Annotated in this window: 50 protein-coding genes (2 of these 50 only partly in view); 19 read left to right on the top strand and 31 right to left on the bottom strand. The window is 72.4% G+C overall.

Translation table 11 applies throughout. The features are described 5' to 3' along the window. The 6 genes from ACIP2X_RS05710 to ACIP2X_RS05685 form a co-directional block, all read right to left on the bottom strand. Window positions 1-1202 carry the 5' end (the start) of a pyruvate carboxylase gene (locus ACIP2X_RS05710; RefSeq protein ID WP_401667920.1) on the bottom strand. It extends 2173 nt beyond the left edge of the window, so only the first 1202 of its 3375 coding nucleotides appear in the window; it begins with the start codon at window positions 1200-1202; the stop codon falls past the left edge of the window. Between the two features lie 101 nt (window positions 1203-1303). Further along, the gene (locus tag ACIP2X_RS05705) at window positions 1304-2788 is read right to left on the bottom strand and encodes an FAD-binding protein (RefSeq protein ID WP_401667918.1); all 1485 of its coding nucleotides are present in this window, start codon (window positions 2786-2788) and stop codon (window positions 1304-1306) included. Window positions 2789-2829: 41 nt separating this feature from the next. After that, window positions 2830-3444, bottom strand: a complete 615-nt coding sequence (locus ACIP2X_RS05700; protein ID WP_401667915.1) for a TetR/AcrR family transcriptional regulator — start codon at window positions 3442-3444, stop codon at window positions 2830-2832. Window positions 3445-3490: 46 nt separating this feature from the next. Then, a complete protein-coding gene (locus ACIP2X_RS05695) occupies window positions 3491-4210 on the bottom strand; it encodes an NADPH-dependent F420 reductase (RefSeq protein ID WP_401667913.1) in 720 nt (239 codons plus the stop codon). 29 nt (window positions 4211-4239) lie between these two features. After that, entirely contained in the window at window positions 4240-5271 is a 1032-nt protein-coding gene (locus tag ACIP2X_RS05690) for an LLM class flavin-dependent oxidoreductase (protein WP_401667911.1), read from the bottom strand. Continuing rightward, complete coding sequence (locus tag ACIP2X_RS05685) at window positions 5264-6316, bottom strand: LLM class flavin-dependent oxidoreductase (RefSeq protein WP_401667909.1); 1053 nt, start codon at window positions 6314-6316, stop codon at window positions 5264-5266. Before ACIP2X_RS05685 ends, ACIP2X_RS05690 begins: the two co-directional genes overlap by 8 nt. Before the next feature lie 172 nt (window positions 6317-6488). Between ACIP2X_RS05685 and ACIP2X_RS05680 the strand changes: the two genes are divergently transcribed. The 4 genes from ACIP2X_RS05680 to ACIP2X_RS05665 all read left to right on the top strand — a co-directional run bounded on the left by ACIP2X_RS05680 (window position 6489) and on the right by ACIP2X_RS05665 (window position 9791). Further along, window positions 6489-7643: a hypothetical protein gene (locus tag ACIP2X_RS05680; RefSeq protein ID WP_401667906.1), complete on the top strand. Its 1155-nt coding sequence runs from the start codon at window positions 6489-6491 to the stop codon at window positions 7641-7643. Between the two features lie 58 nt (window positions 7644-7701). After that, complete coding sequence (locus tag ACIP2X_RS05675) at window positions 7702-8097, top strand: hypothetical protein (RefSeq protein ID WP_401667904.1); 396 nt, start codon at window positions 7702-7704, stop codon at window positions 8095-8097. A gap of 185 nt (window positions 8098-8282) precedes the next feature. Beyond that, window positions 8283-9047: a GNAT family N-acetyltransferase gene (locus ACIP2X_RS05670; protein ID WP_401667902.1), complete on the top strand. Its 765-nt coding sequence runs from the start codon at window positions 8283-8285 to the stop codon at window positions 9045-9047. Between the two features lie 153 nt (window positions 9048-9200). Next, a complete protein-coding gene (locus ACIP2X_RS05665) occupies window positions 9201-9791 on the top strand; it encodes a flavodoxin family protein (RefSeq protein ID WP_401667900.1) in 591 nt (196 codons plus the stop codon). Between the two features lie 106 nt (window positions 9792-9897). Here ACIP2X_RS05665 and ACIP2X_RS05660 read toward each other — a convergent pair whose 3' ends face one another. The 12 genes from ACIP2X_RS05660 to ACIP2X_RS05605 form a co-directional block, all read right to left on the bottom strand. Further along, complete coding sequence (locus tag ACIP2X_RS05660; RefSeq protein WP_401667898.1) at window positions 9898-10566, bottom strand: SRPBCC family protein; 669 nt, start codon at window positions 10564-10566, stop codon at window positions 9898-9900. A gap of 90 nt (window positions 10567-10656) precedes the next feature. Then, a complete protein-coding gene (locus ACIP2X_RS05655; protein ID WP_401667895.1) occupies window positions 10657-11838 on the bottom strand; it encodes a VWA domain-containing protein in 1182 nt (393 codons plus the stop codon). Window positions 11839-11842: 4 nt separating this feature from the next. After that, a complete protein-coding gene (locus ACIP2X_RS05650) occupies window positions 11843-12718 on the bottom strand; it encodes an AAA family ATPase (RefSeq protein ID WP_401667893.1) in 876 nt (291 codons plus the stop codon). A gap of 15 nt (window positions 12719-12733) precedes the next feature. Beyond that, entirely contained in the window at window positions 12734-13588 is an 855-nt protein-coding gene (locus ACIP2X_RS05645) for an FAD binding domain-containing protein (RefSeq protein WP_401667890.1), read from the bottom strand. After that, window positions 13585-16104, bottom strand: a complete 2520-nt coding sequence (locus ACIP2X_RS05640; protein ID WP_401667888.1) for a xanthine dehydrogenase family protein molybdopterin-binding subunit — start codon at window positions 16102-16104, stop codon at window positions 13585-13587. Before ACIP2X_RS05640 ends, ACIP2X_RS05645 begins: the two co-directional genes overlap by 4 nt. Then, complete coding sequence (locus ACIP2X_RS05635) at window positions 16101-16673, bottom strand: (2Fe-2S)-binding protein (protein ID WP_401667885.1); 573 nt, start codon at window positions 16671-16673, stop codon at window positions 16101-16103. Before ACIP2X_RS05635 ends, ACIP2X_RS05640 begins: the two co-directional genes overlap by 4 nt. Window positions 16674-16999: 326 nt before the next feature. Beyond that, complete coding sequence (locus ACIP2X_RS05630; protein ID WP_401667882.1) at window positions 17000-17806, bottom strand: ABC transporter permease; 807 nt, start codon at window positions 17804-17806, stop codon at window positions 17000-17002. Next, entirely contained in the window at window positions 17803-18813 is a 1011-nt protein-coding gene (locus tag ACIP2X_RS05625) for an ATP-binding cassette domain-containing protein (RefSeq protein ID WP_401667880.1), read from the bottom strand. Before ACIP2X_RS05625 ends, ACIP2X_RS05630 begins: the two co-directional genes overlap by 4 nt. Before the next feature lie 138 nt (window positions 18814-18951). Next, on the bottom strand, window positions 18952-19794 hold the full coding sequence (locus ACIP2X_RS05620) for a DUF4097 family beta strand repeat-containing protein (protein WP_401667877.1): 843 nt from the start codon (window positions 19792-19794) through the stop codon (window positions 18952-18954). A gap of 124 nt (window positions 19795-19918) precedes the next feature. After that, the gene (locus ACIP2X_RS05615) at window positions 19919-20446 is read right to left on the bottom strand and encodes a hypothetical protein (protein ID WP_401667875.1); all 528 of its coding nucleotides are present in this window, start codon (window positions 20444-20446) and stop codon (window positions 19919-19921) included. 249 nt (window positions 20447-20695) lie between these two features. Further along, on the bottom strand, window positions 20696-21931 hold the full coding sequence (locus ACIP2X_RS05610) for a BtrH N-terminal domain-containing protein (RefSeq protein WP_401667872.1): 1236 nt from the start codon (window positions 21929-21931) through the stop codon (window positions 20696-20698). A 253-nt stretch (window positions 21932-22184) separates the two neighbouring features. After that, window positions 22185-22724, bottom strand: a complete 540-nt coding sequence (locus ACIP2X_RS05605) for a hypothetical protein (RefSeq protein WP_401667870.1) — start codon at window positions 22722-22724, stop codon at window positions 22185-22187. A 162-nt stretch (window positions 22725-22886) separates the two neighbouring features. Here ACIP2X_RS05605 and ACIP2X_RS05600 point away from each other — a divergent pair, with 162 nt between their 5' ends. Genes ACIP2X_RS05600 through ACIP2X_RS05585 form a run of 4 tightly spaced genes read left to right on the top strand, consistent with a single transcriptional unit; the run spans window position 22887 to window position 26639 of the window. Beyond that, on the top strand, window positions 22887-23960 hold the full coding sequence (locus ACIP2X_RS05600; protein WP_401667867.1) for a patatin-like phospholipase family protein: 1074 nt from the start codon (window positions 22887-22889) through the stop codon (window positions 23958-23960). Then, a complete protein-coding gene (locus ACIP2X_RS05595; protein ID WP_401667865.1) occupies window positions 23957-25189 on the top strand; it encodes a macrolide family glycosyltransferase in 1233 nt (410 codons plus the stop codon). The genes ACIP2X_RS05600 and ACIP2X_RS05595 overlap by 4 nt, the downstream gene beginning before the upstream one ends. Further along, window positions 25189-25677, top strand: a complete 489-nt coding sequence (locus ACIP2X_RS05590; RefSeq protein ID WP_401667862.1) for a hypothetical protein — start codon at window positions 25189-25191, stop codon at window positions 25675-25677. The genes ACIP2X_RS05595 and ACIP2X_RS05590 overlap by 1 nt, the downstream gene beginning before the upstream one ends. Then, a complete protein-coding gene (locus ACIP2X_RS05585) occupies window positions 25674-26639 on the top strand; it encodes a hypothetical protein (protein WP_401667860.1) in 966 nt (321 codons plus the stop codon). The genes ACIP2X_RS05590 and ACIP2X_RS05585 overlap by 4 nt, the downstream gene beginning before the upstream one ends. A 71-nt stretch (window positions 26640-26710) precedes the next feature. On the opposite strand, the gene ACIP2X_RS05580 is transcribed toward ACIP2X_RS05585, so the two are convergent. The 5 genes from ACIP2X_RS05580 to ACIP2X_RS05560 all read right to left on the bottom strand — a co-directional run bounded on the left by ACIP2X_RS05580 (window position 26711) and on the right by ACIP2X_RS05560 (window position 31482). Next, on the bottom strand, window positions 26711-27499 hold the full coding sequence (locus tag ACIP2X_RS05580) for an SDR family NAD(P)-dependent oxidoreductase (RefSeq protein ID WP_401667857.1): 789 nt from the start codon (window positions 27497-27499) through the stop codon (window positions 26711-26713). Window positions 27500-27511: 12 nt separating this feature from the next. Then, entirely contained in the window at window positions 27512-28687 is a 1176-nt protein-coding gene (locus ACIP2X_RS05575) for an acyl-CoA dehydrogenase family protein (RefSeq protein WP_401667854.1), read from the bottom strand. Further along, complete coding sequence (locus tag ACIP2X_RS05570; RefSeq protein ID WP_401667852.1) at window positions 28674-29612, bottom strand: 2-hydroxyacid dehydrogenase; 939 nt, start codon at window positions 29610-29612, stop codon at window positions 28674-28676. The genes ACIP2X_RS05575 and ACIP2X_RS05570 overlap by 14 nt, the downstream gene beginning before the upstream one ends. A 164-nt stretch (window positions 29613-29776) precedes the next feature. Then, on the bottom strand, window positions 29777-30514 hold the full coding sequence (locus tag ACIP2X_RS05565; RefSeq protein WP_401667849.1) for a GNAT family N-acetyltransferase: 738 nt from the start codon (window positions 30512-30514) through the stop codon (window positions 29777-29779). Between the two features lie 77 nt (window positions 30515-30591). After that, the gene (locus ACIP2X_RS05560) at window positions 30592-31482 is read right to left on the bottom strand and encodes a helix-turn-helix transcriptional regulator (RefSeq protein ID WP_401667847.1); all 891 of its coding nucleotides are present in this window, start codon (window positions 31480-31482) and stop codon (window positions 30592-30594) included. A 192-nt stretch (window positions 31483-31674) separates the two neighbouring features. On the opposite strand from ACIP2X_RS05560, the gene ACIP2X_RS05555 reads away from it, so the two are divergent. Both ACIP2X_RS05555 and ACIP2X_RS05550 read left to right on the top strand, forming a co-directional pair. Then, complete coding sequence (locus tag ACIP2X_RS05555) at window positions 31675-32517, top strand: SDR family NAD(P)-dependent oxidoreductase (RefSeq protein WP_401667844.1); 843 nt, start codon at window positions 31675-31677, stop codon at window positions 32515-32517. 11 nt (window positions 32518-32528) lie between these two features. Next, the gene (locus tag ACIP2X_RS05550; RefSeq protein WP_401667842.1) at window positions 32529-32663 is read left to right on the top strand and encodes a hypothetical protein; all 135 of its coding nucleotides are present in this window, start codon (window positions 32529-32531) and stop codon (window positions 32661-32663) included. Between the two features lie 100 nt (window positions 32664-32763). Here ACIP2X_RS05550 and ACIP2X_RS05545 read toward each other — a convergent pair whose 3' ends face one another. The 3 genes from ACIP2X_RS05545 to ACIP2X_RS05535 form a co-directional block, all read right to left on the bottom strand. Continuing rightward, the gene (locus ACIP2X_RS05545) at window positions 32764-33378 is read right to left on the bottom strand and encodes a dihydrofolate reductase family protein (RefSeq protein ID WP_401667839.1); all 615 of its coding nucleotides are present in this window, start codon (window positions 33376-33378) and stop codon (window positions 32764-32766) included. 383 nt (window positions 33379-33761) lie between these two features. Then, entirely contained in the window at window positions 33762-35897 is a 2136-nt protein-coding gene (locus tag ACIP2X_RS05540; protein ID WP_401667837.1) for an NAD-binding lipoprotein, read from the bottom strand. A 263-nt stretch (window positions 35898-36160) separates the two neighbouring features. Further along, window positions 36161-36961: a DUF427 domain-containing protein gene (locus tag ACIP2X_RS05535; protein ID WP_401667834.1), complete on the bottom strand. Its 801-nt coding sequence runs from the start codon at window positions 36959-36961 to the stop codon at window positions 36161-36163. A 255-nt stretch (window positions 36962-37216) separates the two neighbouring features. Between ACIP2X_RS05535 and ACIP2X_RS05530 the strand changes: the two genes are divergently transcribed. From ACIP2X_RS05530 to ACIP2X_RS05515, 4 genes are all read left to right on the top strand, one after another. Then, complete coding sequence (locus ACIP2X_RS05530; protein WP_401667832.1) at window positions 37217-37780, top strand: YceI family protein; 564 nt, start codon at window positions 37217-37219, stop codon at window positions 37778-37780. 665 nt (window positions 37781-38445) lie between these two features. After that, the gene (locus ACIP2X_RS05525) at window positions 38446-42534 is read left to right on the top strand and encodes a discoidin domain-containing protein (RefSeq protein ID WP_401667829.1); all 4089 of its coding nucleotides are present in this window, start codon (window positions 38446-38448) and stop codon (window positions 42532-42534) included. 181 nt (window positions 42535-42715) lie between these two features. Beyond that, window positions 42716-43408: an acetate uptake transporter gene (locus ACIP2X_RS05520; protein ID WP_401667826.1), complete on the top strand. Its 693-nt coding sequence runs from the start codon at window positions 42716-42718 to the stop codon at window positions 43406-43408. A gap of 590 nt (window positions 43409-43998) precedes the next feature. After that, window positions 43999-45933: an N-acetylmuramoyl-L-alanine amidase gene (locus ACIP2X_RS05515; RefSeq protein WP_401667824.1), complete on the top strand. Its 1935-nt coding sequence runs from the start codon at window positions 43999-44001 to the stop codon at window positions 45931-45933. A 26-nt stretch (window positions 45934-45959) separates the two neighbouring features. Here the strand turns inward: ACIP2X_RS05515 and ACIP2X_RS05510 are convergent, their stop codons facing one another. Further along, window positions 45960-48338, bottom strand: coding sequence for a SpoIIE family protein phosphatase (locus ACIP2X_RS05510; protein WP_401667822.1), 2379 nt, complete (start codon window positions 48336-48338; stop codon window positions 45960-45962). A 205-nt stretch (window positions 48339-48543) separates the two neighbouring features. Here ACIP2X_RS05510 and ACIP2X_RS05505 point away from each other — a divergent pair, with 205 nt between their 5' ends. Beyond that, window positions 48544-50250, top strand: coding sequence for an FAD-dependent oxidoreductase (locus ACIP2X_RS05505; protein ID WP_401667819.1), 1707 nt, complete (start codon window positions 48544-48546; stop codon window positions 50248-50250). Window positions 50251-50360: 110 nt separating this feature from the next. On the opposite strand, the gene ACIP2X_RS05500 is transcribed toward ACIP2X_RS05505, so the two are convergent. Both ACIP2X_RS05500 and ACIP2X_RS05495 read right to left on the bottom strand, forming a co-directional pair. Beyond that, window positions 50361-51230, bottom strand: a complete 870-nt coding sequence (locus ACIP2X_RS05500; RefSeq protein WP_401667816.1) for a hypothetical protein — start codon at window positions 51228-51230, stop codon at window positions 50361-50363. A gap of 87 nt (window positions 51231-51317) precedes the next feature. Further along, entirely contained in the window at window positions 51318-52049 is a 732-nt protein-coding gene (locus ACIP2X_RS05495; RefSeq protein WP_401667813.1) for a ferritin-like domain-containing protein, read from the bottom strand. 166 nt (window positions 52050-52215) lie between these two features. On the opposite strand from ACIP2X_RS05495, the gene ACIP2X_RS05490 reads away from it, so the two are divergent. From ACIP2X_RS05490 to ACIP2X_RS05475, 4 genes are all read left to right on the top strand, one after another. After that, window positions 52216-52488, top strand: a complete 273-nt coding sequence (locus ACIP2X_RS05490) for a hypothetical protein (RefSeq protein WP_401667811.1) — start codon at window positions 52216-52218, stop codon at window positions 52486-52488. A 190-nt stretch (window positions 52489-52678) separates the two neighbouring features. Then, the gene (locus ACIP2X_RS05485; RefSeq protein WP_401667808.1) at window positions 52679-53218 is read left to right on the top strand and encodes an EF-hand domain-containing protein; all 540 of its coding nucleotides are present in this window, start codon (window positions 52679-52681) and stop codon (window positions 53216-53218) included. A gap of 40 nt (window positions 53219-53258) precedes the next feature. Then, window positions 53259-53840: a class I SAM-dependent methyltransferase gene (locus ACIP2X_RS05480; protein WP_401667805.1), complete on the top strand. Its 582-nt coding sequence runs from the start codon at window positions 53259-53261 to the stop codon at window positions 53838-53840. Window positions 53841-53886: 46 nt separating this feature from the next. Then, on the top strand, window positions 53887-54309 hold the full coding sequence (locus tag ACIP2X_RS05475; protein WP_401667802.1) for a cytidine deaminase: 423 nt from the start codon (window positions 53887-53889) through the stop codon (window positions 54307-54309). Window positions 54310-54324: 15 nt separating this feature from the next. Here ACIP2X_RS05475 and ACIP2X_RS05470 read toward each other — a convergent pair whose 3' ends face one another. Continuing rightward, a complete protein-coding gene (locus ACIP2X_RS05470; protein ID WP_401667800.1) occupies window positions 54325-56292 on the bottom strand; it encodes a SpoIIE family protein phosphatase in 1968 nt (655 codons plus the stop codon). A gap of 88 nt (window positions 56293-56380) precedes the next feature. Beyond that, on the bottom strand, window positions 56381-56692 hold the 3' portion of the coding sequence (locus ACIP2X_RS05465) for a GMC family oxidoreductase (protein WP_401667798.1). Its footprint extends 1248 nt past the window's final position; the window shows 312 of its 1560 coding nt (coding positions 1249-1560); the start codon falls outside the window, past its right edge; its stop codon occupies window positions 56381-56383.

Here is a 56692-nt window from a genome sequence, read left to right as displayed (position 1 = left end):
GCGAAGTCCCGGCCCCGGCAGGTGAGTTTGACCAGCATGGAGTCGAAGTGCGCGCTGATCTCCGTACCGGCGTGGGTGGTGCCGCCGTCGAGACGGATGCCCGAGCCGCCCGGTGAGCGGTAGGCGCTGATCTGTCCGGTGTCCGGGCGGAAACCGTTGGCGGGGTCCTCGGTGGTGATGCGGCACTGGAGCGCGGCACCGCGCAGGGTGACGGTGTCCTGGGCGAGGCCGAGGTCGGCGAGGGTCTCGCCGGCGGCGATGCGCAGCTGGGCCTGCACGAGGTCGACGTCGGTGACCTCCTCGGTGACCGTGTGCTCGACCTGGATGCGCGGGTTCATCTCGATGAAGACGTGGTTGCCGTCGCGGTCGAGCAGGAATTCCACGGTGCCGGCGTTGCGGTAGCCGATCTGCCGGGCGAAGCGCACGGCGTCGGCACAGATCCGCTCGCGCAGCTCCGGGTCGAGGTTGGGCGCGGGCGCCAGCTCGATCACCTTCTGGTGGCGGCGCTGCACGGAGCAGTCGCGCTCGAAGAGGTGGATGACTTCGCCCTGGCCGTCGGCGAGGATCTGGACCTCGATGTGGCGGGGCTCGACGACGGCCTTCTCCAGGAAGACCGTGGAGTCGCCGAACGCGGACGCCGCCTCGCGGGACGCCGCCTCGATGGCCTCGCGCAGCTGGGCGGGCTCCTCGACGCGGCGCATACCGCGCCCGCCGCCGCCCGCGACCGCCTTGACGAACACCGGGAAGCCGACGTCCTCGGCGGCCCGGACCAGTGCGTCCACGTCGGTGGACGGCTCCGAGGACCTCAGCACCGGTACGCCGGCCTCCCGCGCGGCGGCCACGGCGCGGGCCTTGTTCCCGGTCAGCTCCAGGATGTCCGCGTCCGGTCCGACGAAGGTGATGCCCGCTTCCTCGCAGGCGCGGGCAAGGTCCGGGTTCTCGGACAGGAATCCGTAGCCCGGGTACACGGCGTCCGCTCCGGCGCGGCGCGCCGCGCGCACGATCTCCTCCACGGAGAGATAGGCCCGCACCGGATGCCCGGGCTGCCCGATCTCGTACGCCTCGTCGGCCTTCAGCCGGTGCAGGGAGTTGCGGTCCTCGTGCGGGAAGACGGCGACGGTGCGCGCGCCCAACTCGTATCCCGCGCGGAACGCGCGAATCGCGATCTCGCCACGGTTGGCAACCAGCACCTTGCGGAACATCCTTGATCCCTTCAGCCTGCCGGACGGGGCCCACCCATGGTGTCGGCGACACCGCTCCCACGCCATGTGAACCGGGCCACTCACGGGAGGGTCCGCCGGACTCAGGCGGCCCGCAGTGGCGGGATGTTGTGGTTCACGCGCAGCCTGTTCTCCGGGTCGTACACCGTCTTCAGGGCCCGCAGCCGGGCGTAGACCTCGGGGTCGTAGGCCTCGCGCGTCGCCTGGAGGGTGGAGTCCGCGGGCGCGAGGAAGTTGGGGTGCTTGCCGGGGCCGAGCCAGGGGCGCAGCCGCTCCACGAGTTCCCGTCCCGAGTCGGCGTATGCGGCGACGTCGTGTCCGGGTGGGACGATGGTGAGGGCGAAGAAGGCGTAGGCGGCGTCCCGTCCGCCGACCGCGTTGGGGGTGGCCGGGCTGTTCCCGAACGCGCCACCGAGGGCGCGCAGGTCGAACAGGTTGACGGAACTGTCCGCGGAGGGACCGACGGTGTCGAGGACGGCGTCGATCGTCTTCCGCGACAGCTCCCGCAGCAGCCCGAAGTGCTCGACGGCGGCGGCCGGTTCGCTCGGGTCCATGGTGAGGGCGGCGAAATCGGTGACGGGCATCTCGTGGACCGTGTCCATCAGCACGGGCGCGGCGCGGCGAAGGGGCGCGACGAGCCGCTCGCCCTCGGAGGGCGGGCCCAGGTGGGAGACCCTTACGGACACCACGAGTCCTCCCTGGAGGAACGGGGGCAGCCCGGGCAGGGGCGGCAGGTCGAGGAACGCGATCCCGGAGGTCGTCTCGTCGGGTGCCGCGGCGGCGAAGCGCCCGTACGCCTCCAGGACTTCGCGGGCGTGGTCGCCGGAGAAGAACAGGGCTCCCGCGTAGAGGTGCGTGACGGGGAAGAGCCGGAACTCCATGGCCGTGACGACACCGAAGTTGCTCTTGCCGCCGAGGAGCGCCCCGAACAGGTCCGCCTCGTCGTCCGGGGACACATGATGTGCGGTGCCGTCGGCCGTCACGACGTCCATGGCGCTCACGTGGTCGCAGGCCCAGCCGTACTTGCGGCCCATGATCGGGCTGGCGCCGCCGGCGAGGGTGTATCCGACGACGCCTACTCCCGGTGACGAACCGGCGAGCGGCGCCAGTCCGTGGGCTGCCGCCGCCGCCACGAGCCGTCCGAAGCGGACGCCCGCCTCGACCCGGGCGGTCGCCCGCCCGGCGTCGACGGTGACCCCCGTCATGCGGTGGGTGGTGATGAGCAGCGTCTCCCCCGCCGCCCCGACGGACGGCCCGTGCCCGGTGCTGAGGACGGCGACGGCGAGCCCGTGGGCCTGCGCGAAGCGCATCGCGCGCGTCACGTCGGCCTCGCTGGTGGCTCCCACGACGACTGCCGGGCGGTGGGTCACCGACCGGTTGAACCCGCTGACCTCCTCGTCGTACGCCGCCGAGCCCGGCGTCAGGACGGGCCCGTCGACGCTGCCGGCGAGCCGGTCCACCTCCCCGGTCCAGGAGGGCGGCCGCGCGGAGGTTTCCGGGTGCGCGCGCTGTGCGGTGTCCTGCTGGTCGGGGTGGCGGTGGTCGTGGGGTTCGGCGGCCGGATCCATGGCGGCGCCTTCCTTCTCTGGTCGTGTCCCGTGTGTCGTCCTCAGCTGCCGGCGGGCGGCATCCCGAGAGCCAGTCGCGTCTGGCTCAGCAACGTCCGGCGGAAGTCCTCGGCGGTCGGAGCGGCGTGGTGCAGTACCCGGGGGATCATGACGCCCGCCAGCGCCACCAGGAGGAGGTCGACGGCGTCGTCGGGTGTGCCGTGGGGTGTGAAGGCGCCCCGGTCGCAGCCGTCGGTCACCGCGCGCAGGAAGGGTTCCCGGTAGCGGGCCCAGACCTGCGCGCTGTAGTCCCTCAGCTCCGCGTCGCGGATGCCGGCCCGCCAGAACTCGATGAGTGCCTGCTGCGTGCGTTCCGTACTGCCGAGGCTGCGGTCGATGAGCAGGACGAGGCGCCGCCACGGGTCCTGCTCCGTCGCGGCCGCGGCGGCCAGCGCCGCGACCTCGGCGTCGGTGGATCTGCGCATGGCCTCGATCAGCATGTCCTCACGGGACCCGAAGTAGTTCTGGAGGGTGCTGATCGCCACGCCGCCGGCCGCGGCCACATCGGCGAACCGGGTGTTCTCGTAGCCGCGCGCGGCGAGGGTGTCCACGGCGGCTTCCAGCACTGCTTCCCGCCGGGCCCCACCCGCACGACGGGTGCGCTGGGTGGTAGGCATCCTCATACGGTACGGCGATGCCGAAAGAGTGGCAAACAGTGACAGATCAGGCCGCCTGGTCACCCGGCGTCGTGGCGGCGGCCCTCGCGGCGATCACCGCGCGACCGCGCTCCGACTCCGGGAAGCGGTCGAGCATCGCGCGCAGTTCCCCGGCGCCGACGTACGCCCCGAAGGGCTCGGTGCCCGGTTCGAGCCTTACACCTTCGGCGAGGGGACCCGCCGTCACCGGGTCGAAACCGAGGGCGGTCACGAGGCGCGCGACGGTGGCGAGGTCGCCGTGGTCGTCACCGGCGATCGCGATCGCCTTGCGTCCCGGCGTTCCCTCGGGCCGGGCACCGTCCTCGAGATCGTGGTAGCCCATGTGGTTGAAGGCCTTGACCACCCGTGCCCCGGACAGGTGGGCCTGCACGATCTCGCTGGACGAGGTGAGCGGGTCGGTGAGGTCGTCGCGGATCCCGTCGACCTCCCACCAGTAGTTCATGGCGTCGACGACGAGCTTGCCCCGCAGGGCCTCGGCCGGGACCGTGCGGTACTTGCCGAGCGGGAGGGCCAGGACGACGACGTCCGCCTCCGCCGCGGCCGCCGCGGTGACCGGGACGGCGCCGGGGGTGAGGACCTCCACGGTGAGCTCGATCTTCGCGGGGTCACCCGATCCGGCGATGAGCACGCGGTAGCCGGCGGCCAGGGCCAGGCGGGCCAGCACGGTGCCGACCTTTCCGGCACCCAGGATGCCGACGGTGCGCACGGCGTCGGTGGTGGTGTCCATGTCGTCTCCGTTCCAGGGGGGCTCGGGGGTCAGCCCGCGAGGAGGTCGCGGACCATCGGGAGGACCTTGGTGCCGTACAGCTCGACCGCGCGCAGACGGGCGCTGACCGGCTGTGCGCCGGTGGTGTAGATGAGGTCGAAGCGGCCGACGCCCAGGGTCTTGATCGCACGAGCCATCTTGTGGGCGACGGTCTCGGGCGCACCGATGTAGAGCGAGCCGTGCTCGATCTCGGCCTCGTACTCCTCCTTGCGGATCGGCGGCCAGCCGCGCAGCGCGCCGATCCGGTCCCGGATCACCTTGTAGTGCGGCCAGTGCAGCTCCCTGGCCTCCTCGTCCGTGTCGGCGAGGAAGCCCGGCGAGTGCATGGCGACGGGGTGGGCGGTGGTGCCGAACTTCTCGGTGGCCCGCCGGTAGAGGTCGATGTAGGGCGCGAAGCGCTCAGGGCTGCCGCCGATGATGGCGAGCATGAGCGGGAAGCCGTACCGCGCGGTGCGGACGACCGACTGCGGTGAACCGCCGACGCCGACCCAGGTGGTCAGCCGCCCGGACTCGGTCCTGGGGAAGACGTCCGCGTTCTCCAGCGGCGCCCGCTTGGTTCCGCTCCAGGTGACGGGCTTCTCCTCCAGCAGCTTGGCGAAGAGGTCGATCTTCTCCTCGAACAGCACGTCGTAGTCGCTCAGGTCGTATCCGAACAGGGGGAACGACTCGGTGAAGGAGCCCCGCCCGAGGATGATCTCGGCCCGGCCGTTCGAGAGGGCGTCAAGGGTCGAGAACCGCTGGAACACCCGGACCGGATCGTCGGAGCTCAGCACCGTCACACCCGACGACAGCCGGATGCGGCTGGTCAGTGTGGCGATGCCGGCGAGCACGGTCTCCGGCGAGGAGATCGCGTACTCCGGGCGGTGGTGCTCACCGAGCGCGAGGACGTCGACGCCTGTCTCCTCGGCGAGGACCGCCTCGTCGAGGACCTGCCGGATGGCCCGGGCGTCGGACACGGGCGTTCCCGCGTCGTCCAGCGGCACATCGCCGAAGGTGTCGAGACCGAGGACGAGATCAGACATGGCTGGATTCCTTCGTGAGCAGATGCCGTACCCGCGGGGCGACTTCGCCGCCCAGCAGCTCGATCGTGCGGGCGCGGGCCTCGCGCGGGAGGTTCATGACGTCGTACTTGAGGTCGAAACGGTCCAGGCGCAGCTCGCGGGCCATGGTGGCGATCTTGCGTGCCACGGTCTCGGGTGATCCGACGAACAGCGCGCCCTGGTCGACCTCCGCCAGGTAGCGCTCGCGGGTCGGCTTGTAGAACCCGCGCTCCTGCGCGAGGGCGGCGACGACCGGCTGCCAGTACTGCCACCAGGTCTCGACCGCCTCCTCGTCGGTGTCGGCGACCAGCCCCAGCGAGTGCTGGGCCACGGGCTGCCTGCCGTGCCCGAACTGTTCGAGGGTGCGGTGGTAGAGCTCGACGTGACCGGCGAAGCGCTGGGGCCGGCCGCCGATGACGGCGAGCATGAGCGGCAGGCCGTGACGGGCCGCGCGCACCACGGAGTTCGGGCTGCCGCCCACGCCGATCCAGGTGGGGATGCCTCCGGGCGGCATACGGGGACGCAGCCGCTGCTCGACGAGCGGGGGGCGGAACCGGCCCGACCAGGTGACCGTCTCCTCGCGCTGGAGGCGCAGGAACAGGTCGAGCTTCTCCTCGAACAGCTCCTCGTAGTCGGCGAGGTCATGGCCGAACAGCGGGAACGACTCGGTGGCCGAGGCCCGCCCCAGGACGAGCTGGGCGCGGCCGTTCGAGGCGGCGTCCAGCGTGGAGAACTCGTGGTAGAGCCGCACGGGGTCGTTGGTGCTCAGCACGGTCACCGAGGTGCCGAGCCGGATGCGCCGTGTCGCGGTGGCGATCGCGGCGAGCAGGACGGGGGTGGCGCTGTCGTTGTGGCCCGCGCGGTAGTGCTCGCCGATGCTGAAGACGTCGATCCCGGCCGCCTCGGCGAGCCGGGCCTCCTCGATCAGCAGGCGAACGGTCTCGGCGTCGCTCAGCGGCCGGCCGGTGCCGTCCGTGGCGACCTCCCCGAACGAGTTCAGCCCCACTTCGAACGCTGTCGCCGTCATGGACTCCTCCTACCGACTCCCGGGACGCCCTGCGCCACCCGGGACAGCATATTGCTTGACGCAGCAAATAATCACGCAATGTGCTTGACGCGTCAACCACAGGCCCTTCACCTGCCCCTATCCTGTGATTGATCGAACACGGACAAATGCGGGGCTCGGGCGGGGGAAACACATGGCATACCGGCGCGCGGTCGTACCGGCGGTGGTGGGAAGTCTGCTGTTCACGCTGTTGCTGTGGTGGGCCGGGGCCAGCGCCCAGGCGCTGCAACTGCGCGGCGCCACGGGCGTGTTCGACATCGACTCCACGAACGAGCTCCTGCGCTGGCTCACCCCTTGGTCGTACGACCCCTTGATCGCTCCGCAGCCGCAGGAGTGGGAGGGCGGCGACCCGGCCATGGGGGCGATCGACCCGTACGACCGTCTGTACGGCACCGCGATGCAGATCAGATACGTCGCCGTCTTCGTGTTCTTCCTGGCCGGCGCGCTGCTCCTGCTCCGCCGGATACCGCCCGCGGAGGGCCGCCGCACGCCGGCCGCGCTGTCGGCGCTGTGGGCCTGGGGGCCGGTGGCCGGAACCCTCGCCGTGACGGTCTCCGCGCCGTGGCTGATCGCGTCCGCAGGACACGGCAGCTACCGCGTCCTGCCCGAACTCGCGAGTGTGATCGCGTCGAGCGGTCCGGTCACGGTGTTCGCGGGGCTGCCGACCGCCGTCCTCACGGTGCTCGTGGCCCGTGTCACCGCCAAGGGCGCCGACCCCTTGCCCCTGCGGACCGTTCCGCCGCGCGCCGGACGCCTCGCCGCGGGCGTCGGGACCGCCGTGGTCGCGCTGTCACTGGTGGTCCTCTCGTACGAGTCGGTGGCGGCCCGGATCCAGACGTCGTTCGGCGGCGCGGGTCTGCTGTCCGAACCGGGCGACCTGCTGCGCCAGTGGCTGCTGCTCGGCGGCTGGGCGGGCCCGTCGACCACCACGCTCGGCGACTGGCTGCTGTACCGGATCCCCGAGGTCCTCACGCTGGCCGTCGTGTGGTGGGGGCTGCGGCTGCTGCCCACCCTGCTCACCCGGATCACGGTGCCGGCGACGGCGGCGGGCGCGGTCTGCGCCACCGTGCTGGGGCTGATGGCGAGCCAGGTGCTCCACATGGCGATCGACGACACCGGCGCCGTGTGGGGCCCGGTGCACCTGTTCTCACGTCTCGGCAGCGGCGTCCCCGCCGCACTCACCTTCGGCACCGCCGCCGGGATCGCGGCCTTCCTCACGCTGCGGTGGACGGGAGGGGCGACGGCGGAGCCGGCCGTCCCGGGCGCCGTACCTACGCGGGTGAAGTGAGTACCCGCTGAGTATCCGCGCGCTGCCGCCCGCTCCGGGGAGCCCGAACACTTGAGTCATGCGTAGTGGACGAGAGAGACCTGTTCGCGAACTGATCGCGACCTTGCTCCTGGCCGGCGTGACAACCGCCTGCTGGGCCGCCTGGCTGGGCTGGGACCAGCACCGTGACGTGCACCCCGACGGCTCGACGACCGGCCCGTACGAGGCGTGGCAGGTGGTGGGGCTCGGGCTGACGCTGCTGGGCCTGGTGTGCTGGGCCGCCTTCCGGGGGCACATCGTGCCCGCGGTGCTCGGCACCACGGCAGGACTGGGTGTCGCCGCCTTCGTCGACTGGTCGGACGACACGAGCGGGCTCTTCGTCATCGGCGTGGGAATGGTCGTGATCGGCACCTTCGTCGCGAGCACGCTCGTCGCCCTCCTGATCGCCGCCACGAGGCCGAAGACCTCCGTGTGATCCGGTCCCACCCGGGTGGTGCGCTCCCGCCCACCGGACGAGGTCAGGCCTGCCGGACGACGCAATCGGGCTCGGTCGTACACTCGCCACGCCTGCAACGGCGAGCGGGTCGGCAGGCGAGCTCACGACGTGCGAAAGGCCGTGTCATGCCGGATACGACGACGGGGACGGGCACACTGGCGGCCGTGTTCGCCAACTTCCGCCAGTACCTCATGGGGTGGGACCTCACGGCGGGGCACGAGGAGCGGGCGGACGGCACAGGTGCCGAGTTCTTCCGCAGCGGGCTGGCCACGCCGCAGTTCAACGGCGTGGTGCGCGTGCCGCCTTCGGCCGCGGTCGAACCGGCGGTGGCCGCCGTACGGCAGCACCTGGCGGGTCTGCCCTGGTGGTGGTGGGTGGGTCCGGACAGCCCGGAGGACACGGCCGACGCCCTGACCCGGTGCGGCGGCCGCCGGCTCGCCGCCCTTCCGGTGATGGTGCGGTCCCTGGACGGCCCGGCCGGCGGGGCCGGGGACGGCCTGGGCGAGGCACCCGCCGGACTGCGGGTCGAGACGGTCCGGGACGGGGAGCGGCTGGCGGAACTCGTGGGCACGTACCGCACGTCGATGGGGATCGCGCCCGGCCTGGAGGCCGACATGGTGCGCATCGAGTCCCGGCGCGTGGACAACGCGGACATCATCCGGCTGGCCGCCGTGCTCGACGACCGGGTCGTCGGGACCACCGTGGTGATCGCGGCGCACGAGGTGGCCGGGATCTTCCTCGTGCACGTGGCGGAGGACTGTCGCCGGCGCGGCATCGGCGGGGCGCTGACGGACGCCGCGCTGCGGGTGGGACGCGAACGCGGAATGCGGAGCGCCGCGCTCGTGGCAAGCCCCGCGGGCGAGCCGCTGTACCGGCGCTTCGGCTTCACCACGGTGTCCGAGTACCGCCTCTTCGGCTTCCCGGACTGAGCCCGGGCGGTGCCGCGGCGCCGCGGGTGTCACACGGACGTCGGCTGTCCGGTCCTTATGGGTACCGGTCGACTCCAGGCCACCTGGCCTGATGCCCGTCGACCTCGGGCTCCCGACGGGAGCCGGTCAACCCACTGCCAGGAGAAGTCGTTCATGAGCACCCCCATCGTCGCGATCGCCTACCACTCCGGCTACGGCCACACCACCGTCCTCGCCGAGGCCGTGCGCGACGGCGCCGTGGAAGCCGGAGCCGTCGCCCATGTGATCAAGGTCGACGACATCACCGAAGAGCAGTGGGAACTGCTCGACGCCTCGGACGCCATCGTCTTCGGATCGCCGACCTACATGGGCACGGCCTCCGGTGCCTTCCACCAGTTCGCGGAGACCACCTCCAAGCGCTGGGCCGTGCACTCCTGGAAGGACAAGCTCGCCGCCGGGTTCAGCAACTCCGGCGCCAAGAGCGGCGACAAGCTCCACACCCTGCAGTACTTCAGCGTCCTGGCCGCCCAGCACGGCATGACCTGGGTCAACCTCGGCCTGCACCCGGGCTGGAACAGCACCACCGCCTCCGAGGACGACCTCAACCGCCTCGGCTTCTACCTCGGCGCGGGCGCCCAGACCCACACCGATCACGGCCCCGAGGAAGTCCACAAGGCCGACATAGCCACCGCCGAGCACCTCGGCCGCCGCATCGCCGAGCAGGCCCGCATCTACGCGGCCGGACGTGCCGCCGTCGGCGCCTGACAGCGTTTCCGACGGCAACGGGCACACCCCCCCTGACCCGCGGCTCGGAGTGCGTTCCCCTCTGAGCCGCGGTGCCACGTGGACGGCGGGGCAGGACGGCCGGGTCTCACCGGCGTGAGCGGCGTCCGCCTCGTCTGCCTCGTCTGCCTCGTCCGTGGCAACGGAGCCGCGTGACGACCAGTGCGAGGACGGCGAGTGCCGCCGCCCCGGCCGCCACTCGTTTGGCGACCGGCAGCCCGGCGGTGCGCAGCAGGTCGAGCGGCTCCGGCTCGGGCGGGGCGAGCGGCGTCGCCTCGTCCGGGCGGGCCCGCTCCCCCTCCGTGGCCGCGGCCGGCTCGGCCAGCCGGTCCGCCAGACACGCCGCGAACTGCCCCACCAGCCGGTCGCCCACCTCCGCCAGCACCCCTCGCCCGAACTGCGCCGGGCGCCCGGTCACGGTGAGATCGGTCCGCACCGACACCGCCGTACCGTCCTCGCGCGCGCTCAGCACCCCGGTGAGCGTGGCCCTGGCCGTGCCCTGACCACGGGTCTCCCTGCCGCTGGCGACGAGCACCATCCGGTGCGCCGACTCGTCCTGCTCCTCGAAGACCGCGGTGCCCCGGTACGTCACGGTGATCGGCCCGACCTTGACCTTCACCCCGCCGGTCACGGTCGTCCCGTCGTACGCCTCGACCGTCGCGCCGGGCAGACAGGGCGCCACCCGCTCGATGTCGAGGAGCGCCCGCCAGGCCTCGTCGACCGGGACGGGGACGGTGAACTCGTGCTGCAGTTCCATGACGTGCTCCTCGGCTCGCAGGGCGGCGGGGTGGACGGGCGCCGCCGGGGTCGTGCCGGCCCGGCGGACTCGGTTTTCGGGAGGCGGCGTTCACACACGCTGCGCTCCTTTCGCGGTCGCCGGGCCGTCCGACGCCCCGCGCACCACCGCCGCGACGTGGTGCAGTGCGGCGAGGCTGTGCCCCTCCACGAAGGCGTCGACGCTGGGCAGGGCGGCGGCCATCCCGGCGGCCAGCGGCGCGTAACCGGGGCGGGCCTTGCGCGGGTTCGCCCAGACGACCTGATGGGCCAGGGCGTGCAGGCGGCGCATCTGCGTGCCGAGCAGCTCCGGATCCCCGCGCTCCCAGCCGTCCGACAGCAGGACGACGACCGCTCCGCGCGCCATGCCGCGCTGCCCCCAGCGGTTAAGGAACTCGCGCAGCATCTCGCCGAGCCGGGTGCCGCCGCGCCAGTCCGGCACGGCCTCGGCGAGGGCCGCCATGGCGAGGTCCGGGTCGCGGTGCGACAGCTCGCGCGTGGTCCGCGTCAGCCGGGTGCCGATGGTGAACACCTCGGTGCGGCCCCCGCGGACCGCCGCGTGGGCGAAGCGGAGCAGCGCGTCGGCGTACGGCGCCATGGAGCCGCTCACGTCGACGAGCAGGACGACCCGGCGGGGCTGCTCCACCCGCGCGTTCCGCCGCAGCAGCGCCGGTTCCCCGCCGCGTCGCAGCCACTGCCGTACCGTGCGGCGCGCGTCGATGCCGCCGCGCCGGTCGGGTCTGCGCCGGGCCGAGCGCCGGGTCTGTCCGCGCAGCGCCAGGGCGGCGAGCAGGCGCCGCAGCTCAGCGCGTTCGGCGGCGTCGAGTGCGGCGATGTCACGGTGGCGCAGCACCTCGGCGGAGCTGGCGAGGGTCGCCGTGGGCGGGCCGGACGGCTTGTCGTCGCCCGTGGTGCGCGGCGCGCCGGTCGTCGACCGGGTGACCAGGCGCGGTCGGGGCGGGAGGACCGTACGCGCCGGTCGGCGACCGGAGGCGGCGTGCGCGTCGAAGTAGGCGGCGAAGACACGGTCGTAGCGCTCCAGGTCGTCGTGCCCGCCGCACAGCGTCGACCGGCCCGCCCAGTACACGTCCGTCCTGGTCCCGGGCCCCAGCACGGCCACGGCACGCAGGAACGCGTACAGCCGTTCGGTGCTGACGTCGAGTCCCGCCGCCCGCAGCGCCCGTACGAAGCCGAGCAGTACGGCGTCGGCTCCGGTCGTCGGCGACGTCGGCGCCCCGCGTTCCTCCGTGCCCATCGCGTCACGCTCCCCGGGCCGCCAGGGCCGCCGTGAGATCGAGGGTGCGGGCCCTGTCCGTGTCCTCCCGGTACTTCAGGACCGAACCCAGCGTGGTGACGGCCAGTTCCGCGTCCACCTCGTCCGCTCCGAGCGCGTCCAGGGCCTGGGCCCAGTCGATCGTCTCGGCCACGCCGGGAGGCTTGATGAGGTCCGCTCCCCGCAGCGCCTGCACCAGCGCCGTGACCTGTTCGGCCAGCCGCGCCGAGACTCCGGGAAGGCGGCGCCGCACGATGGCCAGCTCGCGCTCGAAGGAGGGGTGCTCGAACCAGTGGTAGAGGCACCGCCGTTTCAGCGCGTCGTGCACCTCCCGGGTCCGGTTGGAGGTCAGGACGACGACCGGCGGCTCCTCGGCCCTGAGGGTGCCCAGCTCCGGGATGGTGACCGCGTACTCGGACAGCAGCTCCAGCAGGAACGCCTCGAACTCGTCGTCGGCCCGGTCGATCTCGTCGACCAGCAGCACCGAGGGGTGCGTCTGCAGGGCGCGCAGCAGGGGCCGGGCGATGAGGAAACGCCGGTCGTACAGCTCGCTCTCCAGGCGGTCGGCGTCGGTGACGCCCGATGCCTCCGCGGCCCGCAGGTGGAGCAGCTGGCGGGGGAAGTCCCAGTCGTACAGGGCCTGCGACGCGTCGATCCCCTCGTGGCACTGGAGGCGGATGAGCGGCGCGTCGAGCGCCTCGGCGAGGGCGCCCGCGAGCGCGGTCTTGCCGACGCCCGCGTCCCCTTCGCAGAACAGCGGCCGGTGCATCCTCAGCGCCAGGAAGCAGGTGACGGCCAGCCCTTCGTCGACGAGGTACCCGGTCTCCTCCAGGCGGGCCCGTACCTGCTCCGGGTCGTCCATGCCGGTGATCGGCGCTCACTCCCAACCGGTGGCGGCCAGCACCGCCCGCCGGGTCAGCACGCGCGTGAGGTGCTGCCGGTACTCGGGGCCGGCCGCCAGGTCCTGCGAGGGCCGGGTGCCCTCGGCCGCCGTCTCGGCCGCCCTCGCGACGGCTTCCGGGCCGTCGGCCCCGGCCAGCGACTGCTCGGCGGCCGTGGCCCGCAGCGGGGTCGAGCCCATGTTGGCCAGACCGATGCGCGCCTGCGTGAGGTGCCCGTCCTCGCGCCGCACCAGCACCGCGACACCGACGATGGGCCAGGACTGAGCGACCGGATGGAACTTCTCGTAGTGGAAGGCCCAGCCGTCCGTCTTCGGGATCCGCACCTCCACGAGGAGTTCGTCGGGTGCCAGGGCCGTCTGGAGGTAGTCGACGAAGAAGTCCCGGGCGGCCACCGTGCGCCGCCCGCCGGGGCCCGCCACGACCATGTCGGCGTCCAGGGCCAGGGCCACGGCGGGCAGGTCCGCTGCCGGGTCGGCGTGCGCGAGGGAGCCCCCGAAGGTGCCCCGGTGCCGTACGGCCGGGTCGGCCACGGTGGCCGTCGCCTCCGCCAGCAGACCGGCGTGGCGGCGTACCAGAGGGTCGTGCAGCACCTCGTGATGCGTGGTCATGGCGCCGATGACGAGCGTGTCGCCGTCCTCGCGCACGCCGCGCAGCTCCGGGATCCGGCCGACGTCCACGACGAGTTCGGGGAAGGCCAGCCGCATCCGCAGCAGCGGCAGCAGGCTCTGCCCGCCGGCCAGCACCTTGCCGTCCTCGCCGGCGTCGGCGAGCGTGCGCACGGCCTCTTCCAGGCTGTGGGGACGGGCGTAGTCGAACGCGGGGGGAATCACTGCGGACCCTCCTCTCCCGGGAGGCCGTCGCGGCCGGCACCCGGTGTGCCGTACTGACCGGTGTCGCCGGAGCGGGCCGCCTGCCCGGACTGGCCGGACTGGGCGGGGCCCGTCCCCGCGGGCTCGTCGGCCGGGCCTGCGTCGCCGGCCCGTGCCGCCCGGATGGCCTGCCACACCCGGTGCGGCGAGCAGGGCATCCGGACGTCGCGCACGCCGAGCGGCCGCAGCGCGTCGACCACGGCGTTCACGACGGCCGGCGTCGACGCGATCGTCCCGGCCTCGCCGACCCCCTTGACGCCCATGGAGTTGTCCACGGCCGGGGTCTCGGTCCGGTCGGTGATGAAGTCCGGCAGGTCCGCGGCCGAGGGGACGAGGTAGTCCGCCATGGTGCCGGAGACGAGGTTGCCCTCGTCGTCGTAGACGGCTTCCTCGAACAGCGCCTGCGCGATGCCCTGGGCGAGTCCGCCGTGCACCTGGCCCTCGACGATCATCGGGTTGACGACGGTGCCGACGTCGTCGACGCAGACGTAACTGCGGATGCTGGTGCTGCCGGTCTCCGTGTCGACCTCGACCGCGCACAGGTGGGTGCCGTGCGGGAAGGAGAAGTTCTCGGGATCGACGACCGTCTCGGCGTTGATGGACGGCTCGACGCCGTCCGGCAGGTCGTGCGAGGTGAACGTCTCGAAGGCGATCTCCTGGATGCTCCTGCGCGCCTCCGGGGAGCCTCTGACGGAGAACACGCCGCCACTGAACTCCAGGTCCTGCTCGCTCGCCTCCAGCAGGTGGGCGGCGACCTTGCGTGCCTTCTCGACCACCTTGACCGCGGCCCGGTGCACGGCCTCGCCGCCCACGGCCAGCGACCGGGAGCCGTAGGTGTCCATGCCCTGGGGCGCCGTCTTGGTGTCGCCGTGCAGCACCTCGATGTCCTCGAAGGGCACACCCAGCACGTCGGCCGCGATCTGGCTCCAGCAGGTCTCGTGGCCCTGCCCGTGCGGGCTGGTGCCGGTGACGACCTCGACCTTGCCGGTCGGCAGCATGCGGATGCTCGCCGCCTCCCAGCCGCCGGCGGCGTACCGGAGGTCGCGCAGCACCCGGCTCGGCGCGAGGCCGCACATCTCGGTGAACGTCGACACGCCGATGCCGAGGCGTACGGTGTCGGCGCGCGCGTTGCGCGCGCGCTGCTCGGCGCGCAGGTCGTCGTAGCGGAAGAGGGCGAGCGCCTTCTCGGTCGCCGCCTCGTAGTCGCCGCTGTCGTAGGTGAGTCCGGCGATCGTGGTGTACGGGAACTCCTCGTGCCGGATCCAGTTCCGGCGCCGCACCTCGATGGGGTCCAGACCGAGTTCCACGGCCAGCTCGTCCATGATCCGTTCGATGGCGTACGTGGCCTCGGGCCGGCCGGCGCCGCGGTAGGCGTCGGTCGGGGTGCGGGTGGTGAAGACGCCGGTGCAGGTGAAGTCGTAGGCGTCCATCTTGTAGATCGCCGGGTACATGAAGGCGCCGAGGATCGGGATGCCCGGGGTGACCAGCATCAGGTACGCACCCATGTCGGCGAGCAGGTCCACCTTGAGGCCGAGCAGTCTGCCGTCCCGGGTGGCGGCGAGCTCGACGTCCTGGATCATGCCGCGGCCGTGGTGGGTGGCGAGGTAGCCCTCGGAGCGGGACTCGGTCCACTTCACCGGTCGGCCGAGCCTGCGTGCCACCGCGAGGGCGAGGGCCTCCTCGCCGTACACCTGGAGCTTGGAACCGAAGCCGCCGCCGACGTCCGGGGCGACGACCCGCAGTTTGTGCTCGGGGATGCCGGTGACCGTCGCGAGCATGATCCGCAGGATGTGCGGGATCTGGGTCGCCGAGTGGACCGTGTACTCGCCGGAGGCGGCCAGCGGCGTGACGACCACCGCGCGGGGTTCCATCGCGTTGGGGATCAGGCGCTGCTGGTGGTAGCGGCGCTTGAGGATCACCTCGGCGCGCTCGCGCACCGCGTCGAAGCTCTCGCCGGTGGCGAGCGGCCAGGTGTAGCAGCGGTTGGTGCCCTTGTCGGTGTGGACCAGCGGGGCGCCCTCCGCGAGCGCCTCCTCCAGGTCCAGGACCGGGGGCAGCGGTTCGTAGTCGACCTCGACGGCCTCCAGCGCGTCCGCGGCCGCGTACCGGTCGCGGGCGACGACGACCGCGACCGGGTCCCCGGCGTAGCGGACCTCGTCGACGGCGATCGGCGGATGGTCGGGCAGCACGATGTCCTCGGTCACGGGCCAGGCACAGGGCAGCGAGCCGAGGCCCTCGGCGAGATCGGCCCCGCTGAACACGGCCACGACACCGGGCCGTTCGAGGGCGGGGGCGACGTCGACCCGGGTGACGCGGGCGTGCGCCATGGGGCTGCGCAGGACGGCCATGTGCAGCAGGCCCGCGACCTGGATGTTGTCGGTCCAGTTGGTCTGGCCGGTGATCAGCCGGGCGTCCTCCTTGCGCGGGCGGGAGCGGCCGATCTCGCGCTCTTCGTCTTCCACGGCCTGATCGGTCATGCCGGGGCCTCCTTGGTGGCCTCATGGCCCGAGGTGGCCTGTGCTCCACGGACGGCCTGTGCTCCGGGGATGTCCTGCGCTCCTGGAGCGGCCTGTTCTCCGGAAGTGGCCTCCTGTCCGGCCGCGGCGAGCACCGCGCGGACGATGTTCTGGTATCCGGTGCAGCGGCACAGGTTGCCTTCCAGGCCCTGCCGCACGTCGCTCGGGGTGGGAAGCGGGTTCTCCCGCAGCAGGTCACGCGCCGCCATGATCATCCCCGGGGTGCAGTAGCCGCACTGCAGACCGTGGTGCTCGTGGAAGGCACGCTGCAGCGCCGTCCACTCGCCGTCCTTCGCCAGCCCCTGGATCGTTGTCACCTCGCCGCCGTCCGCCTGCACGGCCAGCACCGAGCAGCTCTTGACGGTTGCTCCGTCCAGGTCGACGGTGCAGGTTCCGCAGTTCGAGGTGTCGCAGCCGATCGGGGTGCCGGTGAGGCCGAGGCGGTCGCGCAGGTAGTGGGCGAGGAGCAGACGGGGCTCCACGTCGTCCTCGTAGGTCGTGCCGTCCACGTGCACCTTGATATGGGTCATGCGCCCTCCATGCCGTGCGGGCAGGGTGAAGGAATCAGCCACGCTGGCGCGATGTAGCTCACTGTAAGACCGGCCGAGGGAGGTGGCGAGCGCTGCGGCCGGACGCGGGGGCCTTCGGCCCGGTGCTGGTGGGGGTGCGCGGCTGCCGTGCCGGTCCCGCACCCCACCCCGGGTGACGTCACGCTCAGTCACATACGCGCCGAGGTGCCCGGGTCCGGGTGGCCTCGCGCACGCCGTCAGGGCCGCGTACGCCGACGCCGTGCCTGTCGGGGTACGCGGCCCTGGGACGGGGACGGCCTGGGCCGACACCCCGGGCAGGCCGGGCGCTACTTCGGGTCGCGGGCGAACAGCGACGTGGACCAGACGTAGCCGAGCACGGCCAGCCCCACGCACCAGGCCACGGCCAGCCAGCCGCTGTTGCCGATCTCGCTGCCGAGCAGCAGGCCGCGCAGGGTCTCGATGGCCGGCGTGAACGGCTGGTACTCGGCCACCGGCTGGAACCAGCCCGGCATGGCGTCCACCGGGACGAAGGCACTGGACAGGAGCGGCAGGATCATCAACGGCAGGGCGTTGTTGCTGGCGGCCTCGGCATTCGGGCTGGACAGGCCCATGCCGACGGCGATCCAGGTGAGGGCCAGGGAGACGAGCGTCAGCAGTCCGACGGCGAGGAGCCATTCCAGGGCTGTGGCCCCACTGGACCGGAATCCGATGGCCACGGCGACGGCCCCGACGAGGACCACGCTCATCACGCACTGGAGCACGCTGCCGACGACATGTCCGACGAGCACCGACGCGCGGTGGATCGCCATGGTGCGGAAGCGGGCGATGATGCCCTCGGTCATGTCGTTGGAGACGGACACCGCGCTGCCGATCGTGGTCCCGCCGATGGTGAGCAGCAGGATGCCCGGCACGAGATACGCGAGGTACTCGGAACGATCGCCGCCGCCGCCCGCGAGGGAGCCGCCCGCGATGCCGGCGCTCATCACGTCGCCGAAGATGTAGACGAACAGCAGGAGGAGCATCACCGGTGTGAGCAGCAGGTTGAGGGTGAGGGAGGGGTAGCGCCGGGCGTGCAGGAGGTTGCGGCGCAGCATGGTGGAGGAGTCGCGCAGGGCGAGGGCGAGGGAGCTCATCGGGCTTCTTCCTTGGGCTGGTCGGTCCGGCTCGGCGCGTTGCCGCCGCCGGTGAGGGCGAAGAAGACGTCGTCGAGGTCGGGGGTGTGCACGGTCAGTTCGTCGGCCTCGACGCCGGCGGCGTCGAGCCGGTCGAGGAGGGAGCGCAGTTCACGCTGGCTGCCGTCGCTGGGGATCTGCAGGGTCAGTGCTTCTTCGTCGCGGGTGGTCTCGCGCAGCGAGGCGGCGGCGGACCGGTAGGCGGCGGGGTCGGTGAAGCGGAGCCGGACGTGTCCGCCGGGGACGATGCGCTTGAGTTCCTCGGCGGTGCCCTCGGCCGCGATCCTCCCGTCGTGCAGGACGGCGATGCGGTCGGCGAGTTCGTCGGCCTCCTGGAGGTACTGGGTGGTGAGGAAGACGGTGACGCCGCCGGTGACCAGTTCGCGGATGATCTGCCACATGGTGTGGCGGGAGCGGGGGTCCAGTCCGGTGGTCGGCTCGTCGAGGAAGATGATCCGCGGGCTGCCGACCAGGGTCATGGCGATGTCCAGGCGGCGCTTCATGCCGCCGGAGTAAGTGGCGGCGGGCTTGCCCGCGGCCTCGGTGAGGTCGAACCGCTCCAGCAGCTCGGCGGCCACCCGGCGGCCCTCGCGGCGGGGCAGGTGGTGCAGGTCCGCCATGAGGAGCATGTTCTCCTCGCCGGTGATCAGACCGTCGACGGCGGAGAACTGGCCCGTGACGCCTATCGCCGCCCGCACCGCCTGCGGATCGGCGGCCAGGTCGTGGCCGCCGACCTGTGCCTGGCCGCCGTCGGCGGCGACGAGGGTCGAGAGGATCTTCACGGCGGTCGTCTTGCCGGCGCCGTTCGGCCCGAGCAGCGCGAACACGGAACCGGCCGGGATGCGCAGGTCGATGCCGTCGAGGACGGTCCTGTCGCCGTAGGACTTGCGCAGCCCGGAGGCGGAGACGGCGACCGGATACGGGTGCGCGGCACCCGTATTGGATGTGGACATGACAGTCGAAGGCATGGAGCCCTCCTGATTCGAGGGGATGGTGGGTGTGAAGGGGGTGCGCCTGGGAAACGGCCTTGGCCTCGGGGAGTTCGGGCCGGCCCGGCTGCGAGGGGCTCGGGCCGGCCCGGCTGCGAGAGGTTCGGGCCGGCCGGATCAGGCCTTCGCGCGGCGGATGTCGATGTTGCCGTGGCGGGTGCGTGCGCGGACCTCGACGGCCTCCTCGCTCCCCTGCGGCGCATCTGAGGCGGCGAGCGTGTTGCGCACCTGTCCCGAACCGGAGTTGACGTCGAGCCAGGCGGCCGCGCCCTCGCGGACGCCGACCTCGATGGAGCCGTAGGAGGTCTCCAACTGGACGGTGCCACGGGCCACTTCGCCCACCCGCAGGGTGCCGTGGGCGGTTTTCGCGGTGACCGAGCCCTCGGCGCGCGCGATGTCGATGTCGCCGTTCGCACCGCTCACCCGGAGTTCGCCGGTCACGGCGCCGACGGTCGTGGTGCCGTGGGAGTTCTTCAGCACGGCCGGACCGCCGACGAAGCCGACACGCAGGCTGCCGGAGCTGGTGGTGATCTCGGCCGCGCCCTCGACGCGGTCCACGGTGATCGAGCCGTGCGACGCGGTCAGCTTCAACGGGCCGGTGACATCGAGACGGACATCGCCGGACGAGGTCTTCACCTGGACCTCGCCGAGCCGGCCCTCGGCGAGCACCTGCACCCAGGCGCCGGTCATGTCGACCCGTGAGTCCGCCGGCAGCTCGACCGTCACGTCGACGGCGCCGGTGCGGCCGAACAGGTTGGACTTGGGCGTCCTGACGTTCAGCACCCCACCGGCGCACGTGACCTCGGTCTGGCCGGCCGCCCGCACGTCCAGATCCTTCTTCGGATCGCGCGGCCGCACATCGACGACGGTGTCCTGGCGGTCGCCCGCGAGGAACTGGAGGGAACCGGCTTCCACGTGTGCCGTGACGGCTACCGGTTCGGGGGTGACGAAAGAAGGCATGACTGTCCCGTCCTTGTGAGTTCTTGAGCCGTCCCCGCTGGTGGGACGTGGTGTGGGTGGAGTGGTGCGGGTGATGTGGTGGGGGCGATTGGTGGCGGTGATGTGTAAGGGGCGGGGCCGCCCGTCAGCGCACCCAGCCGGTGAAGCCCTGCCCGACGGACTGGGCCTTTTGCGGAGCGGAGGCCCTGGTCCCGGTCCCCCCGTCGACCGCGGCCGAGACAGCTCGCACGAGCCATGCGTTGGCCGAGAGGCCGTCGCGGGCCGCGGCCTCCTCGGCACGCGTCTTCAGCTGGACCGGCAGCCGCAGGTTGATCCGTGCGGTGCCGCCCTCGTCACCGCCGGCCGGGGGCGCGGCCTTGTACGCCCCCACCGGCACAGCGGGCGGCACCATGGGCGTGGCGCCCTCGGTGGGCGGCGGCGTCACCACGAAGTCCGGGTCCAGTCCGCGCATCCGCACATCGACCGAGCCGGGGGCCAGCTCACGCGTGATCTCGTCCATCGCGGCGGACAGCACATGCAGCATGGCCAGACGCGTCGCCGACTCCAGGGGCGCGGTCAGCCGCTCGGCCAGTTCACGGGCATCCTCGCCGCCGGCTTCGGCGGCCACCGCGAGTTCACGGCGAAGGATGTCCACACACGGGGTGAGGTCCATGACGCCATCATGGCACCATGGTGGCGCCAGGCGCAAGCCCACAGGGGTACGGGCGCACGGTTCGCCGATATTCATCTCCCCTAGCTGCAGAAGAACACGGCCGGCCACCGGCGCCACTGCCGCCTGCGGCACGATGGGACGCCCGCGATCGCACAGGACCATGACGGATGGCACATCGAGGCACCTACGCGGCACCAGATGGCACTGCCAGATGCCAATCGGCGCCACGCAGGTGCCATACGGTGGCGGTCAGAGCAGCGCGACAGCTTCTAGTTCGCATGCCGCGGCGGCCTCGACGGTGCCCGCGAGTTCGTCGAACAGCTCCCTGCGCTCCTCGGCGCCGAGTGCGCCGTACTCCCCCGCGAGTGCTTCGGCACGCTCGCCGAGGGCCCGGACCTCGTCCCTGGCGTCGTCGCCATGAGCCATGACCAGTCGCATCCGCTGCTCACAGATCTCCGTGTACGCGCCCAGGCCGGACACGGTCTCCAGCGCGAGGGAGGCCACCCGCTCCCAGCAGCGCGCCGACTCACGGAAGAGGGCCGCCGCGTCGGGCCGGCCGGCAAGGTCCAGGAAGTCGGCGTAGAGAGGCCTGGTCGCGCCCGGTGCCGTGTACTCCAGTTCCAGGCACTCGTACAGCCTGCGCACCCCGTGGAAGAAGGGCACCGGCTCCCCGAAGCGCCGCTCCCAGCCCGTCTTCGTCCTGGTGTCGCGCAGTTGCGCGGCGAGCTTCTCCATCCCGGAGAAGCCGAAGTTGACGTCGAACTTGTTGCCGAGGACCGGCCCGGTGAGATGCCCGACGGTGGCGGCGATCGCACCGTCGACGTCGGGTGCACCGGTGGCCGGCCCGGACGGGACGATCATCTGGTGGCGTCCCTTCCGGTAGGCGGACCAGGCCGCGCCGAACTCCTCGACGCCGATGGCGTGCGGGGCGGCGGCCTCGTCGTCGACGTGGAGAAGGTCGCCGTCGTGGCCGACGACGACGACGGTGTAGGCGTCGGCGCCGAAGCCGGGCTCCATCGCGTGCCAGGGCAGCCGCGACTTGTCCACGGCGCAGAACACCGGGCGGCCCTCGTCCAGGGCCTTGCGCAGCTCGGTCCACCGGGGTTTGCCGCTGTGCTGGACGTCGTAGGGCACGCGCAGCCGGTCCAGGGCCGAGCGGACCCAGGGCTCGGGGTGGTGCTGGGCCACGATCGTGAGGAGCGGTGGCAGGCCCTGGTACTCGAAGACGAAGTACATGAAGCCCACGCCGCCGGCCAGACCGGCGACCAACGCCTCCTCGTGGACGCTGCCCAGCGCGTGCCGGATCAGGGAGGCCTCGTGATGCTGGTCGGTGCCGAACTCGGCGTACACCAGTCCGTCGCCCGTCACGGGCACCTGGGCCCTGGCCGCCCTGGCCAGCACATGGCGGCGGGCCGTGGTGTACGACTCCCCGGTGCGGGCCATCCGCTCACGCACCAGTTTCTTGAATCCCCGCTGTTCCGTCACTGTGATGACCTCTCAGGGTGCCCGGCGCGAACCCTCACGCGGACCGTCACCGTCACCCGTGAAGGAGGACACACGACGAAAGGACGTCACACCCACGACGACACGAAGATCACCTTTGCCCCCGCGGCGCCGTGTGGCGTGAGCACTCGGTCTGGGGGTCGGGCGCGCGGAGACGCCGCCAGCAGGCTATCCCGGGGCAGGTCGGGCGACAAGCGAGTGCGGGACCTGCGGCGTGCTGCGAGGACGCCCGACGTCAGGGGCGCCGGGGCGGCAGAGCGGCCACCTCACGCCAGTGGTCCGCGTCCCGAGGATCAGCCAACCATCCGCCCAGCCGCTCAGCGCCCGCGGTGAACGCGGGGACCAAACTGTCCCTCGCGCCGACAACGAGGCTGAGCTCGTCGACATCGTGAGTCGCATGATCGTCCTCGCACCAGCAGGCCACGTTCACCGCAGCCTCCACCGCCAGTTCACCCGACTCCGTCCACACCACCTGCAGCACGAATTCCAGCTGGTCGCCCGCGCCCGCGTGCTCGATGAAGTTCACGCCGAAGAGAACCGACGTCCAGGGCAGCGGCTCCGGCGTGACCACGGGGTCACGTGTCCACTCCCACGGCGTCGTGGCTCCTTCGGCACGGACCGCATCGACCGCACGAGCGACTTGCCGCAGGGCTTCCACGTCACGAGCCGGGAGGTGCGGGAACAGTGCGGCCAACGGGGCGTCGTCGATGGCGCCTCGGGCCGGTGTCACGATCCGGTCGTCAGGCGGCCGGTCACCATGCGGGGGGCGCGTCACCGGGAGATTGTCCTATGCGCACGTCCCATAGGGGCCGGAAGGTCCCTGTGCGGCTCGGGCAGGCGCCGTAGGGGAGACCAGGAATACCCTTTTGTGAGGGTACGGAATGACGCGTTCCTGCCGTTGGATCGTGCACGAATCCCCCTAGGTGCGTGAAGTGACATGAGGCTTCCGCGTGACCGACCTTCCGACGCCGAGCCGGAACCCTTCGGGCTGGGGGGCCTGCCCAGGCCGGTGGCGGCCGTGGTGGGTGCCGGAGGGGTGCTCGGCGCGGCGCATGTGGGCGTCGGGTACGCGCTGGAGCAGCGCGGCTTCGCGCCGGACATGATCGTGGGGACCTCGGTGGGTGCCCTCAACGGCGCCATCGCGGCGGCGCACCCCGACGAGGCCGCCCCGTACCTCGACAACGTGTGGTCGCGTCTGCGTCGCCGGGACGTGTATCCGTTCGGCTACGCCTCGTCGCGGGTGAGCCTGTTCAACGACCGGGGCCTGCGTCGGCTGATCACCGAGTCCGGGCTCCCCTCCAGGATCGAGGATCTGGCGGTCCCGTTCACCGCCGTGGCCATGGACCTCGCCAGCGGGGCCGCGGCGTTGCTCGACCACGGTGACCTCCCCTCCGCGCTGCTGGCCAGTGCGGCGATCCCCGGGATGCTGCCCCCCGTCGAGCGCGAGGGCCGCACCCTCGTCGACGGCGGCGTGGTCGCCTACGTACCGGTGCTGGCGGCGCTGCGGGCCGGCGCGGCCAGCGTCGTGGTGCTGTCGACCGGTCCGGAGAGCTCGCCCCTGCCCCCGGACATCCCGCGGCGGCGTGCGAGCGCCATCGCGGCCAGGGCCGGACTGCTGCTGTTGCACCATCAGATCCAGCGCGATCTGCACGAGGTGGCCCAGCGCATCCCGACCGTGCTGCTGCCGACCGGTATCGAGGTGTGGCCCTCGCCCTGGGACTTCGGCCATACCCAGCGGCTGATCAGCACCGCGGCACGGACCGCCGGGCACTTCCTGGACAGCCTGCGCATCGACGGTCCGGGGCTGTACCGGGTCGACGCCGTGACGGGGGCGGCGGAAGGGGACGGGCTGGCTGGAGGGGCGGGGACGGAGGCGGGGCGGTCGGACGGTGCACCGGCCCGCCCCGGTACGGCTCCCACCGGCCGACGTGCCGCTCCGCCGGATCCGGGCACACACCGGGCCGGCCCCGGCGAGCCGCCACCCCCCTACGTCCGAGGAGGCGGTCCGTGAGCACCCTCGCCTTCCTCAACATCGGCATGCACGGCCACATCAACCCGACGCTGCCGATCGTCGCCGAACTCGTCCGGCGCGGCCACCGCGTGACCTACCACACCTGGCCCGCGTTCCAGAAGGAGATCGCGGCCACCGGCGCGACCGTCCACCTCTGTCCTGAGGACGGCCGAGCGATGCCCGACCCGCCGATGCCGATCACGCTGATGGAGGCGCTCGCCCGGACCACCGTCCGCCTCCTGCCCACCGTGCTCGCCGACCTCCGCGGCATCCGGCCCGACCTGATCGTCCACGACAACGCCTGCCCGTGGGGCCCCGTCGCCGCGCGCGAACTGGGGGTGCCGGCCGCGTCGTCGTTCACGACGTTCGCGTACGGCCGTGGGGTGCCCAGCCCCACCGGCGCCTCATGGGCCCTGCTGGCCTCGGCGGCGGCCCACTCCCCCAACGTGCGGGGCTACCTGCGGGCGCGCCGGGAGCTGCGCCGCCGCTACGACACCCGGCCGCTGCCCCCGCTCGACCTGGGGAACCTCCGTCAGGCGCTCAACCTGGTCTACACCTCGCGGGCGTTCCAGCCCGGCAGCGAGGGCATCGACCCCTCCTACCGCTTCGTGGGACCCAGCATCGGCGCCCGTCCGGCCGACCCGTCCTTCCCCGTCGAGCGTCTGCGCGACCCGGTGCTGTACGCGTCCCTCGGCACGTTGTTCGACGCCGGCCCGCGGACGCTGCGGAGTTTCGCCCTGGCGCTGGCCCCGCTCGGCGGCACCGTGATCGTCTCCACCGGGCACACCGATCCCGCCGCGCTCGGCCCGTTGCCCGCCCACGTGATCGCCCGCCGCTCCGTACCGCAGCTTCAGGTGCTCGACCACGCGTCCCTGTTCGTCACGCACGGCGGCATGAACAGCGTCAACGAGGCCTTGTACGCCGGGGTGCCGATGCTGGTGGTCCCTCAGGGCGCCGACCAGCCGCTGGTGGCCCGCCGCGTGAGCGAACTCGGCGCCGGCCTGTCGCTGCGCAACCACGACGTCACCGAGGACTCCGTACACGCGCTCGCCCGGCGTCTGCTCGACGAACCCCGGTTCCGGGCGGCCGCGGCCACCTTGCGGACCGCCCAGCGCGACGCGGGCGGCTTCCGGCGCGCCGCCGACGAACTCGAGCGCCGGCTCAGGGAGTCCGGCCCACTGCGCCGTCCGGCGCCGGCTCCCTCGACCCGTCACAGCGAGGCTGAGTGATGTCCCCCCTGGTCGTCGTCCTGCTGCTGCTCGCCGGAGCCTCGGAGGCCGCCGGGCGCCTGGTGCCCCTGGCGGTACGCCGCCCCGGTGTGTCGCGCAGGCATGTGATCAGCCTGCTGATCCTGGGTGGTGCCGTCGAGGCGGTGGTGTTCGCGCTGTGGCCGCTGACCGCGTGGACCCTCGCCGAACTCCTGCTGCCCTCGTCGACGCCGGTCGGCGGCACGTTGTGGACACCCGGCCTCGTCGCGCCGCTGCTGTTCGCCGCCGTCCTCGCGTTCCCCCTGCTCGGGCCGTTCCTCCACCTGCTCCTCCTCGTGGGCGTCGGGGTGGCGCTGACAGGGCCCTTCGCCGCAGCGACCGGACTCGACTGGTGGACGGCCGCCGAGTGCCTGTCCGTCGCCGGGGTCGGGCTCGGACTCGCCGTGGAGGCCGTCCGGCGGCTGGTCGCCTGGCTCGCCGCGCCCGGAACACCGGAGGCGGTCGCGTGAACACCCTGCTGCTCTGGGCCTGCGCGGGTATCGGTGTCGCCCTGATCGCCGAGGCGCTGCTCGCCCGCTACGAGGTGCTGGTGTACGGCGCCGGCTGGCGCGCGCCGGCCAGCGAGCTCCCGGACGGCACCCCCTACGCACGGGGCGCGGCCCCCGACGCCCCTCCGGCTGCCTACCTGGTCTACCTGGACGGCATCGGAAAACGTCGCGTCCGGGACAGCCGGGACGGCGGCGTACTGGTCCGTGCCCTGCTCACCAAGGCGCCGGAGCTGCGGGTCCTCGGCCAGGTGCAGCCGTACTCCCCGCTGGCCGCGCCGCTCGCCGACCGGCCGGTCTGGGCATGGCTGCGCCGCCACGCCGGTCTGCTGCTGTTCCTGCACAACGTGATGCAGGTCTTCGTCGCCGCGGACCGCCGCTACCGGCCCCTGTACAACCGCGCGGTCGGCAGTCAGATCGCCACGCAGCTCCGGCTCGCCGGCTACCGGCCGCACAGCGGCGTCCCCGTGGTGCTGCTCAGCTACAGCGGCGGGGCCCAGGTCGCCACCGGCGCCGTCGACGAACTGCACGCCACGTTGCGTGCCCCGCTGCTGCTGCTCACCATCGGCGGCTTCCACAACGGCGCCAACGACATCAGCCGCGCCGAGCACCTGTACCGGCTCACCAGCGCGAACGACCGGATCGAGCGGGCCGGCACCTGGATCTTCCCGCAGCGCTGGCGCCTGTGGCGCGGCAGCGGCTGGAACCGGGCGCTGCGCGCCGGGAGGGTCACCGTTCACCGGCTCGACCCGGCGACCCACGTCGGACCGAGGAGTTACATCAGCCCGAACGCCCGGCTGCCCGACCACCGCAGCCACCTGGACCGCACCGCGGACACCGTGATCGGGGTCGTCCGCGCACGCGAGGCGGCGCGCACGCCCCCGGCGGGGACCGCGGGTCCGGAGGCCGGGGACAGGCCGGCCTGAGGGCCGCAGCCCGGCCGAGGACGACGGCGGATCCCGTCACATCGATCAGCGCATGCGGGTCCCGACGTCGATCAGCGCATGTGGGTCCCGCCGTTGATGTCGAAGGTGGCGCCGGTGACGTAGCCGCCCTCCTCGCTCGCCAGGTAGGCCACGAGGGCGGCGACCTCCGACGGTCGGCCCATCCGCCCGACCGGGATGCCGGACGCGGTCCCCGGCTCCCCCACCACGCCCAGTTCGTCCGCCACCGGTGTGTGGACGGCGGCCGGCGCGACGGCGTTGACCGTCACGCCGTGCGCCGCGAGTTCCCTGGCGAACACCTTGGTGAGCACCAGGACGCCGGCCTTCGCCGCCGAGTAGTGGGCTCCGCCGAGGGTGCCGCCCTGCTGACCCGCCAGGGAGGCCAGGTTGACCACGCGGCCCCATCCACGAGCCCGCATCTGCCGGGCGCACAGCCGGGTCAGCGCGAAGACGCTGCGCAGGTTGGTCGCCATCACGGCGTCCCACTCGTCCAGCCCGATGTCCCACACGGAGCCGGGCACGGTGCGCGCGGCGTTGTTGACGAGGACGTCGGGCGAATGCCAGGCGGCGGCGACCTCGTGCACCGCCGCCTGAACCGCCTCGTCGTCGTCCACGTCGACGGCGAGGTGCAGGGTGGTGTCCCCGGCGGGGTCCAGCTCGTGTGCGAGCCGGGCCACGGCGTCTCCGTCGCGGTCGAGCAGGGCCACCCGAAGGCCCGGCCCGTGCAGTCGGGTGGCGATCGCGGCACCGATCCCTCGCCCGGCTCCGGTGACCAGGGCCACGCGGGCCGGCGAATTCTCCTGGCCGGCGGTGCCCGTTCCCCCGGCTGTCGTCGTGCGCATCTCCTGGTCCTCTCAGATGGCGGGACTCGGTGGCAGTTCGGCGCCCAGGAGCGCCCGGCCGTAGATCTCCTTGCTGGTCTGGACACTGAGCGCGGCGTGCCGCGAGGCCGTCTCGATGTCGCGCCACGCCCTCTGCAGCGGCGAACCGTCCGCGAAGCTGCCCGCGCCGGCGGTGTCGAGCAGCAGGCTCACGGCGTCGCGGGCGCACCGCGTGGCGTGGGCCGCGTCCATGCGCAGGCGGGCCCGGTCGGCGAGCGCAGGGCGGCGCCCGGCCCGGGCGTCGGCGTCCACCTCGTCGGCGGCGCGGCGCAGGTGCAGGCGCGCGGTGTCCACGAGGACGGCGGCGTCCGCGACGTTCAGCTGGTGAGCGGGCGTCTCGGCGACCAGCCCGTACAGCGGTGAGACCGCCCGCCTGCCGTCGGCCACGGACTGCACCACCCGGTCCAGGGTGGCCGCGGCGATGCCCACGGCGGTCGCCACGAGCGGCAGGTTGATGGAGAGGTGGAAGGTGATCCGCGGTTCGTCCGGACGGAGTCGCCGGTAGGTGCCGTTCGCCATGTCGGTGAGGGAGATGACGCGTGCGTCCGGCACGAACACGTCCTCCGCCACCGCCACGTTGCTGCCGGTGCCGCGCATCCCCGCCACATGCCACACGTCGTCGACGGTCAGGGCGGAGGTGGGGACGAGCGCCATGCCGCGCTCCCGGCCGCCGTGCTCGTCGTCGGTCCAGGTGAGGCCGAGCAGCGTCCAGGCCGCGTGGTGGATGCCGGAGATCCAGGGCCAGCGTCCGCTCAGGGTCCAGCCGCCGACCGTGCGGCGTGCGCTCCCGGACGGGTTGGCGGTACCGCAGACGAAGGTGTCCGGGTACTCCTTCCACAGGGTGGCCCGCTCGGCGTCCGGGAGCTGGGAGGCGAAGAGGTTGCCGCCGTAGGCGATGGCCACGATCCAGGAGCCGGCGGCGCATCCCCGCGCCAGTTCCTCACAGACCTCCACCGCGGTACGGATGTCCGCGCCATGTCCGCCGAGGGCGGCGGGCGTGCCCAGACGGAACATGCCGGACCGGCGCAGGGCGGCCACACTCACGTCGGTCAGCCTGCGTTCGTCCTCGGTCCGCGCGGCCTCGTCGGCGAGCAGCGGGACGAGCGACCGGGCCGCTTCCCTCGGGTCCTCCACATCAGCGTGAAACAACGTTGTCCAGCTCCTCACCTGCGGCGTACCGCGTCAGTTGACGTCGGATCAGTTCTTCGAGGCCGCGCCACAGCGACGGCGTGAACGCACCGACGTGCGGGGTGATCAGCACTCCGGGCGCGGCCCACAGCGGATGTCCCGCAGGGAGCGGGTCCGGCTCCGTGACGTCGAGCGCTGCCAGCAGCCGACCGTCGTGCGCTTCCCTCAGCAGGGCGGTGGTGTCGACCACGGCTCCCCTGGACAGGTTGACGAGGAGCGCTCCGTCCTTCATGCGCGCCAGCAGGTCCGCGTCGAACAGGTGGCGGGTCGCGGGGGTCAGCGGGGTCGCCAGCACCACGACGTCCGCCGTCGCGACGAGCGAGGGCAGGCGTGAGACGGCGTGCACCTGGCCTCTCGGAGAGTCGCGGTCGACGCGCGCGACGCGGGTCACCGTGCAGTCGAAGGGGCCGAGAAGGTCCTCCAGCGCGGAGCCGACCGCCCCGTATCCGACGAGGAGCACGGAGCGCTCGTACAGGGACTGGAAGACCTGGGGCTTCCACAGCCCGAGGTCCTGGGCGCGGCCGAATTCCGGCAGGCCGCGGAGCGAGGCGAGGATCAGGGCCAGAGCGAGTTCGGCCGTGCTGCGGGCGTGGACCCCCCGGGCGTTGCACAGGGTCACGTGGCCGGGCAGCCGCTGCAGTTCGGCCCGTAGTTCGTCGGTGCCGGAGCTGAGGGCCTGGACCGCCTTGAGGCGCGTCATGCGGGGCAGGGGGCTGCCGATGGTGGCGATGTCCTGGACGAGGGGCGGCACGTAGAACTCGACTTCGGCCGGGTCGGAGGGGAAGGGCGAGCTGCCGTCCCAGCGGGCGTATCGCAGTCCCGCGGGCAGGCCGTCGAGACGCGTGAACTGCGCGGGCAACCAGACTTGTCGGGGTGTGGGGGTCATGTCGGCGTGCGGTGCTCCCGGTTCGGCTTCGTGACAGGGGGCAGGTCGGGTCCGCCCTTCAGTGAGACCGGGCTGCCACGCCGTGTGTGACAGGGGAGAGTGCGCCGACGGCACAAGGCCCCCGAGACGGACGTGGTCACGGGGGCCGCGGCTCGCGCGAGGGGTCAGGCGCTGTCCTGCACCGCGAGGTCCGGCCCTCGGAGCACGGTGACGGTGAACTCCCGCCGGGCGGTGAAGCCGAGGTGCTTGTAGAGCTGGACGGCCTGGGAGTTGGTGGACGCCACATGGAGGAAGGCCCGGTCCCCGTGCGCGGCGATCTCGGCCACCATCGTCCTCAGCAGGCTGGTGCCCAGGCCCTCGCCCCGGTGCTCGGGTGCCGTGCACACGGCGCTGATCTCCACCCACCCCTCGGCCCGCATCCGCTCGCCGGCCATGCCGATGAGTGCGCCGTCGCGGCGTATCCCCAGATAGGTGCCCATGTCGATGGTGCGGCGGAGGAACGGTCCGGGGGCGGTACGACGGGTCAGGTCCAGCATCTGCGGCACGTCGTCCGCGGTGAGGCGCACGGCGCGGTGGTCGCGTACGCCTTCGACCTCCTCGGAGGCGGTCATCTGCAGGATGCCGAAGCGCTCCACGACGTTCCAGTCGTCCGGGACGGTCACCGAGCCGTTGACCAGGGCACTCGTGCCGGACCCCAGCAGTTGGGCCGCGTCGGCCCAGTCCCGCTCCGTCGGGTCCTCGGGCAGGCCCATGAAGGGCGAGACGTCCTCCAGGTACCGGCGGACACGTCCGCGCCCTCGCGCGAGGGGGGCGTGCCAGGGGCCGGAGAGGGATGCCAGGACGGGGTTGTCCAGTATGTGCCGGGAATCCGCTCGCTGGGGCTCAGGACGGGCCCGAACCATGGCGGACCTCCTTGTCGGTCGGTGGCGACGGGGCGTCGTAAAGTGCGTTGGAAATTCCAACTATAAGGCTCCTCGACCTACGCGCGGTGCTGCTCACCGAACGCCCCTCGCGACCCGCCGGGCCGGACGTGCTCGGCGGCCCAGGACGACAGCACTGCCAGCGCCTCCTCCGACGGCGAACCCGGGGCGACGAGGAACGTGAAGAGGGTCTGGTCCGGATCGCCGGGGAAGGTCAGGGCCTCCGTGTGAAAGCTCAGCTCCCCCACGATCGGATGATGCAGCACCTTCGTGTCATGGCCGACCTGCACCACCTTCTGCACCGCCCACCAACGACGGAACGGCTCACTCCGCATCGACAGCTCGCCCACGAGGTCCGCGGTGCGCACGTCGTCGGGATGCCGGGCGGCGTCCATCCGCAGCGTCCCCACGAACACGGCGGCGACCCGCTCCCAGCTGTCGCCGAACAGGGAACGGGCCGTCTCGTCGAGCATGATCCAGCGCACCGCGTTGCGCTCCCGGGCGGGCATGCCGTCGAAGTCGGCCAGGAGCGCGCGGGCCATCCGGTTGGTCGCCAGCACGTCCGTACGGCGCCCCAGCACAAAGGCGGGCGTGTCTCCCAGACGGGCCAGCAACGCGTGCACCCCGGGCCGCACCTTCTGCCCCGTGCGCGGGGCCCGGCGACGCGGGGACGCCGGCCGGCGCGCGACCGCGTGCAGATAGCTGCGCTCCGCGGAGTCGAGGCACAGGGCGCCCGCCAGCGCGTCCAGCACCGACTCGGACGGAGTGATCGGCCTGCCCTGCTCCAGCCGCGTGTAGTAGTCCACGCTCACCCCGGCCAGCGCCGCCAGCTCCTCCCGGCGCAGCCCCGGGACCCGGCGCGGTGCCTCGACACGGATACCCAGCCGCTCCGGGTCCGTCGCCGCCCGCCGGGCACGCAGGAAGTCGCCGAGCCCCTCGTTCCTCTCCATGGACCCAGGATCGCGCCGATCCGTGGGGGCGGACAGTCGCGGGGTGGCCCTCGGAATCCCAGGAACAGGAAGGCCACGTCCACGCTCCACCCCGGTGTCCACGAGCGGTTGGCTTGAGAACGGGACGCCACCTGGCTCTCACGACGCCCTCGCCGTGCGCCGGTCGCACGGCCCAGTACAGGAGCAGCACTCATGTCCACCACCTGGCTCATCACCGGCGCGACCTCCGGATTCGGCCGTCTGATCACCGAGCGCGCACTCGCCGCCGGTGCCGATGTGATCGCCGTAGGACGCCGCCGCGACCGTCTCGCCGAGCTGGCGCGGCTCGCCCCGGAAGGCGTCCGGATCACCACGGTCGAACTCGACCTGACCGCCCCGGAGGCCGAACAGGTCCTCACCGACGCCGTGCGCACGGCGGGCGGCCTCGACGTCCTGGTCAACAACGCGGGATACGGGCTCTTCGGAGCCGTCGAACAGATCGACGCCGACGAGGCACGCGCCGTCCTCGACACCAACGTCCTGGCGCACCTGACCGTGCTGCGCGCGACCCTTCCCGCGCTCCGTGCCTCGCGCGGCCGCGTGGTGCAGACGTCCTCCCTCCTCGGCCAGTTCGCCTGGCCCTCCTCCGGTCTCTACTCCGCCACCAAGGGCGCCGTGGAACTGCTCAGCGAGGCGCTCGCCCACGAGCTTGCCCCCACCGGAGTCAAGGTCACCGTCGTCGAGCCGGGCACCTTCGCCACCGAGTTCGCCGGCAACCTCCGTGTCGTCTCCCCCGCCGACGTCTACGCCCCCACCGTCGGGAAGTTCCTCTCCGACTTCGCGCAACTGCCGCCCGAGGCCTTCGGCGACCCCGGTACGGTGGCCGACGCCGTCATGACCGTCGCGGCACTGGACGAGCCCCCGCTGCGGCTGGCCGTCGGTGCCGACGCCGTGGACCACATCCGTGCCTCCCTCGTCTCCCGCCTCGCCGAACTCGACCGCTGGGAACCGCTGTCCCTCAAGGCCACCCACGGGGCGGCGGCCGGTCCCGTGTGAAGGACAGCGCCATGATCGGCGAGGACGCGTGGATGGTCGGGGTCCGGTACCGCTCCGTGGACGGCAGGCTCGTGCACCACTTCTACGTCTTCTTCGTCGTCGACGGAGTGACGACCGCGTCGCAGGCCTGCCACGCGGCCGGGTGATCTGCTGGGCCGGGTGGCGCTCTCCAGCCAGCTCACCCCGATCCCGGCGCACCCCTTCGGCGCCCACCGGACGCCGCCACCGCCCTGAACGCCCGCGGCGTCACCGGACGTCGTAGCTCACGTGCGTCGCGGTCGATGTCGCGGTCACGCCCCGCTGCACCAGCGTGTGGGGTGCCCGGCCGGTGAACAGGGGCGTCCCCGAGCCCAGCACGACGGGCGCGAGGTGCAGTGTCAGCGCGTCGACCAAGCCCGCGTCCAGCGCCGAGCCGATCGTGGCGCCGCCGCCCATGAGGACCACGTCGAGGTCCTTGCCGCTGTCCGCCGACGCGGCTTCGGCGCGCTCGCGTGCGGCCGTGACGGCGTCGGGCAGACCGGTGGTGACGAACGTCCAGTCGAGGTCGGTGAGCCGCACCGATTCCGGCGGCGAACTCGTCACGACGACGAATGCCGGCCGGCCGACCTCGCCGGCGCCGTAGCCCGTCGTGTCGTCCCAGCCGTCCGGGCCGTCGACCAGGTCGAAGAGCCGCCTGCCGAGGACCACGGCGCCGGAGCGGGCCGTGGCCTCGCGCAGGACCCGGCGGTCCTCGGGGTCGTCGGAGAACGCCCAGGTGTGCAGGGCCTCGCCACCGGTGCCCAGACCGTTGCCGGGGCCGGGGTCGGGACCGGTGACGAAGCCGTCGAGGGAGACCGAGATGTCGGCGATGATGCGCGTCATGCCAGGACAGACCCGACCGGCCGCCCGAACTCATCGCTCCGGTGCGCGGAGTCCGAAGGTCGCGCCGCCGAGCGGGGCTTTCCACGGGTACGGGAGAGCAGCCGACGAGCCGCGCCCCGTCACGAGCGAGGACCGGCCTCCTCACCATCGCGGCCCGCCCTCGTCACAACCGAGTCGAGCGCCCCGCGACCATGGCTCGCCCTTTCCCGGCGCGGCCCCCGCCCTCACGGCCACCCCCGGACCCCGGCCCGCCGGTCGCGGCCAACCCCCTCACACGCCCCATGGCCCGCGCCCGCACCGTCGTGGCCGACCCCCTCACACGCCCCGCGGCCCGCCCTTTAACCGTCGTGGCCCGCGCCCTCACACTCGCGGCCCGCGCCTCCTCACGACCACGGCTCGCCCCCTTCGTGACCGTCGCCCGCCCCCTCGCCCTCGCGGCCCGCCGCCTCGAGACCGTGGCCCGCGCTCCGCTGGTCCCGGGGTGCGGGCGAGCGGAGTTCGGGTGGGGCGGGGCGCTGTGCGTTCTGCCCCGGCGTCGTGGTCGGCACGGGCCCCGTGGGCTCCCCTCGCATGCCGGGCAGGCCGCGCCCGCCGGGCTCGGTGGCGGGGGTCGTGACGGAGCCGGGCGTCAGCACCAGGATCTCGTCCTGGGCGTCCCACACCCGCCGTCGCGACGTGCCGGGGCACAGACGCAGGCCGTGCGGCGCCGCGCCGGGTGGTGCGGGGACCCGGTATCCGAGGGCGCATTCCCCACGCTCCAGGGCTGCCGCGACGACCGTCGCGAAGGCCGTCTCGGCGCCGGGCCGTACGTAGTCTCCCGCCGGGCGCAGGGCCAGCGCGCCGCCGCGGACGGCGAAGATCTCGTCGAACACCGTCGCCAACTCCGGGCTGTGGGAGAGCTGCGCCATCAGCAGTGCGGTCAGTTCGCCGCGGACCACCGCGTCGGAGGAGGGGCCGAGCGGGGCCAGCGCCCGGCTGCGCGGGTCGCGCAACTCGGCCACCACCGGAAGGGCACGGCCCGCTTCCTCCTCCCGCGCCCGCAGCATCAGAAGCGTCAGGAGGGTGCGGTCGTCGGGGCGCTCGGTGCCCGTGCACTCGTCGGGGCCGAGGACGACGACGCTGTCGTAGCCGAAGACGTCGAGGGCACGCAGGAACTCGGGGCGGGTGAGGTCGCCCGTGTGATGGTTCAGAAGAAGACGTGCGGGGGCGCCCTGCAACGACTCCTCCGCCCCGTCTCCCTCCAGGACGCCGCCCGGTGCCTGGTCGGGGTCGGTGACGACGTCCACTACGGATCCCGGCGGCGAGGTGTCGCGCAGGATGCCGAGGAGCAGCGGCGCGCGGCGGTTCCAGCCGAGCAGCAGCACCCGCACCGGGGCGGCCCGCAGGGGGACGGGTGCCGTCACCAGCGCCCCCTCGACGAGGTCCCGGCGATCGGCCGGAGGCTCCGCCGGCTCGTCGGGCGCCACGACCACGAGCCGGTCGCCGGTCTCGAAGAGCGTGCCCGGCGCGGGAGTGAGGAGGGGCCGGCCGTCCGCCTTCAGGAACCCGACGACGCAGCACGCCTCGAAGCACAGTGCGATGTCGTCGTACGAGCGTCCCGTCAATTCGGGGACGTCCACGACGTGGAACTCGGCCCCGGCGAAGTCGAGGAGGTCCCGCAGCGCCGCGGAGAGCCCTGGGCGCCGTGCCGACTGCGCCAGGAGCCGCGCGGTGGTGAGGTCCGTCTCCAGCACCGTGCCCCGTGGCCCGGCCGCCAGCCGCGCGGCCGGCAGGAACCGGTCGTCGCGCACCGCGGCGACCACCGGCGGGCCCGGCCGCGCGCCGAGCAGCGCGCGCAGGGCCATCAGGACGCGGACGACCTCCACGTCGGCGCCGTCACCGGCGTCCTCGGACGGCAGCACCAGCACCGAACGGGCCGCGGCGGGTGTGACGAGGGCCAGCGCGCGGGGGTCGGCCGGTGAGCCGGTGCGGCAGACGAGCCGGGCCCTGCCGACGTCTCCGAGAACGGCGGTGAGGGCCGTCTCCATCTCGGCGCTGTCGTGCTCGGCGAGCACCGCGACCACCCCGCGCCTGCCGCCCGCCGCGGCCGCTGCCACCGCCGCGACCGTTTCGGCGACGACCGTGAACACCTGGTCGGACCAGCCGAGCACGACCGCGTGATCCTCCTCCAGCACCGTGGAGCGGCCGCGACGCAACTCCGTGAGCCGGTCGCCGAGTCCGGTGGTGATGACGCCGATCAGAGTCGAGACGCAGAGCAGCGCGACGAGCCCGAGCAGCCCCGCCAGCAGCATCCGCAGCGGCTCGCCCGTGACACCGCCGAGCCGCAGGGTCTCGGCGCTGGTGCGCCACACGGCGGTGAGCCGTCCGGCCAGGGTTCGCGGTGCGGCGGGGTCGGTCCACACCAGCAGCGCGCTGACCGGCAGGACGACGGCGAGGCAGCACGCGGCCAGCCAGCCCAGCAGCGTGCCCGTGCTGCGTGCCAGAGTCCTGTCGAACAGATAGCGCGCTCTGTCCCGCAACGAAGCAGGCCGCTGCCGCCCCACCACATCCGCCCCCCGCTGTCACCCTCGTGCCGGTCCCGGGGATGCTCGAACCCCGCTGCTCCGCTGCCCACTCCCCTGCTCCCCGCTCCCTCTCCCGAACGAAGCGTGCGGGCGACCCGGCCGCGACACGCCGCGCCACAGGCACATTCACCCGATCGGACAATCCGGTGACACGAGGGGGCGGCAGGAGACACGAGGAGCGCACGGCTGCTCCTGGGGTGTTCGGCGACGTCGCGCGGTCACCGTCCGCGACGGCTCGCCGCCGTCGGCGGGGGCTCGGTGGAGCGCGGCAGCGGCGCGCCGTCCACGTGCAGGTCGACATGCTCGTTGTAGAAGGCGATCAGGCCCGCGATCCGAGGGACCTGTGCCGTCGGGAAGTCGTAGGACCAGGCGATGTCCTCGTGGGTGGCGAGCTCGCCGTCGAACGACCAGTAGCCGCTCGTCGTCCCCTTGTAGGGGCAGCTGGTCACCGTCTCCGACGCGCGCAGCCGCGTCAGATCGACGTGCAGGGGGTCGAGGTAGTAGCGGGTCGGCAGGCCGGTCTCGAACAGTTTGACGCAGCTCGGCGCGTCCGCCAGCACGACCCCGTCCACCTCCACGCGGACACTGCTGGAGGAACGCAGGGCGTCCACCCGGGAGTACGGGCTCCTCGGGTGCACGAAGACCTGCTCGTCCTCCTCGAACCAGGCGTCCAGCGCGTCCCACTCGAATCGCACCGTACCCCGCACGGACTCCGGGGCGCCGTCCCCCCAGACCCAGGCGGCACCCGCGCGCACCTCGGATCCGACGTGCAGGGAGTGCCGCCGCGCGGGCCCGGCGCCGCGCTCCTCGACATGGTCGTCGTCGGTGAGCACGCACCCGGCCAGGGCGTCGAGAGGGACGCTGTACTGCGGGTAGGGCGGCCACTCCCACACGTACAGCGCGCGCCGGGTGTCGAGGACGACACGCCCGTCGATCACCCCTCGGATGCGCCGCGGCACCGGCTCGACGTGCCCGGGCGGGACGATCAGGCCCGGATGCAGCACGCTTTCCTCACTCATGGTCGGTCACCTCTGTCCACTGCGTTCGACAGCGCTCGACTGCGCTCCCACGCCCGGATTCTCCGCCCGTGAGCCCTGCCCCGGCGCGTGAGGTCGCCGACGCCGCCGGAGGGTCGGCCCGGAATTCCACCCGACCGCCTGTCACAACCGAGGTCGCTGTCCTGTCTCTCCTGGTGAAGAGGGCGCAGAAGGATGCTCGACAGCTCAGAGGGTGCAGACATGCTCGAGGACCGACGACGGAACAGGGTTTCCCTGGTGAGCCCGTTCGACGTGCCGAACGGTATCTACCTCATCGACCCGGTGCGCAGTGTGATCGGGTTCTCCGTTCGGCATGCTCTCGTCCTCGACGTCCGCGGGCGCTTCACCTCCTTCGAAGGGATCCTCAAACTCAACGGCAGGCACTTTTCCCGTAACGCGGCGTACATGAGCATCCAGACCGAAAGCCTCGACACCCGCGATCGGGAGAAGGACCGACACCTCAAGGGTCCCGATTTCTTCCACTCGTCGTCGTTCCCGCTGATGACGTTCCAGTCGGCAGGAATCGCCGGTGCCGGTGACGAAGGTGTCCGCCTCGACGGAGACCTTCGGATAAAGGACGTCGAACTGCCCGTCACCCTGGACCTGGAGTTCGGCGGAGCGGCACGGGACGCACGCGGAAGGCACCGGGTCGGCTTCAGGGGCACCGCCACCCTCGGACAGTCCGACCGGGGACTTGTCTGGAGCGCGCCGCCCCAGTCCGGGGGCGCACCCGTGGACGTCGAGATGTCGCTGGCCGTCGACATCTCCGCGGTGCACATGGATCCCGAGAACGGGCCCTGACCTGCCAGGACCTGTCTGAAGACCCAGGCCGCGCCGTCCCAGGAGCGACGGGACGTCCTGGCCTGCTCGCGCCGCACCGTGGGGACGGAGGTCGGCGCGCGCCCCGGCCGGGTGGGGTACCTCTGGAGCGGAGGGTGCCCCGCCCGGCCCGACGGGGCACCGGCGTGACCGAGACGGGTTCGGCCACGGAAAGCCTGAGTTCGCGAAAGATCGGCCTCCGACGTCGTGTGGGAATCGCGTGGGAATCTCCGCGACGGCGGGAACTGATTCCCCGGAAAACGCGATCAGAGCTTTCACGGACGCCGCGAAAATTCTCATGCGAACCGTCGTTCTCCCCGAAGCGCTTCGACACCGTGGGGACCAATGGAACGTTGAAGCCCGCCCGCATTTCCCGGGCAACCACCCGCCCCCGATCCCCGTCTCCTCGCCGCCCCGACGTTCTCGTCGCCGACCCGCCACCGAGTGCCGGGCACGCCGGAGCGTGGCAGGGCCGATCCGTCTCGCCGGTCACCTGGCCACCAACAGCAACTTCAGCAAGGCCCTTGACACGGAGGCGTCGCCCGCCAGAACCTTTGGCAACGTTGTCATGCCGTTGGGGGCAGGAGCGCGGGGGGCAGGTCCGGTCGCGCTGCCGGCGGTTCTTTTTTCGATGGGACTTCAAGTTCATGACAGATCAGTCGGGTACGCCGCGTCATCCTTCGCGGCGGTCCATCGTCACCACGGGGTCCGCTCTGCTGGCCTGGCTGGGCCCAGGAGCCGCGTTCACCACCACGCCCGCCGCGGCGACCGGCGCCGCCGCACCGGGCGCACCGGCGGCACCGGCCGAACTCGCCCTGTACCGCCCGGTGTCCGCGTCCTCGACGGCCTACGCCCCCACCCCCGCCTCCTTCGTGGTGGACCGGCTCGGCAGTCGCGGCGTCCGCGGCAGCGGCTGGCGGGCCGAGGACGGCGACCCGCAGTGGATCGCGGTCGACCTCCAGGCCGTGTGCGAGGTCGACCGCATACGCCTCACCTTCGAGGCGGACGCCTCCGACCCGGTGTTCACCCCGCCCACCAGCGGAAACCCGCACAGCGGCACCACCGGCAAGGAGATCCAGTCCGCCTACGCGCTGCACTTCGTGCTGGAGACCTCGCTGGATGGCGAGGCGTGGACGAGCGTGTACCGCACCACCGCGGGCACCGGTGGCGAGGTGGACGTCCAGCTTCCGCGCCCGGTGTCGGCACGCCGGGTCCGGATGACCTCGCTCAAGCGCTCCAGCCCCCTGCCGCTGGGCCTCAACGGCTTCGAGGTGTACGGCGTCGCCCAGGGCAGGCGCCCCTCGGTGACGGGCTGGACCGAGTGGGGTACCCAGCACGGGAAGGCACCCCGGCTGACGGTGTCCGACGATGGCACGGTCCCGGTGGAGTCGGGCTGGCGGCTCACCCTCGACGACTGGGCCGGTCAGGACGGGGCCGGGCTGTCCGAGCCGTCCGTCGACACGAGCGGCTGGCTGCCCGCGACGGTGCCGGGCACGGTCCTCGGCTCGCTCGTGGAACAGGGCAAACTGCCCGATCCCGTGACGGGGCTCAACAACCTGCACATCCCTGAGGCGCTGTCACGCCATTCCTGGTGGTACAAGCGGGACTTCGAGCTGCCGCGGGGGCTGCGCTCCGGAGCCGGCCGCCGCGTGTGGCTGGAGTTCGACGGTGTCAACCACCAGGCGGACGTGTGGCTCAACGGCCGCCGTGTCGGTGACCTCACGTACCCCTTCGCCCGGGCCGCCTACGACGTGACCGGGCTGATCACCCGGGACGGCACCAACGCGCTCGCGGTGAAGATCTCGCCGATGCCCGTGCCCGGCAGCCCGGGTGACAAGGGTCCGCTGGGTGAGGCCTGGGTGGACGCGGGCGCCCCGCAGATGAACCTCAACTCCCCGACGTATCTGGCCTCGTCCGGCTGGGACTGGATGCCGGCCGTCCGCGACCGCGCGGCGGGCATCTGGAACCACGTCCGGCTGCGGTCCACGGGGCATGTCGTCATCGGCGACCCCCGGGTCGACACCCTGCTGCCCGACCTGCCCGACGTGTCGGTCGCCGAGCTGACGGTGGTCGTACCCGTCCGCAACGCCGACTCCGCCGACCACCGGGCGACGGTCACCGCCGTGTTCGGCGACGTGCGCGTGTCGCGGGTCGTCACCGTCCCCGCCGGCCAGAGCCTCGACGTCGTCTTCGCTCCCGACGCCTTCCGGCAGCTGCGGCTGCGCAACCCCAAGCTGTGGTGGCCCAACGGCCTGGGCGAGCCCGACCTGCACGACCTGACGCTCACCGTCGCGCTCGACGGCCAGGAGAGCGACCGCCGCACCACCCGCTTCGGCATCCGGCAGTTCGGCTACGAGTACGACGTACCGCTGCCGTTCGCCGCGTCCGAGAACTCGTACACGCAGTCCGTGACCTTCGCGCGCCGGCAGGCGCGGCACGTCCGTGTCAGGTGCCTGACCCGCGCCACCTCCTGGGGCAGTTCCCTGTGGGGTCTGTCGGTGCTCGACAGCTCCCGGCCCGGCACCGACCTCGCCCTGCACGCCGCGGCCGACGCCTCCAGCACCGACGAGGACGGCCACGGTCCGGCCAACGTCACCGACGGCGACCCGGGCACCCGATGGGCCTCCGCCTTCGAGGACGACCAGTGGATCAGCGTCGACCTGGGGGCCGTGCAGTCCTTCGACCGGGTCGACCTCGCGTGGGAGCGGGCCTACGCGAAGTCGTTCGTGGTGCAGGTGTCCGCCGACGGCTCCGAGTGGAGCGATGTGGCGGCGGTCGACAACGGCGCGGTGCCGCTGCCGTTCAACAACGGCAACGCCAGCCTCCAGGTCGAGGACTTCGACCGGCACCGGGCCCGCTACGTCCGTCTCAGTTGCGGGCTGCGCAACACCAGTTGGGGCAACTCGCTGTGGTCCCTGGCGGTCGTCGACCGCTCCGACCCCGGCACCGACCTCGCCCTGCACCGGACGGCCACGGCTTCCACCGAGGAGTCCGACCACCCCGCCGCCCACGCCACGGACGGCGACCCCGGCACCCGGTGGTCCTCGCAGTACGAGGACCACCAGTGGATCCAGGTGGACCTGGGAGCCGTGCACGACGTCGACCGGGTGGCGATCGTCTGGGAGGCCGCCTACCCGAAGACCTATGTGATCCAGGTGTCCGAGGACGGTGACACGTGGACGGACGTCAAGTCGGTCTCCAACACCCCCGACCCGCTGAAGATCAGTGTGAACGGCGTGCGGGTGCTGGCCCGGGGCGGCAACTGGGGCTGGGACGAACTGCTGCGCAGGATGCCGCCCGAGCGCATGGACGCGGCGGTGCGGATGCACCGCGACATGAACTTCACCATGATCCGCAACTGGGTCGGCAGCAGTGACCGGGAGGAGTTCTTCGCGGCCTGCGACCGGCACGGCATCCTGGTGTGGAACGACTTCCCCAACGCGTGGGCCATGGACCCGCCGGACCGTGCGGCCTTCAACTCCCTCGCGCGCGACACCGTACTGCGCTACCGGATCCACCCGTGCGTGGCGGTCTGGTGCGGAGCGAACGAGGGCAACCCCCCGGCCGAGATCGACAAGGGGATGCGCGAGGCCGTCGAGGACCAGGTTCCGGGCCTGCTCTACCAGAACAACTCGGCCGGCGGGATCGTCACCGGCGGCGGTCCCTACGGCTGGGTGGAGCCCGAGAAGTACTTCGACCCGATGACCTACGGCAGCAAGGACTTCGGTTTCCACACCGAGATCGGGATGCCGGTCGTCTCCACGGCGGCCAGCATGCGCAACCTGGTGGGCGACGAGCCGGAGTGGCCCATTCGCGGCGCGTGGTACTACCACGACTGGAGCGAACGCGGTAACCAGGCGCCGCGCAACTACCAGGCCGCCGTGGAGAGCCGCCTCGGCGAGGTGGAGGACCTCGACGACTTCGCCCGCAAGGCCCAGTTCGTCAACTACGAGAACACGCGGGCCATGTTCGAGGCGTGGAACGCGAACCTCTGGGACAACGCGACCGGCCTGATGCTGTGGATGTCCCACCCGGCCTGGCACAGCACCGTCTGGCAGACCTACGACTACGACTTCGACGTCAACGGCACCTACTACGGGGCCCGTTCAGCCTGCGAGCCGCTCCATGTCCAGGCCGATCCGCTGGACTGGCAGGTCATCGCCGTCAATCACACGGCGGCGGATCTGCGCGGCGCCACCGTCAGCGCGCACCTGTACGACCTGTCCGGCCGGGAGCTCGGCAGGAGGCGCACCGCACGGGTGGACGTGGCGCGCGCCACCAAGACCGGCGCCTTCCGGGCCGGCTGGACCGACGACCTGCCCGACCTGCACCTCATGCGGCTGACGCTGCGGGACGCGAGGGGCAGGGAGCTGTCCCGCAACACCTACTGGCGCTACCGGGAACCGGCGGCGATGCGTGCCCTGAACGAGGTACGTCAGGTGAAGGTGTCCGGAGCGATCACGCGGGTGTCCCGGTCGGGGAGCCGCCATGAGCTGACGGCGACCGTACGCAACCAGGGGTCGGCCGTGGCGGCCATGGTGCGGCTGTCCCTGCTGGACGACGGGAGGGACGGGCGCCGGGTGCTGCCGACGCTGTACAGCGACAACTACCTGTGGCTGCTGCCCGGTGAGTCGAGGACCGTGCAGCTGTCCTGGCCGTCCGGGGCACTGGACTCGCGGCGTCCGGCGCTGCGGGTGGAGGCATACAACAGCCGGGCCGTCACGCTGCACGCGTGACGCCTCGCCCCGGTTCCGGCGGATCACGCCGGAACCGGGGCGTTCGCCCGGCTCTCCCGGTTGCCGGTCGCACCGCGCGGACGCATGCTCGATGTCGAGGGCGGTGTCTTTTGCGCCTCACGCGGAGCGACGCCGTGGCTCGGATCTGTCCGACAGGCAGGACACACGGCGGGAGGCTGTCATGCCTGGGCCCACCCGTCCCGCACCGATGCCGGATGCCGCCCCGTTGGGTCTGGCCGGATTCGGGACCACCACGTTCATGCTGAGCTTCTTCTACGTCGGGGTCGACCCTTCGCTGACTCCGGCGATATTCCCGGTCGCGCTCTTCTTCGGTGGCGTGATCCAACTCATCGCCGGCCTGGTCGAGTTCCGGCAGGGCAGCACGTTCGGCGCCACGGCATTCAGCTCGTACGGCGCCTTCTGGGTCGCCTTCGCGGTATATGGAATGGCCGTCGCTCCGAACCTGCCACCCGACCAGATCCACATAGCGAACGGTCTGTTCAATCTGCCGTGGGCCGTCCTCACCTTCTACTTGACGATCGCCACGCTCCGCATCACGGGTGTGCTGCTGGCGGCCTTCACGAGTGCGACCATCACCTTCACGTTGTTCACCGCCGCGAACTTCGCGCAGTCCGAGGGACTCTTCCAGGTCGCCGGCGGTTTCGGCTTCGTCACCGCCGCGATCGCCTGGTACGCGTCGTTCGCCGGACTGATCAACGGCACCTGGGGCCGGCATCTCGTGCCCGTCTTTCCCGACCCCGGCAAGCGGCTGGCCCACCTGGCGCACCACAAGAGCAGGCCCGGCTCCGTCACCTCCTCCGCGGGCGAGCGCGAACTGCGGTCCGAGGACATCTCCTCAGGACAACAGCCCTGACCGCCAACCGCACGCCGCGTCCACGCACATCACGTCGGGAAACCGCCCGAGCTGATCGTCGCCTGCTCGCGGATCCGGCCGAGACGCGTCGTGCTGACTGGTCACGCGTTCTCCACACGCCCTGCTCAGCATCGGGGCGGTCATCCTCCCTGCCTTGATCGGTTTCGGGCTCGGCGAACATATACGCAAGCGGGGTCAGCACCACCTTTGCGCCCTTGAACTGGCGCCCATGTCCCATGGTTCGGCAGGCAGATCCCATGTCCGCCGCTCTCGCCGCGGTCAGGCACGGCGAATCGAGTCCCGCGCCGACGCGCCGGGTTGTGGGGATTCGGTGTCGATGGCGTGGAGAATTGAATTCCCGCGCCATGATCGAACGGAAATGCCAATTCGGTCGAGACTCGATCGTTGTACATTCAACTTGCCTCGTCCGAAGGCGTGCGGGTAGCTTGCTGAGCGCTGCTCCGACCTGCCAACTCGTGCTTCACGAAGCAGGATTGCATCTTCTTGCCGCGCGGGTGTCGCCAGCACGAATTCTCGTACCGCCGCCCGCGGCAATGCGTCCGGCAAGTGAAGAAACTCGGGGTTTTTCCATGACGACAGAAACAGCGGCACGGCGCAGGCATGCCCTGCGGCGGCGGCCGGTCGTGCTCGCCGCGGCGGCGCTCGCGCTGGCCGGCGCCGTCGCCGTCCCTCTGGTGGCCCAGGCGTCGGGCGACAAGGGCCCGGACGCCTCGGCGTTGCAGAGGGACTTCGCCGACGCGGCGCAGGAGTTCGAGGTGCCCGAGCCGCTGCTGCTGGCGCTGGCCTACCAGGAGTCCGCATGGGACGCGCCGGCCGGGGAGCACAGCACCGGCGGCGGCTACGGACCTCTCCACCTCACGGACGTCACACCGGAGATGCTGAGCGGCGGCGACGCGGGCATGGCGGGCCGCGCGGACGCCGCCGAGGCGGCCGCCGACCCCGCGCTGCACACCCTGCGGGCCGCCGCACGGCTGACGGGGCTGCCGCAGGAGCGGTTGCGCACCGACGCCGCGGCCAACATCCGTGGAGGCGCGGCGCTGCTGGCGTCGTACCAGAAGGAACTCACCGGCGGTACGTCCCCGGATCCGGGCGACTGGTACGGGGCGGTCGCACGCTACAGCCAGGCCGACCGGAGCCAGGGCGCGCGGGCGTTCGCCGACCGCGTCTTCGCCACGCTGAAAAAGGGTGCCGCGCGCACCACCTCCACCGGACAGCGGGTGGCGCTGGCCGGTGACCCCGAGGTCGCCCCGGCCACCGGGCAGGTGTCCGAGCTGCGCCTGGCGCGGACCGAGACGGCCGACACCGAGTGCCCGGCCACCGTGGACTGCACCTTCGTGCCGGCGGCCGCCGCCAACGGGCAGGTCTCCGACCGCCCGGCCAACGGCATCCGGCTCGACTCGATCGTCATCCACGACACCGAGTCGTCGTACGAGTCGGCCATCACCACCTTCCAGACCCCGGGCAGCAGTTCCGCGCACTACGTCGTGCGCTCCTCGGACGGCGCGGTCACGCAGATGGTGCCCACCAAGGACCTGGCGTTCCACGCGGGCAACTACTCCACGAACATGCACTCCCTGGGCATCGAGAACGAGGGCTTCGCGGCACACGGGGCCACCTGGTACACGCAGGCGCAGTACGAGGCGAACGCGGAGCTGGTGAAGTACCTGGCCGCGCGGTTCGGCATACCGCTCGACCGGCAGCACATCCTCGGGCACGACACCTACGCGGGCCCGACGTCGGCGACCGTCTCCGGCATGCACTGGGACCCGGGACCGTCGTGGGACTGGGAGCGTTTCATGGCCCTGATCGGCGCCCCCGTCACCGGAAGGCACGGGGTCGGCGGCGTGGGCAGTGTGATCACCATCGCTCCCGGGTTCGACGACAACCGGCAGACCGTCGAGGTCTGCCCCTCCGACGACCCCACCGGCGCCACCACCGCCTGCACCGACGTGACGCAGGCGTCGAACTTCCTGTACGTGCGCACCGCGCCCAGCAGCGCCGCGCCGCTCTTCGGGGACCAGGCCATCCACCCCGGTGCCGCCGGCACCGACCGCGTCAACGACTGGGGCAGCACGGTCCAGGCCGGCCAGCAGTTCGTGGTCGCGGGCCGGAAGGGCGCGTGGACCGCGATCTGGTACAGCGGCAGCAAGGTTTGGTTCCACAACCCCAAGGGGAGCAACACCGTCCCCACGCGGGGTGACGTGACCGTCGTCCGGAGCGGCCTGACCACCGAGCCCGTACGGGTCTACGGCTCCAGCTACCCCGACGCGGCCGAGTACCCGGCGGGCCTGTCCCCGTCCACCCAGGCGCCCCTGAGCATGTACACCATTCCCCCGGGTCAGGCGTACGTCGCCACCGCACCGGCCGCGCCCACGGACGACTACTTCAAGTCGAGCGGCACGGTCGTGCTCGGCGCGAAGTCCATGTACACGATCCAGTACAACCACCGCACCGCGCTCGTCTACGCCGACGACGTGAACGCCACCGGCCCCGCCAACCCCTGACACGGGCGGAGCGGGCACAGCGGCACCTAGGACCTGACGGGCTCGGGAAGGTTCTGCTCGACCCAGACCGTCTTCCCCCCGTCGGCGAAACGCGTGCCCCACCGGTCGGAGAACCCGGCGGCCAGGAGCAGGCCCCGGCCCCCTTCGTCGGTGGTGCGGGCGTGCCGCAGCCGGGGTGAGGTACTGCTGCCGTCCGTGACCTCGCACGTCAGGGCGTGGTCACGGATCAGGCGCAGGGTCACGGGCGGCTTGGCGTACCGAATGGCGTTGGTGACGAGTTCGCTGGCGATCAGTTCCGTGGTGAACGTCGCCTCGTCCATCCCCCACGTCGTGAGCTGTCCGGCGACGAGCGACCGGGCGGTGGCGACCACGGACGTCTCGCTCGGGAGATCCCATGACGCCACCCGTGCCGGGCCGAGCAGGTGCGTTCGCGCGACCTGGACGACGGCGTCCTCGCGCGGACGTGCCGGGACCAGGGCGTCGGTCAGCATCGCGCACGCCTGGCGTACGGGTCCGCAGAAGCCGTCCAGGAGGGCCGCGACCCGCTCGCCCGCCTGCTCCTGCGGCCACCCCTGGCACAGACCCTGGGTGAACAGGGCCAGCGTCGAGTTCTCCGGAAGGTCCAGGTCGACGTTCTCGAAGGGGCCGCCGGAGCGGCCCAGCGCGGCGCCGGCGGGACGGTCGAGGGCGGCGACGGTCCCGTCCGCGTGCACGACGACCGGCCAGGGGTGACCGGCGCTGGACACCGAGCAGCGCCCCGACACGGGGTCGTAGACGAGGTAGAGGCAGGTCGAGCCGGTCTCGTTCCCGCCCTCGGGCCGCACCGGGTGCTCCGCCGCCCGGCCCCGCTCCGTGCCGGGGGTTTCATCGGTGCGGAGCCGGCGGGCGAGGTCGTCGAGGCGGGCGAGGAGTTCGTCGGGTTCCAGGTCGAGGTCCGACAGCGTGTGCACCGCGGCGCGCAGCCGCCCCGCCGCCGCGGCCGTCCTCAGTCCCCTGCCCTGCGCGCGACCGGCGACCAGGGCCACGCGCGCGCCCGAGAGGGGCACGACGTCGACCCAGTCGCCGCCGGAGCCCGCCTGCACGTACCGGTGCGCGACGTCCAGCGTGTGCTCCGGCGGCATGCGGTCCGGGCGGAGCGCGTGCTGCAGGGCGGCGAGCGCGTTGCGTTCCCGTAGGTATCTGCGCGTGTTGTCGAGGCAGGCGGCGGTACGCAGGGCGAGTTCCGCGGCCAGGGTCAGATCGTCCGGTTCGAACGGCCGGCGCTCGCCGCCGCGGCCGAACAGGGCGAGTCCGAGGGCCCGGTTCTGGGTGACCAGCGGGACGAGCATCATCGAGCGGACCTCGTCCTGGCCGGCCGGCAGTGCGGTCACGGCCTCGCGTCCGACCGCGCCGAGCGGGTCGAGGATGCGGGGTTCGAGATCGGTGAGGACGTCGGCGGCGACGTCGATCGCCGGAAGCGGGGCTCCGGGGGCGGGGTCGGCCCGCGTGCGCACCGGCTCGTCGCGGAACCTCGACGCCGCGCGACGCAGCACGGTGTCCGGTCGCACGGGGCCGGGGTCGAGCTCCTCCCCCGCGAGCACCGGCTCCAGTACCTCGACCGCGATGCAGTCGGCCAGCCCCGGTACGGACACGTCGGCCAGGCCGTGCGCGGTGTCGCGCACGTCGAGCGTGGCGCCGATCCGCGTGCCGGCCAGGGCCAGCACGTTCAGCCGGTCCCGGGCCAGTTGGCGGTCCGTCACGTCGACGGTGGCGTCGGCGACGCCGAGCAGTTCGCCCTGCTTGCTCACGAGGGGGAAGACGGAGGCCGAGTAGACGTGCTCGTGGTCGGGGTCGCCCGGCGGGCGCAGCCGCTTCTCCACCCCGACCGCCGGCCGGCGGGTGGCGAGCACCCGTTCCATCACGCGTTCGATCATGTCCACCGCCGCGCTGGGCCACGCCTCGCTGGGGCGCTTGCCCACGGCCTCGGCGAGCTCGGTGTTCTCCATGCCTTCCGCGGCGGGGTTGAAGCGGATGATCCGCAGGTCGGTGTCCAGGAGGTACAGACCAACGGGCGAGACGGTGAAGAGTGTCTCCAGGAGGGCGTCGTCCAGTTCCGCGACCGGATGGTCTCCGTCCGCGGGTCGCGCCGGGATCGCCGGTGTCGCGGGGGCGAGCGTCATCTCCCACCGCGGCTCCGTGTCACGGACGCGTGCGGGGCGGACCTCCACTCGTGCGGGCCCGACGTCACCGAGCAGGTCCACCACCGGGCGCCCCAGCGCCCCCGCGGCGGGCCGCCCCAGCAACAGTTCGGCGCCGGGGCTCCACCCGACGACCAGCCCCGCGCGGTCCAGGAGGAGGCGGGCCCGGTCCTCCGCCCGGGCCTCCTGGGCGTCGCCACCGCGCCCGGTGGCATGAGGTGCACCCATGGTCTGCAGCTTTCCCTCGCCTCAGAACTCGGTACGCCCCCAGTCTCCTCCGGGTCGACGAACGACGACATCGGAAACCCGCGTCCTCGCCAGGTGACCCCTGTCGTGCCGGAAGCCCACCCTGCTCCGGATGCGCGGCCGCGGCGGACGCAGGACGCTGAAGAGGCAAGCGCGGGGTGGCGGGAACGACCCGTGAGGCAGCGCCATGAACTACCTCCAGCACCCGGGCATCGCGGATGCCCAGGACGAGAGCGAGAGCATCTTCCCGTACCTTGCCGACGATCATGTGGACTGCCTGCGACGCTACGGCGTTCCGGATCGACTGGAGGCCGGGCGGGTGCTGTATCCCCGCGGCGCCCAGGATTTCGACTTCTACCTGGTCCTGGACGGGACGGTCAACGTCTGCCAGCAGGGCAGCCCAGGGGATTCCGACGCGGAGCGGATCATCACCGTCTACGGGGGCGGCCAGTTCACCGGGGAGCTGTCGCTGCTCAACCGGCAGAAATCCCTGGTCGAGGCGGTGGCTGTCGAGAAGACACAGGTGATACGGCTACGACCTGCGCAGTTGCGCCGGGTGATCGCGAACGAGCCCGACCTCGCGCGCATCATCCTCAAGGCGTTCATCCTCCGGCGCCTGCGGTACATCCGCCTGGGGCTAGGAACCGTGGTCCTGGCAGGTCCCCGCACGTCCCGGGAGGTCGTGCGCATCCGCACGTTCCTGGAACGCAACGACTATCCCGTGCACCACATCGACACCGAACTGCCCGAAGCCGGCGGGCTTCTGGACAGCTACGGGGTGAGGCCGTCCGCTCGCTGGCCGGTCGTCGTCTGCCGCTCGGGCACCTATCTGGAGAACCCCTCGATCCCGGAGATCGCCCGGTGCCTCGGCATCGTCGAGGTGATCAGCGACCTGCGGACCGTCGACGTGGCGGTGGTCGGAGCCGGGCCGTCGGGGCTCGCCGCCGCCGTGTACGCGGCGTCCGAGGGCCTCAGCACGGTGGTGATCGAGGCGACGGCCCCCGGCGGTCAGGCGGGCACGTCCTCGATGATCGAGAACTATCTCGGCTTCCCCCTCGGCATCAGTGGCCATGAACTCGCGGCACGGGCGCAGGTCCAGGCGCGCAAGTTCGGCGCCCGCATCGCCATCCCCCGCGCCGTGGAGCACCTGGACTGCGCCACCTCCCCCTTCACGCTGCACCTGAGCGACGGCGAGGCGCTCATGGCGCACACCGTCGTGGTGGCGACCGGCGCCCACTACAGGCGCCTGAGCCTGCCGGAACTCGCCGAGTTCGAGGGGAACGGCGTCCACTACGCCGCGACGGCACTGGAGGGGTCGTTCTGCGCGGACGAGGACGTCTTCGTGGTCGGCGGAGCGAACTCCGCCGGCCAGGCCGCGGTCTTCCTGTCGCAGTTCGCCCGTCACGTCCACATGCTGGTGCGGGGGCCGGGGCTCGCCGAGTCGATGTCCCAGTACCTCCTCACCCGGATCGAGGCGTCCGCCAGGATCTCGGTCCACCCACGGTCCGAGATCACCGCGCTGGAGGGCACGGGGCATGTGCAGTCGGTGCGCTGGCGCGACGACGCCACCGGCACGGCACGCAGGAACCTCACCTCCAACGTCTTCCTGATGCTCGGAGCCGTCCCCAACACGGCGTGGCTCGACGACTGCCTGGAGACGGACTCCAAAGGGTTCGTGCGCGTGGGCGGCGAGGTGTCGGACACCTCCGGCTACTCGTCGGGGAGTGGTCCGCTGGGGATGGAGACCAGCGTCCCGGGCGTCTTCGCGGTCGGCGACGTACGGGCGGGCTCGGTGAAGCGGGTGGCTTCCGCAGTGGGAGAGGGATCGATCGTGATCTCCCAGATACACCGAACGCTCGCGGCCAGGTCGAACGGCGGACGGCCCGGGCAGTAGCGGGCCTCGGGACACCGGTCCGGCCGGATCGTGGCGCGGAACCCGTCGCCTACCTCAGAAGTCAGGGCGGGGCGGCCGGCGAGGACCACTGACAGGCCACGGCGCGACGGTCAGGTGCGGTGGCGGAGGGTAAGAGTCCAGGTGTCCACCGTGTACAGGCTGGGCTTGTCCGCCCGCGGTACGGAGACGACCGCGGTGACCCGGTCACCGTCCCGGCGCAGCCCGCGCCGTGTCGGCCCGCCCACGTCCTCGGGCGCTCCCGTGAGTTCGGCGAGGACGACGCTGTCGAGCCCGCGGCCCACCGCGCGGACCACGGTGCCGTCGAGGACCAGGATCGTGCCGTCGCGCAGAACCAGCGGCTCGGGCGGCAGCGGATCCGTCAGGCGTGGACCACGTTCGACGACGCCGCCGGGGAGCAGTCGGACGACGCTGCCCTTGGTCGGCCGCCGGCGGTCGGCCTCGACGACGCGCAGACCGGTGCCGACGACGTAGTGGCCGAAGGAGCGCCACGCGTCGGTCCGGGTGCCCTCCCGGTCGTACGCCCAGGTGTCGAAGAAGTCGTAGCCCTCCAGCCCGAGTACGAAGCGGCCGCCTCCGAGCGCCGCGCCGCTCCGGCCGCGCAACTCGGCCACGAGCCGCCCGTCCGCGAGGTCGAGCAGCAGCGCGGGGCCGAGGTTGCCCCAGGGCGTGTACTCCAGCGAGTCCGTGGTGACGAGCGCGCGGTCGCCCGACAGGTGGGCGGCGTTGGGGCGGCCGGCACACCGGTAAGTCCAGCGGGTGCGCCCGGTGGAGTCGACGCAGCTGACCGATCCGACCTCCCCGACGAGGCGCACGTCGTCCCGGCGCCCCAGCGGGTCCTTCGGCCACCATGCCGGTGCGAGGGGCGACTCGCCCACGGTGCGCCGGTGCTCCAGCACGTCGGCGCTCCATGCGGCGGCGGTCCCGCCCCCGGCTTCCCCGCTCGTCCCCCGCCTCGGCATGGGCGTGATCGTAATGCCGGACGGCGAGCCGCACGAGTCCCGTGTCACCGGTCGTCCGGCGCGGGTCGCCCGCTGCGCCGCCCGCTCTCAGCCGGCGCTCGCCCAGGCGTCGGGGCGCGGGGCCAGCACGGCGGAGACGACGGCGCGGGACGAGGTGAGGACATCGGCCACGAACCGCAGGCGTCCGACGCCGAGTCGGCGCAGCGCGGGACCGTGGTCGGCGGCGACGACGAGGGAGACCGCGAGCAGCAGGAGCCGCCACAGCGACATCACCGGTCGGCGCGTGGGGCGGGGCAGCTCCGCCACGGAGGCGTGCAGGCGCTCGCAGTGGAACGGGACATGGCGTTGTTCGTCGGCGAGGATCCGCCCCGCGACATCCGAGGTGAGCGGGTCGTCGGTGCCGTCGCGCAGCGCTCGGTAGTAACGCAGTGCCACCACTTCCGCGATCATCAGCACCAGCAGCTCCATGCGCAGGCCCATCAGACGTCGCAGCTCGACGAAGACCGTGTCGCTCCAGTGACCGCTCAACGTCGGCACACCGCCCGCCGCCAGCAGCCCGGCGAGCAGGCGCGCGTGGTTCTGCTCCTCGGCCACGAAGAGCCGTACCGCCTCGGCGTAGTCGCGGTCGCCGGCCTCGTCCGCCTTGGCGACGAGGTTGTCGCCGTCACCGTCCTCGCCGACCTGGAAACGCTGGACGCCGGCCCACACCGCCGGATGCAGGGTCGCTCCTTGCCCCCAGTCCGGGTCGCCCTGTTCCCGTCTGCGCTCGCGCTCGTCCTCGAACCGCCGTGTCCACTTGGCGAAGTCTGCGGTAGGCACCCGGTGTCCCCTCTCCGGGGCACAGCGGCCGCCGCGCCCCGGAGAGGGACGACGCCGCTGGATGTCGAACCGTTCCACTGCGACGTTACGGTGACCTCGCCGTCGCGGGGCGGCTACGTTCCGGCACGACCATGGAGGGGCACGACTCGACAAGCCTGGGGGAGAGATGAAACGGCACTACAGACTTGGCGTGGCGGCGGGGACCGGAGCGGCGGCGCTGCTGCTGCTCTCCGGATGCGCCGCCCCGACCGACTACAGCGAGATCGTCACGTTCACCGACAAGCACGGCCGGGCATGCACCGCGGCGGTGGTGGTCGACCAGGAGCAGAACCAGGGCGACGACTACGAGGTCGCCAGCCTGGACTGCGAATACCCCCCGGAGGGGCGCACACCCGGACCCACCCAGTACTCACCCATGCCGGAGCGGAACACGAAGTGACCCAGGCGGCCCCGGCCGCCCCCTCCTGGAACTCATGGCACTGCTTTTCGTCGCGGCAAACCGGCGCTCGGTGCGTTCGGGCGAAGGAGCGCGCCGGTGTGTGAGCCGGCGTGCCTCCGGGCGCCGTTCGTCGCGTGGTCCGCGCGGACAGGCTGTTCTCGGCGCGACGAGAACAGAGAGAGGTGCGCTTGTGGCCACCGAGTTCCAACGCATCAAAGTCCAGGCGATGTTCGACGCCTTCGACGCGGACGGCAACGGCTATCTGGAGGAGAGCGATTTCCGGGCCCTCGCCGCCCGCTGGCGTGGACTGCCCGCGGTGCGGTCGGACGGCGACCTTGCCGAGCGGGTCGAGAGCGTCATGATGGGGTGGTGGGACAACCTGGCGGCCACCTCGGACACTCCGGAGAACGCCCAGGTCGACATGGACAAGTTGATGACCGTGGTGGACCGGCTGCCGTCCATGCCCGAGGCCGTCATGGCCACCGCCGACACCATCTTCGACGCCGTGGACGAGAACGGCGACGGACACATCTCCCGGAGCGAGCACCGGCAGCTGATCGACACCTGGCACGGCCGGAGCATCGACACCGCGGACGTCTTCGACCGTCTCGACGCCGACGGTGACGGCTTTCTGGAACGTGAGCAGTTCGCCGTGCTGTGGACCCAGTTCTGGCTCAGCACCGACCCCGCCGACCCCGGCAACCTGATGTGCGGGCCGCTGCGCGCCTGACCCTGGTGCGTGCGGGGGGCCGACCCTAGGGTCGCTCCCCATGGTCCCCAACTTCAACGATCACTACCATCCGCTGTTGCTGCAACAGGTGCCGGACGGGGCGCGCACGGCGCTGGACGTCGGGTGCGGCACGGGGCGGTTCGCCCGGCTGCTCTCCCGGCAGGGGCTGGTGGTCGACGCGGTCGACCGTGACGCGCGTGTCGTCGAGGCGGCACGGGCGGCCGGCGGCGGTCCTCGCTACCGCCGGGCCGACGTGCGTGAGGAGCACCTGCCCGAGTCGCGCTACGACTTCGTCTCCTGCGTCGCCAGCCTCCACCACATGCCGTTCGACACGGTGCTGACCTTGAGCAAGTCCCTTGCTCCGGGGGGCGTGCTGGCGGTGCTCGGCCTGTATCCCGTCAGAACGGTGACCGATTTCGTGTGGGCGTTACCGGCGTTGTCCCTCCTCCAGGCGCATCGGGTGGCGGGCCGGGGCCGATCCGGTCCGTCCGTGCAGGCGCCGATCGTGTGGCCGCCGCCGCTGACGTACGACGAGACGCGCGCCGCATCCGCCCGCCTGCTGCCCGGATCCACCCTGCGCCGGCTGCTGTGGTGGCGGTACCTTCTGGTGCACCGGGCGTGACGGAGTGCGGGTCGACCTCGCCTTGCACCTGACGAAGGCGGAGACGATGACGACCGAGGCCCACCACGTCGACCAGGAACTCGTGCGGGCCGCGGCGGACGTCGCCCGCACCCGCTGCCGGGGAGACAACCACACCGTGGCGGCCGCCGCTCGCGCACGGGACGGACGGATCGTCACGGCGGTGAACGCCTACCACTTCACGGGCGGCCCCTGCGCCGAGATGGTCGTCATCGGCGCGGCGGCCGCACAGGGCGTCCAGGAGCTGGACACGATCGTCGCCGTGGGCGACCGCGACCGCGGGGTCCTTCCCCCGTGCGGTCGGTGCCGTCAGGTCCTGCTCGACTACTTCCCCGGCCTCGGGGTCGTCGTCGGCCGGGGTGACCGCCTGCGCACGGTCCCCATCTCCGACCTGCTGCCCGAGAGCTACGTCTGGGCGGACCACCAACTCGACGCCGGGCAGGCGGAGTAGACGGGCGGGGCCGACTCAGCGGCACCGCAGGACGAGAAGCGCCGCATCGTCGCTGTGCCCCACGGTCCGGGCGGACGTGATGAGTCTGTCGGCCGTCTCCTCCATGCCCAGACCGCCGCGCAGGGCCTCCGCCGCGAGGGCGCCCACGTGGGCCAGCCCGTCGTCGAGGGGGCGGTTCGGCCCCTCCACCAGACCGTCGGTGAGCAGCACGAGAAGGCCGTCCCGCGGCAGCGTGAACTCGACCGTGGGGTATTGCGCGTGCGGCAGGACACCGAGGACGGTGCCCCCGGCGATCTCCCGCGCGCCGTGGGAGCCGTCGACGCGCGCCCACACGAAGGGGATGTGACCCGCGCGGGCCGCTTCGATCCGGCCGTCGTGCGGGCTGTACCGCAGGAAGCTGCAACTGACGAAGGTGGGCACTCCCATCTGCACGAGGAGGTCGTTGGTGCGGGCCAGCACGGTGCCCGGGTCCGGCTCCAGTGACGCGAACGCCCGGATCGACGTGCGGACCTGCCCCATGACCGCGGCGGCGTCGACGTCATGCCCCTGGACGTCACCGATGACCAGCGCGACCGAGCCGTCGCCCAGCGGAAAGGAGTCGTACCAGTCGCCGCCGACGTCGAGACCGCGCCGTGCGGGGACGTAGCGCGCCGCGGTCGCCACGCCGGCAATCGAGGGGGTGGGCGGCGGAAGCATGCTGTTCTGCAGGGCGCGCGCCAGGTCGAGTCGCGACTGCTGGAGCCGGATGCGTTCGAGTGCCTGCCCGGCGAGAGAGGCGAGCGTCCGCATGAGGACGCGCACGTCGGGCGGTGGCATGTGATCCGTGTCGAAGAGGACGCCCCAGCCTCCCGTGGGCCGGCCGCCGGACCCGAACGGCATGAGGGCGCCCGACCGGGCGGCGGGGAACCTCCGGAGGAAGCCGAGTCCCGCCGGCCACCGCAGCGCGTACTCCTCCCGGCTCTCGGTGAACTGGGGTTCGCCGGTCAGGACGGCGTGTGCCAGAGCCCAGGGCGCCGTGAGGGGCAGACCGTCCATGGCCTCCCGGTACCAGGGGTCCACGTCGAGGTAGGCGGGTATCGACATCCTGCCGTCCTTGACGAAGGCCAGGAAGGTCCGCGTACCGCCGAACGCCTCGGCCACCTCGTCGACGATGATCCGGGCGAACTCCTCCTCGGTGGTGGCCGCGATGAGCGACGCCGCGATCCCGGCGATGCGCGCCCCCCGTTCCCGCTCGACCTCCAGTAGGCCCGCCAGTTCGTCCCAGCCCTCCGCCGCGGGTCCGCTCTCGCGGACCACCCCGATCTGGAACCGCTCACCGTCGGCACCGCGCTGGAACCGCCCCGCGCGTCCGGCCAGGCACCGCCAGCCACCGCCCGGGGAGCGCACGCGGTACTGGGTCCAGGGCTGGTCGGTCCTTCCCGCGAGCGGGTCGTCGGCCAGCAGCCGGCGTACATGGCCGACGTCCTCGTCGTGGACCCATGAGAGCAGCGCGTCGACGCACACCTCCGTCAGCGGCGGCAGTCCGAACAGCGAGGGCGTGGGACTCACGTAGGCGAGCCGCTGCCGGGACGGCGAGTAGGCCCACAGTCCCGTGCCGCTGAGACGGCCGACGGCGCTCAGGGTCTCGGCGAGGCGGGTCGTCTCGCCGCGGAACTCCACTTCGGTGAGCCGAAGGGCGTGCCGGCCGACGGCCCGGACCTCCACCAGCAGCCTCTCGGCCGAGAGGGCGCGCGCACCCGAAGCGTGCAGGCCGATCACGGCCGGGTGCGGCACCGTGAGGGAGGCGACCAGACGCCAGTCGATGTCCGAGGCGGCTTCGCACTCCAGGAAGTCGCTGAACGCGGCACCCTCCACCGCGGCCGCCGAGGCACCCAGGCGGCCCGCCATGGCCGTGTTGCACCAGCGGATGACGCCACGCTCGTCCAGCTCCAGCGCGGCCCGCTGAGCGATCTCCCCGTGGTGGGGTGGCGTGAGCAGTGCCACGGCGGCTCCGATCCTCCGGCAGTACCGCTTCACGGTCCCGTCGGGCCGACCGGATGTCCGGCAGGCCGACCCGTCCGGTCGGGCATGATCACTCGCCGCCCTTGTCGCGGTGGCCGGCGGCGATCAGCTCGGCCGCCCGCTCCGCGATCGCGTAGACGACCGCGTTGGTGTTCGCGGAGGGGATCAGGGGCATGACGGAGGCGTCCGCCACGCGCAGTCCGGCCACGCCGTGCACGCGCAGATCGGTGTCCACGACGGCGTCGCCGTCACCGCCGATGCGGCAGGTGCCCGCGCTGTGGCTGTACGTCTTGAGGTTGCTGCGCAGACAGGCGCGCAGCTCGGCCTCCCCCGTCAGCGCGGGGCCCGGCAGGACCTCTCTGGAACGCCACTCCCGCAGCGC

The sequence above is a fragment of the Streptomyces sp. NPDC089424 genome (assembly GCF_044749345.1).
Lineage (GTDB): Bacteria > Actinomycetota > Actinomycetes > Streptomycetales > Streptomycetaceae > Streptomyces.
The sequence above is the reverse complement of the archived record's forward strand: the minus strand, read 5'-3'. Positions and strand labels throughout refer to the sequence as shown.

Excerpts from the sequence above, each read along its gene's own strand:
- ACIP2X_RS05655 (WP_401667895.1), bottom strand. The coding sequence starts at position 11,838 with ATGGGCACGGAGGAACGCGGGGCGCCGACGTCGCCGACGACCGGAGCC.
- ACIP2X_RS05680 (WP_401667906.1), top strand. The coding sequence starts at position 6,489 with ATGGCATACCGGCGCGCGGTCGTACCGGCGGTGGTGGGAAGTCTGCTG.
- ACIP2X_RS05640 (WP_401667888.1), bottom strand. The coding sequence starts at position 16,104 with ATGACCGATCAGGCCGTGGAAGACGAAGAGCGCGAGATCGGCCGCTCC.
- ACIP2X_RS05675 (WP_401667904.1), top strand. The coding sequence starts at position 7,702 with ATGCGTAGTGGACGAGAGAGACCTGTTCGCGAACTGATCGCGACCTTG.
- ACIP2X_RS05480 (WP_401667805.1), top strand. The coding sequence starts at position 53,259 with ATGGTCCCCAACTTCAACGATCACTACCATCCGCTGTTGCTGCAACAG.
- ACIP2X_RS05620 (WP_401667877.1), bottom strand. The coding sequence starts at position 19,794 with ATGCCTTCTTTCGTCACCCCCGAACCGGTAGCCGTCACGGCACACGTG.
- ACIP2X_RS05660 (WP_401667898.1), bottom strand. The coding sequence starts at position 10,566 with ATGGAACTGCAGCACGAGTTCACCGTCCCCGTCCCGGTCGACGAGGCC.
- ACIP2X_RS05580 (WP_401667857.1), bottom strand. The coding sequence starts at position 27,499 with ATGCGCACGACGACAGCCGGGGGAACGGGCACCGCCGGCCAGGAGAAT.
- ACIP2X_RS05550 (WP_401667842.1), top strand. The coding sequence starts at position 32,529 with ATGATCGGCGAGGACGCGTGGATGGTCGGGGTCCGGTACCGCTCCGTG.
- ACIP2X_RS05545 (WP_401667839.1), bottom strand. The coding sequence starts at position 33,378 with ATGACGCGCATCATCGCCGACATCTCGGTCTCCCTCGACGGCTTCGTC.
- ACIP2X_RS05630 (WP_401667882.1), bottom strand. The coding sequence starts at position 17,806 with ATGAGCTCCCTCGCCCTCGCCCTGCGCGACTCCTCCACCATGCTGCGC.
- ACIP2X_RS05475 (WP_401667802.1), top strand. The coding sequence starts at position 53,887 with ATGACGACCGAGGCCCACCACGTCGACCAGGAACTCGTGCGGGCCGCG.
- ACIP2X_RS05615 (WP_401667875.1), bottom strand. The coding sequence starts at position 20,446 with ATGGACCTCACCCCGTGTGTGGACATCCTTCGCCGTGAACTCGCGGTG.
- ACIP2X_RS05685 (WP_401667909.1), bottom strand. The coding sequence starts at position 6,316 with ATGACGGCGACAGCGTTCGAAGTGGGGCTGAACTCGTTCGGGGAGGTC.
- ACIP2X_RS05525 (WP_401667829.1), top strand. The coding sequence starts at position 38,446 with ATGACAGATCAGTCGGGTACGCCGCGTCATCCTTCGCGGCGGTCCATC.
- ACIP2X_RS05700 (WP_401667915.1), bottom strand. The coding sequence starts at position 3,444 with ATGCCTACCACCCAGCGCACCCGTCGTGCGGGTGGGGCCCGGCGGGAA.
- ACIP2X_RS05690 (WP_401667911.1), bottom strand. The coding sequence starts at position 5,271 with ATGTCTGATCTCGTCCTCGGTCTCGACACCTTCGGCGATGTGCCGCTG.
- ACIP2X_RS05665 (WP_401667900.1), top strand. The coding sequence starts at position 9,201 with ATGAGCACCCCCATCGTCGCGATCGCCTACCACTCCGGCTACGGCCAC.
- ACIP2X_RS05625 (WP_401667880.1), bottom strand. The coding sequence starts at position 18,813 with ATGCCTTCGACTGTCATGTCCACATCCAATACGGGTGCCGCGCACCCG.
- ACIP2X_RS05490 (WP_401667811.1), top strand. The coding sequence starts at position 52,216 with ATGAAACGGCACTACAGACTTGGCGTGGCGGCGGGGACCGGAGCGGCG.
- ACIP2X_RS05515 (WP_401667824.1), top strand. The coding sequence starts at position 43,999 with ATGACGACAGAAACAGCGGCACGGCGCAGGCATGCCCTGCGGCGGCGG.
- ACIP2X_RS05505 (WP_401667819.1), top strand. The coding sequence starts at position 48,544 with ATGAACTACCTCCAGCACCCGGGCATCGCGGATGCCCAGGACGAGAGC.
- ACIP2X_RS05570 (WP_401667852.1), bottom strand. The coding sequence starts at position 29,612 with ATGACCCCCACACCCCGACAAGTCTGGTTGCCCGCGCAGTTCACGCGT.
- ACIP2X_RS05510 (WP_401667822.1), bottom strand. The coding sequence starts at position 48,338 with ATGGGTGCACCTCATGCCACCGGGCGCGGTGGCGACGCCCAGGAGGCC.
- ACIP2X_RS05520 (WP_401667826.1), top strand. The coding sequence starts at position 42,716 with ATGCCTGGGCCCACCCGTCCCGCACCGATGCCGGATGCCGCCCCGTTG.
- ACIP2X_RS05600 (WP_401667867.1), top strand. The coding sequence starts at position 22,887 with ATGAGGCTTCCGCGTGACCGACCTTCCGACGCCGAGCCGGAACCCTTC.
- ACIP2X_RS05590 (WP_401667862.1), top strand. The coding sequence starts at position 25,189 with ATGTCCCCCCTGGTCGTCGTCCTGCTGCTGCTCGCCGGAGCCTCGGAG.
- ACIP2X_RS05500 (WP_401667816.1), bottom strand. The coding sequence starts at position 51,230 with ATGCCGAGGCGGGGGACGAGCGGGGAAGCCGGGGGCGGGACCGCCGCC.
- ACIP2X_RS05560 (WP_401667847.1), bottom strand. The coding sequence starts at position 31,482 with ATGGAGAGGAACGAGGGGCTCGGCGACTTCCTGCGTGCCCGGCGGGCG.
- ACIP2X_RS05705 (WP_401667918.1), bottom strand. The coding sequence starts at position 2,788 with ATGGATCCGGCCGCCGAACCCCACGACCACCGCCACCCCGACCAGCAG.
- ACIP2X_RS05555 (WP_401667844.1), top strand. The coding sequence starts at position 31,675 with ATGTCCACCACCTGGCTCATCACCGGCGCGACCTCCGGATTCGGCCGT.
- ACIP2X_RS05695 (WP_401667913.1), bottom strand. The coding sequence starts at position 4,210 with ATGGACACCACCACCGACGCCGTGCGCACCGTCGGCATCCTGGGTGCC.
- ACIP2X_RS05650 (WP_401667893.1), bottom strand. The coding sequence starts at position 12,718 with ATGGACGACCCGGAGCAGGTACGGGCCCGCCTGGAGGAGACCGGGTAC.
- ACIP2X_RS05535 (WP_401667834.1), bottom strand. The coding sequence starts at position 36,961 with ATGAGTGAGGAAAGCGTGCTGCATCCGGGCCTGATCGTCCCGCCCGGG.
- ACIP2X_RS05565 (WP_401667849.1), bottom strand. The coding sequence starts at position 30,514 with ATGGTTCGGGCCCGTCCTGAGCCCCAGCGAGCGGATTCCCGGCACATA.
- ACIP2X_RS05635 (WP_401667885.1), bottom strand. The coding sequence starts at position 16,673 with ATGACCCATATCAAGGTGCACGTGGACGGCACGACCTACGAGGACGAC.